41 protein-coding genes, 1 pseudogene and 1 other annotated feature (1 of these 43 only partly in view) are annotated in these 41,297 nt (G+C 57.3%); of the genes and pseudogenes, 26 read left to right on the forward strand and 16 right to left on the reverse strand.

Translation table 11 applies throughout. The features are described 5' to 3' along the window. On the forward strand, positions 1-301 hold the 3' portion of the coding sequence (gpmB, locus tag EGK14_RS18205) for a 2,3-diphosphoglycerate-dependent phosphoglycerate mutase GpmB (protein WP_125290503.1). Its footprint begins 347 nt before the window's first position; only the last 301 of its 648 coding nucleotides appear in the window; its start codon lies beyond the left edge, outside the window; its stop codon occupies positions 299-301. Between the two features lie 28 nt (positions 302-329). Here gpmB and robA read toward each other — a convergent pair whose 3' ends face one another. After that, on the reverse strand, positions 330-1,211 hold the full coding sequence (gene robA / locus EGK14_RS18210) for an MDR efflux pump AcrAB transcriptional activator RobA (RefSeq protein ID WP_125290504.1): 882 nt from the start codon (positions 1,209-1,211) through the stop codon (positions 330-332). A 174-nt stretch (positions 1,212-1,385) separates the two neighbouring features. Between robA and creA the strand changes: the two genes are divergently transcribed. Next, the gene (gene creA / locus EGK14_RS18215; protein ID WP_125290505.1) at positions 1,386-1,859 is read left to right on the forward strand and encodes a protein CreA; all 474 of its coding nucleotides are present in this window, start codon (positions 1,386-1,388) and stop codon (positions 1,857-1,859) included. A gap of 48 nt (positions 1,860-1,907) precedes the next feature. Here creA and arcA read toward each other — a convergent pair whose 3' ends face one another. Then, positions 1,908-2,624, reverse strand: a complete 717-nt coding sequence (gene arcA, locus EGK14_RS18220; protein WP_125290506.1) for a two-component system response regulator ArcA — start codon at positions 2,622-2,624, stop codon at positions 1,908-1,910. A 606-nt stretch (positions 2,625-3,230) separates the two neighbouring features. On the opposite strand from arcA, the gene EGK14_RS18225 reads away from it, so the two are divergent. The 4 genes from EGK14_RS18225 (at position 3,231) to thrC (ending at position 8,953) form a co-directional block, all read left to right on the forward strand. Further along, entirely contained in the window at positions 3,231-3,929 is a 699-nt protein-coding gene (locus EGK14_RS18225; RefSeq protein ID WP_125290507.1) for a tRNA/rRNA methyltransferase, read from the forward strand. Positions 3,930-4,124: 195 nt separating this feature from the next. Then, positions 4,125-4,249 (forward strand) — a sequence feature (Thr leader region). 22 nt (positions 4,250-4,271) lie between these two features. Beyond that, positions 4,272-6,731 carry a bifunctional aspartate kinase/homoserine dehydrogenase I gene (thrA, locus tag EGK14_RS18230; RefSeq protein ID WP_125290508.1) on the forward strand — a complete coding sequence of 820 codons (2,460 nt, stop codon included), beginning with the start codon at positions 4,272-4,274 and terminating at the stop codon, positions 6,729-6,731. A 2-nt stretch (positions 6,732-6,733) separates the two neighbouring features. Further along, positions 6,734-7,663 carry a homoserine kinase gene (thrB, locus tag EGK14_RS18235; RefSeq protein WP_125290509.1) on the forward strand — a complete coding sequence of 310 codons (930 nt, stop codon included), beginning with the start codon at positions 6,734-6,736 and terminating at the stop codon, positions 7,661-7,663. A 3-nt stretch (positions 7,664-7,666) separates the two neighbouring features. Further along, complete coding sequence (gene thrC, locus EGK14_RS18240; protein ID WP_125290510.1) at positions 7,667-8,953, forward strand: threonine synthase; 1,287 nt, start codon at positions 7,667-7,669, stop codon at positions 8,951-8,953. A 293-nt stretch (positions 8,954-9,246) separates the two neighbouring features. On the opposite strand, the gene EGK14_RS18245 is transcribed toward thrC, so the two are convergent. The 3 genes from EGK14_RS18245 to yaaA form a co-directional block, all read right to left on the reverse strand. Continuing rightward, positions 9,247-10,926 carry a hypothetical protein gene (locus tag EGK14_RS18245; RefSeq protein WP_125290511.1) on the reverse strand — a complete coding sequence of 560 codons (1,680 nt, stop codon included), beginning with the start codon at positions 10,924-10,926 and terminating at the stop codon, positions 9,247-9,249. Continuing rightward, positions 10,923-11,918, reverse strand: coding sequence for a type III secretion system chaperone (locus EGK14_RS18250; protein WP_125290512.1), 996 nt, complete (start codon positions 11,916-11,918; stop codon positions 10,923-10,925). Before EGK14_RS18250 ends, EGK14_RS18245 begins: the two co-directional genes overlap by 4 nt. Positions 11,919-12,035: 117 nt before the next feature. After that, the gene (gene yaaA, locus EGK14_RS18255) at positions 12,036-12,812 is read right to left on the reverse strand and encodes a peroxide stress protein YaaA (protein WP_125290513.1); all 777 of its coding nucleotides are present in this window, start codon (positions 12,810-12,812) and stop codon (positions 12,036-12,038) included. Between the two features lie 239 nt (positions 12,813-13,051). On the opposite strand from yaaA, the gene tal reads away from it, so the two are divergent. From tal to EGK14_RS18270, 3 genes are all read left to right on the forward strand, one after another. Continuing rightward, positions 13,052-14,005, forward strand: a complete 954-nt coding sequence (gene tal, locus EGK14_RS18260; RefSeq protein ID WP_125290514.1) for a transaldolase — start codon at positions 13,052-13,054, stop codon at positions 14,003-14,005. Between the two features lie 122 nt (positions 14,006-14,127). After that, positions 14,128-14,715, forward strand: coding sequence for a molybdopterin adenylyltransferase (gene mog, locus EGK14_RS18265; RefSeq protein ID WP_125290515.1), 588 nt, complete (start codon positions 14,128-14,130; stop codon positions 14,713-14,715). Between the two features lie 114 nt (positions 14,716-14,829). Continuing rightward, on the forward strand, positions 14,830-16,131 hold the full coding sequence (locus tag EGK14_RS18270; RefSeq protein WP_125290549.1) for an MFS transporter: 1,302 nt from the start codon (positions 14,830-14,832) through the stop codon (positions 16,129-16,131). Between the two features lie 52 nt (positions 16,132-16,183). Here EGK14_RS18270 and EGK14_RS21640 read toward each other — a convergent pair. After that, positions 16,184-16,401 (reverse strand): annotated as a pseudogene (locus EGK14_RS21640) (acetate uptake transporter); the annotation flags it as partial. Between the two features lie 256 nt (positions 16,402-16,657). Between EGK14_RS21640 and dnaK the strand changes: the two are divergent. Both dnaK and dnaJ read left to right on the forward strand, forming a co-directional pair. Further along, entirely contained in the window at positions 16,658-18,571 is a 1,914-nt protein-coding gene (gene dnaK, locus EGK14_RS18280; protein ID WP_125290516.1) for a molecular chaperone DnaK, read from the forward strand. Positions 18,572-18,676: 105 nt separating this feature from the next. Continuing rightward, on the forward strand, positions 18,677-19,816 hold the full coding sequence (gene dnaJ / locus EGK14_RS18285) for a molecular chaperone DnaJ (protein WP_125290517.1): 1,140 nt from the start codon (positions 18,677-18,679) through the stop codon (positions 19,814-19,816). Between the two features lie 55 nt (positions 19,817-19,871). On the opposite strand, the gene EGK14_RS18290 is transcribed toward dnaJ, so the two are convergent. After that, entirely contained in the window at positions 19,872-20,042 is a 171-nt protein-coding gene (locus EGK14_RS18290; RefSeq protein WP_158616069.1) for an Rpn family recombination-promoting nuclease/putative transposase, read from the reverse strand. A gap of 173 nt (positions 20,043-20,215) precedes the next feature. On the opposite strand from EGK14_RS18290, the gene nhaA reads away from it, so the two are divergent. Next, positions 20,216-21,376, forward strand: a complete 1,161-nt coding sequence (gene nhaA / locus EGK14_RS18295; RefSeq protein ID WP_125290519.1) for a Na+/H+ antiporter NhaA — start codon at positions 20,216-20,218, stop codon at positions 21,374-21,376. A gap of 180 nt (positions 21,377-21,556) precedes the next feature. Here the strand turns inward: nhaA and rpsT are convergent, their stop codons facing one another. Beyond that, a complete protein-coding gene (rpsT, locus tag EGK14_RS18300) occupies positions 21,557-21,820 on the reverse strand; it encodes a 30S ribosomal protein S20 (protein ID WP_125290520.1) in 264 nt (87 codons plus the stop codon). Positions 21,821-22,126: 306 nt separating this feature from the next. On the opposite strand from rpsT, the gene ribF reads away from it, so the two are divergent. The 10 genes from ribF (at position 22,127) to EGK14_RS18350 (ending at position 32,539) form a co-directional block, all read left to right on the forward strand. Further along, entirely contained in the window at positions 22,127-23,065 is a 939-nt protein-coding gene (gene ribF / locus EGK14_RS18305) for a bifunctional riboflavin kinase/FAD synthetase (protein ID WP_125290521.1), read from the forward strand. Positions 23,066-23,095: 30 nt separating this feature from the next. Continuing rightward, the gene (gene ileS, locus EGK14_RS18310; RefSeq protein WP_125290522.1) at positions 23,096-25,903 is read left to right on the forward strand and encodes an isoleucine--tRNA ligase; all 2,808 of its coding nucleotides are present in this window, start codon (positions 23,096-23,098) and stop codon (positions 25,901-25,903) included. After that, positions 25,903-26,409 carry a signal peptidase II gene (gene lspA / locus EGK14_RS18315; RefSeq protein WP_125290523.1) on the forward strand — a complete coding sequence of 169 codons (507 nt, stop codon included), beginning with the start codon at positions 25,903-25,905 and terminating at the stop codon, positions 26,407-26,409. The genes ileS and lspA overlap by 1 nt, the downstream gene beginning before the upstream one ends. After that, positions 26,402-26,872: an FKBP-type peptidyl-prolyl cis-trans isomerase gene (gene fkpB / locus EGK14_RS18320; RefSeq protein WP_125290524.1), complete on the forward strand. Its 471-nt coding sequence runs from the start codon at positions 26,402-26,404 to the stop codon at positions 26,870-26,872. Before lspA ends, fkpB begins: the two co-directional genes overlap by 8 nt. Next, positions 26,853-27,806 carry a 4-hydroxy-3-methylbut-2-enyl diphosphate reductase gene (gene ispH, locus EGK14_RS18325; protein WP_125290525.1) on the forward strand — a complete coding sequence of 318 codons (954 nt, stop codon included), beginning with the start codon at positions 26,853-26,855 and terminating at the stop codon, positions 27,804-27,806. The genes fkpB and ispH overlap by 20 nt, the downstream gene beginning before the upstream one ends. Positions 27,807-28,020: 214 nt before the next feature. Next, positions 28,021-28,206 carry a YegP family protein gene (locus tag EGK14_RS18330; RefSeq protein ID WP_125290526.1) on the forward strand — a complete coding sequence of 62 codons (186 nt, stop codon included), beginning with the start codon at positions 28,021-28,023 and terminating at the stop codon, positions 28,204-28,206. An 80-nt stretch (positions 28,207-28,286) separates the two neighbouring features. Beyond that, positions 28,287-30,425 (forward strand): lysine decarboxylase LdcC, encoded by a 2,139-nt coding sequence (locus tag EGK14_RS18335; protein WP_125290527.1) that lies wholly within the window; start codon positions 28,287-28,289, stop codon positions 30,423-30,425. A gap of 74 nt (positions 30,426-30,499) precedes the next feature. Next, positions 30,500-30,886: a VOC family protein gene (locus tag EGK14_RS18340; protein WP_125290528.1), complete on the forward strand. Its 387-nt coding sequence runs from the start codon at positions 30,500-30,502 to the stop codon at positions 30,884-30,886. Positions 30,887-30,935: 49 nt separating this feature from the next. After that, a complete protein-coding gene (gene tilS / locus EGK14_RS18345) occupies positions 30,936-32,237 on the forward strand; it encodes a tRNA lysidine(34) synthetase TilS (RefSeq protein ID WP_125290529.1) in 1,302 nt (433 codons plus the stop codon). Next, entirely contained in the window at positions 32,234-32,539 is a 306-nt protein-coding gene (locus EGK14_RS18350) for a cytochrome c (RefSeq protein WP_125290530.1), read from the forward strand. Before tilS ends, EGK14_RS18350 begins: the two co-directional genes overlap by 4 nt. 36 nt (positions 32,540-32,575) lie before the next feature. Here the strand turns inward: EGK14_RS18350 and rof are convergent, their stop codons facing one another. Further along, entirely contained in the window at positions 32,576-32,836 is a 261-nt protein-coding gene (gene rof / locus EGK14_RS18355) for a Rho-binding antiterminator (RefSeq protein WP_125290531.1), read from the reverse strand. Next, positions 32,823-33,023 (reverse strand): YaeP family protein, encoded by a 201-nt coding sequence (locus tag EGK14_RS18360; RefSeq protein ID WP_125290532.1) that lies wholly within the window; start codon positions 33,021-33,023, stop codon positions 32,823-32,825. Before EGK14_RS18360 ends, rof begins: the two co-directional genes overlap by 14 nt. Before the next feature lie 129 nt (positions 33,024-33,152). Between EGK14_RS18360 and EGK14_RS18365 the strand changes: the two genes are divergently transcribed. The 3 genes from EGK14_RS18365 to EGK14_RS18375 are packed head-to-tail and all read left to right on the forward strand — an operon-like array spanning position 33,153 to position 34,549. Beyond that, entirely contained in the window at positions 33,153-33,704 is a 552-nt protein-coding gene (locus EGK14_RS18365; protein WP_125290533.1) for a YaeQ family protein, read from the forward strand. Beyond that, positions 33,701-34,123 (forward strand): alternative ribosome rescue aminoacyl-tRNA hydrolase ArfB, encoded by a 423-nt coding sequence (gene arfB, locus EGK14_RS18370; RefSeq protein WP_125290534.1) that lies wholly within the window; start codon positions 33,701-33,703, stop codon positions 34,121-34,123. The genes EGK14_RS18365 and arfB overlap by 4 nt, the downstream gene beginning before the upstream one ends. A 21-nt stretch (positions 34,124-34,144) precedes the next feature. Further along, entirely contained in the window at positions 34,145-34,549 is a 405-nt protein-coding gene (locus EGK14_RS18375; RefSeq protein ID WP_125290535.1) for a copper resistance protein NlpE N-terminal domain-containing protein, read from the forward strand. A 31-nt stretch (positions 34,550-34,580) separates the two neighbouring features. Here EGK14_RS18375 and proS read toward each other — a convergent pair whose 3' ends face one another. The 6 genes from proS to metN form a co-directional block, all read right to left on the reverse strand. Beyond that, the gene (gene proS / locus EGK14_RS18380; protein WP_125290536.1) at positions 34,581-36,299 is read right to left on the reverse strand and encodes a proline--tRNA ligase; all 1,719 of its coding nucleotides are present in this window, start codon (positions 36,297-36,299) and stop codon (positions 34,581-34,583) included. A gap of 106 nt (positions 36,300-36,405) precedes the next feature. Further along, positions 36,406-37,110, reverse strand: a complete 705-nt coding sequence (gene tsaA / locus EGK14_RS18385; protein WP_125290537.1) for a tRNA (N6-threonylcarbamoyladenosine(37)-N6)-methyltransferase TrmO — start codon at positions 37,108-37,110, stop codon at positions 36,406-36,408. Next, the gene (rcsF, locus tag EGK14_RS18390) at positions 37,107-37,511 is read right to left on the reverse strand and encodes an Rcs stress response system protein RcsF (protein ID WP_125290538.1); all 405 of its coding nucleotides are present in this window, start codon (positions 37,509-37,511) and stop codon (positions 37,107-37,109) included. The genes tsaA and rcsF overlap by 4 nt, the downstream gene beginning before the upstream one ends. A gap of 150 nt (positions 37,512-37,661) precedes the next feature. Then, positions 37,662-38,474, reverse strand: a complete 813-nt coding sequence (locus EGK14_RS18395; RefSeq protein WP_125290539.1) for a MetQ/NlpA family lipoprotein — start codon at positions 38,472-38,474, stop codon at positions 37,662-37,664. 29 nt (positions 38,475-38,503) lie between these two features. Then, complete coding sequence (locus tag EGK14_RS18400; RefSeq protein WP_125290540.1) at positions 38,504-39,157, reverse strand: methionine ABC transporter permease MetI; 654 nt, start codon at positions 39,155-39,157, stop codon at positions 38,504-38,506. Beyond that, positions 39,150-40,181 carry a methionine ABC transporter ATP-binding protein MetN gene (gene metN / locus EGK14_RS18405; RefSeq protein WP_125290541.1) on the reverse strand — a complete coding sequence of 344 codons (1,032 nt, stop codon included), beginning with the start codon at positions 40,179-40,181 and terminating at the stop codon, positions 39,150-39,152. Before metN ends, EGK14_RS18400 begins: the two co-directional genes overlap by 8 nt. Positions 40,182-40,361: 180 nt before the next feature. Here metN and gmhB point away from each other — a divergent pair, with 180 nt between their 5' ends. Further along, positions 40,362-40,922 (forward strand): D-glycero-beta-D-manno-heptose 1,7-bisphosphate 7-phosphatase, encoded by a 561-nt coding sequence (gene gmhB, locus EGK14_RS18410; protein WP_125290542.1) that lies wholly within the window; start codon positions 40,362-40,364, stop codon positions 40,920-40,922. The last annotated feature ends 375 nt before the right edge of the window (positions 40,923-41,297 follow it).

A 41,297-nucleotide genomic window follows, 5' to 3' on the forward strand; every position in this document is an offset into this window, starting at 1 on the left:
CCCGAACGGCGAGTCAATGACGGAGCTGGCCGCGCGGATGCACGAGGCGCTAAACGCCTGTCTGAACCTGCCCGCCGGCAGCCGTCCGCTGCTGGTCAGCCACGGTATGGCGCTGGGCGTGCTGGTGAGTACGCTGCTGGGGCTACCCGCGTGGGCCGAGCGTCGGCTACGGCTGCGCAACTGCTCCATTTCCCGCGTCGATTATCAAAAGAGCGCCTGGCTGGCGGCCGGTTGGGTAGTGGAAACGGCGGGAGACGTGTCGCATCTGGATGCGCCCGCGCTGGACGAGCTGCAACGCTAACGGAGGCGCAAAGCCGGGCTGAACCGGCTTATTCCTCAGCCTGACGGCGGATCGGGATCAGATATTCGCAGCGGATATCTTTTGGCGGTTCCGGCTGCCGTTTGCCGCCGTGCGTGTGGAAACGCTCAATATCCTGCCCGTGACGGCGCGTCAGCTGTAGCGTCGGCATACAGGTACCGTAAAGCAGCAGGATAAATTCCTGCAGGCTGGTTCTCGGCCCCTCGTAAGTAAACTGCACGTACTCGCCACCTTCCAGCAGCACCGTTTGCGTTGCCGGGACGGGGGGTAAAAGTTTATCGGACGGCACGGCGGTGGTGTAGAGAATTTCCTGCTCGTCATCTTTTTCCACGCTCGGCCGCGACTGGTGCAGGCCGTACAGCACGGGCGGGATGGTGTCCGTTTCCGTCAGAAACTGCCGCCAGAAATGCAGGCGCATCTCATCGCGGTAGCTGGAAATCTGCTCCAGCGTGCAGGTATAGCTTTGCGTTTGTCCCACCAGCACCGTTTCCGGCAGGGTGACCCAGGTGGCTTCGGGCAGCTGAAAGTCATCCAGCCGGATCGGCGGACGCAGGCCAAAGGAGTGCCAGTCGGACGCGCGACGATACCATGCCGGCGTCTGGTTAAACTGTTTTTTAAACGCGCGCGTAAAGGTCTGCTGCGAGTCGAAGCGATACTGCAGGGCAATGTCCAGAATAGGGCGGCTGGTCAGGCGCAGCGCGACCGCGGCTTTTGACAGCCGACGTGCGCGAATATAGGCGCCGATAGCATGACCGGTAACTTCTTTAAACATCCTTTGCAAATGCCATTTTGAATAGCCTGCTCTGGCTGCAACGTGATCCAGAGACAGCGGCTGGTCAAGGTGGCCTTCAAGCCAGGCCAGCAAGTCGCGAATGATACCGGCTTGATCCATAAAACGTCCTCATCCTGATTAATATTGGTGCCGCAGCAGTGCTGGACGTGCTGATAGTGAAATTTCGTTTTGTTAGTCCGGTATGCTATACCGGGGCACGCCAGATCCGCCAGCGTAAAAGCGCTAAGCGAGGTAACTTACAATGTCATCTATTTTCTATGCAATGGTAACGTTATGACAATGAAAAAAATGTTAATGGTCACGGCAATAATGCTCGCCCCTTTTACGGTGCGTGCCGAAGTGGTCGGCTCGGTCGATACCACGTTTAAAGTGTTTGGACCCGATCATAAGATTATGGTCGAAGCCTTTGACGATCCCGATGTACAAAACGTGACCTGCTACCTCAGCCGGGCAAAAACCGGTGGAATCAAAGGCGGATTAGGTCTGGCGGAAGATACGTCGGATGCCGCTATTTCCTGCCAGCAGGTTGGGCCGATAACGCTCAGCGATAAGATTGCCCAAGGGAAAGCAGAAGGTGAAGTGGTATTTCGTAAGCGCACGTCGCTGGTGTTCAAAAAGCTGCAGGTAGTCCGCTTTTACGACCGCAAGCGTAACGCGCTTATTTACCTTAGCTATTCCGATAAGGTGGTGGAAGGTTCGCCTAAAAATGCGTTAAGCGCCGTTCCCATTATGCCCTGGAGCCGCTAAGGCAAGCGAGAGGGGCCGCGAAAAACGACCCCTTAACGCAGCACCGGCTTACTCCTGCAGGTCGCCGCAGAAACGGTAACCTTCGCCATGAATAGTGGCGATAATTTCCGGCGTATCTGGCGTGGACTCAAAATGTTTACGAATGCGGCGGATGGTGACATCCACGGTGCGATCGTGCGGCTTCAGCTCGCGGCCGGTCATTTTTTTCAGCAGATCGGCGCGGGTCTGGATTTTGCCCGGATTTTCGCAGAAGTGCAGCATCGCGCGGAATTCACTACGCGGCAGCTTGTACTGCTCGCCCTGCGGGCCAATCAGCGAGCGGCTGTTGATATCCAGCTCCCAGCCGTTAAAGCGGTAGCTTTCAACCAGCTTGCGTTCCTCGCTGTGCGGCGCCAGATTCATGGTGCGCGACAGCAGATTACGGGCGCGGATAGTTAGCTCACGCGGGTTGAAAGGCTTGGTGATATAGTCATCCGCCCCGATCTCAAGGCCAAGGATCTTGTCGACTTCGTTGTCCCTGCCGGTCAGAAACATTAGCGCCACGTTGGCCTGCTCACGCAGTTCACGAGCCAGCAGCAGGCCGTTTTTGCCGGGAAGGTTTATATCCATGATGACCAGGTTGACGTCGTTCTCCGTCAAAACCTGATGCATTTCTGCACCGTCCGTAGCTTCATAAACCATGTAGCCTTCGGCCTCAAAAATACTTTTGAGAGTATTGCGAGTAACTAATTCGTCTTCAACGATAAGTATGTGCGGGGTCTGCATGTGTTCGCTACCTAAAATTGCCAAAAAACGATATGGGCATACAGCAGTTACCGTATGGGTAATACGCGGGCGCCGATTGACGCGTAACGCGGGCTGTACGGAATATGTTCACAAGCCATTCATGGACCGGAAAATACCAGCTAAAAAAGGTATATTCCCTGTCTCGGCAAGGTCAAAAATGGCGTATATCCTAACCTCATTAACAGCAACATAACAGCACAAGCCATGACCAACAGCCAATAAATAAAGCTTAATTGACCTATATCAATCCAATTGTAGCACGTTGAGGTGCTGTTGAAAAACGCCCCGCCAAAGGGCGATTTAGCTGGATAGGCGCCGTGCAAAGATGAAAAAATAAACGGCTTTCTTCACAAAGAGTATAGATAAATTTTAACAATTCTTAATTGCCTGAACTACATAAGATTATCGTCAGATAAATGTTTTTATCGCTAAAATCAGCGGAAAAAAGCCGTAGTTTATAATTATAGCTGGTCAGACAGGTCGTTAGTATGTTGTTGATTTGTTAAAATCATAGCAGAGGTTTCCTGCCCATCCTGTGTCATGGGATGGTCAGGATATGTCCATATTGAACTTAAGAAGGCTCTTATGCGTTTTCCCCTGATACTTGTTTCACCTGCACGACCTGAAAATGTTGGGGCGGCGGCCCGCGCCATGAAAACCATGGGGTTTGATGAATTACGGATCGTAAACAGCCAGGCGCATCTGGAAGCAGGCGCGCGCCGGGTCGCGCATGGCGCAGGCGAGATCCTGGAAAAGGCTACGCACTGGCCTTCGCTGGCTGCCGCACTGGCGGATATCGACTTCAGCATCGCTACCACCGCGCGAAGCCGGGCAAAATTCCGCTATTACGCCACGCCGCAGCAGGTAGAAAGCCAGCTGGCGGAAAAGCAGCAGTGGCTCGGCAGCGCGGCGCTGGTGTTTGGGCGTGAGGATACCGGCCTGACGAATGAGGAGTTAGACCTGGTGGATCTGCTGACCGGCATTCCGATGGCGGCGGACTATCCTTCGCTGAATCTTGGACAGGCGGTGATGGTGTACTGCTACCAGCTGGCGGCGCTGCGTCAGGTCGCCGTCGCGCCAGCCGTAACGGCTGACGGTCAGCAGCTGAAGGCGCTGCGTCAGCGGCTCAGTCAGCTGGTTGAGCGGCTTGAGGTCAGCGACGATCGCAAACTGGTCGACTGGCTGGATCAGCGTCTGGGCACGTTGCAACAGCGCGACACCGCTATGCTGCACCGGCTGCTGCACGACATAGAAAAAAATCTTATAGATAAAAAAACTGGCTAACGCTCTGTACATAGCAAGACATGCTAAGGATAAGCGGCTTTCGCCTTGATTAAGATCTGTTTTCAGGCCAAATGCCTGGCGGGCGTTTTGTCAGCGGATTTGCACCTGCGGATAAAAAAATTGACTTAGCCAGGGCTTTGCTTTACTTCTGAAAGCGGACAAATTCAAGACAGACAGTAAAATCTAAAATGCGTACTCACAGCCTGATGACAACAATCATTATTACCATCACCACCATTACCACAGGTAACGGTGCGGGCTGACGCATACAGGAAAAAATAAAAAAAGCCCGCACCTTAAACAGTGCGGGCTTTTTTTTCGGCAAAAATTCAGGAGATGATTATGCGAGTGCTGAAATTCGGTGGAACCTCAGTCGCCAACGCGGAACGATTTTTGCGCGTGGCGGATATTCTGGAGAGCAATGCCAGGCAGGGACAGGTTGCTACCGTATTGTCCGCGCCGGCCAAAATCACCAACCATCTGGTGGCAATGATTGAAAAAACCATCAGCGGGCAGGATGCGCAGGTAAACCTGCTCGATGCCGAAAAGATTTTTGACGTGCTGCTGCAAGGGCTGGCGGAAGCGGAGCCGAACTTTCCCTATGCCCGTCTGAAAGCCGTGGTGGATGCGGAGTTCGCTCAGCTGAAGCAGGTGCTGCACGGCATTGGCCTGCTCGGCCAGTGTCCGGACAGCGTCAATGCTGCCATTATTTGCCGGGGCGAGAAGCTGTCAATCGCCATTATGGAAGGGCTGCTCCAGGCGCGCGGCTACGGCGTCAGCGTGATCGATCCCGTTGAAAAGCTGCTGGCGACAGGCCACTATCTTGAGTCCACCGTGGATATTCCTGAGTCCACTCGCCGTATCGCTGCCGCGCAGATCCCTGTCGAAAATATGATCCTGATGGCGGGCTTTACCGCTGGAAACGAAAAGGGCGAGCTGGTGGTGCTGGGCCGTAACGGCTCCGACTACTCCGCCGCCGTGCTGGCTGCCTGTCTGCGCGCCGACTGCTGCGAAATCTGGACCGATGTCGATGGCGTTTACACCTGCGATCCGCGTCAGGTGCCGGACGCCCGTCTGCTGAAAACCATGTCCTATCAGGAGGCGATGGAGCTTTCCTACTTCGGCGCTAAAGTGCTGCATCCGCGCACCATCACGCCGATCGCCCAGTTTCAAATTCCCTGCCTGATTAAAAATACCGCCAACCCGCAGGCGCCCGGCACGCTGATCGGCGGCGACAGCGCCAGTGATGACAACCCGGTAAAAGGCATCACCAACCTGAATAACATGGCGATGTTTAACGTCTCCGGGCCCGGCATGAAGGGGATGATCGGCATGGCCGCGCGCGTGTTCGCCGCCATGTCCCGCAGCGGCATCTCCGTGGTGTTGATCACCCAGTCTTCTTCCGAATACAGCATCAGCTTCTGCGTGCCGCAAAGCGATCAGCTGCGCGCTCGTCGCGTACTGGAAGACGAGTTCTTCCTGGAGCTGAAAGACGGGCTGCTGGAACCGCTGGACGTGATGGAAAATTTGGCCGTGATCTCGGTGGTGGGCGACGGAATGCGCACGCTGCGCGGTATCTCCGCGAAGTTCTTCTCGGCGCTGGCGCGGGCCAATATCAATATCGTCGCCATCGCGCAGGGGTCTTCAGAGCGCTCTATTTCCGTGGTGGTACATAACGACGATGCCACGACCGGCGTGCGCGTGGTGCACCAGATGCTGTTCGCCACCGACCAGGTTATTGAAGTGTTCGTCATCGGCATCGGCGGCGTTGGCGCGGCGCTAATCGAACAGCTTTCCCGCCAGCAGGCGTGGCTGAAGAACAAGCATATCGATCTGCGCGTCTGCGGCATCGCCAACTCCAGAGCGCTGTTGACCAACGTGCACGGCATCCCGCTGGATAACTGGCAGGCCGCGCTCCAGGAAGCCAAAGAGCCTTTTAACCTGGCGCGCCTGAACCGTCTGGTGAAAGAGTATCATTTGCTTAACCCGGTCATTGTCGACTGTACCTCCAGCCAGGCCGTGGCCGACCAGTACGCGGATTTTCTGGCCGATGGCTTTCACGTCGTCACGCCTAACAAAAAGGCCAATACCTCGTCCTGGCAATACTATCAGCAGATGCGCGCGGCCGCCGCCAAATCGCGCCGCAAATTCCTGTACGATACCAATGTGGGCGCGGGCCTGCCGGTGATTGAAAATCTGCAAAACCTGCTTAACGCCGGTGATGAGCTGCTGCGTTTCTCCGGCATTCTGTCTGGTTCGCTTTCTTATATCTTTGGCAAGCTGGATGAAGGCGTGTCGCTGTCGGAAGCGACCCGTACGGCGCGCGAAATGGGCTTTACCGAGCCGGATCCGCGCGACGATCTCTCCGGGATGGACGTGGCGCGCAAGCTGCTGATCCTGGCACGTGAAGCGGGCTATCAGCTGGAGCTGAGCGATATCGAAATCGAAGCCGTGCTGCCGGAGGCGTTTAACGCGCTGGACGTGGAAACCTTTATGCAGCGGCTGCCGGAGCTGGACGACGCTTTTACCGCCCGGGTGCGCCGCGCGGCCGATGAGGACAAAGTGTTGCGCTTTGTCGGCGTGATTGAAGAGGGTGGCCGCTGCCACGTGAAGATCGATGCTGTTGACGGCAACGATCCGCTGTATAAAGTCAAAAACGGCGAAAATGCTTTAGCTTTTTACAGCCGCTATTATCAGCCTATACCGCTGGTGCTGCGCGGTTACGGTGCCGGTAACGATGTGACCGCCGCGGGCGTGTTTGCCGATCTGTTACGCACCTTGTCATGGAAGTTGGGAGTTTAAACATGGTTAAGATCTATGCGCCAGCCTCAATCGGCAACGTCAGCGTCGGCTTCGACGTGCTGGGCGCGGCGGTTTCGCCCGTCGACGGAACGCTGCTGGGCGACTGCGTAACGGTGGAGGCGGCCAGCGAGTTCAGCCTGCGCAACGAGGGACACTTTGTCAGCAAGCTGCCTGCCGATCCGCAGGAAAATATCGTCTGGCAGTGCTGGGATCGCTTTTGCGAGGCGATCGGCAAACGCGTACCGGTAGCAATGACGCTGGAAAAAAATATGCCGATCGGCTCCGGTCTGGGATCGAGCGCCTGCTCGGTGGTGGCCGGGCTGATGGCGATGAACGAACACTGCGGCAAGCCGCTCGACGACAACCAGCTGCTGACGCTGATGGGCGAGCTGGAAGGCCGGGTTTCCGGCAGCGTTCACTTTGATAACGTGGCGCCCTGTTTCCTGGGCGGCCTGCAGCTGATGCTGGAAGAGAACGGCGTGATTAGCCAGCCGGTACCGTGCTTTGACGACTGGCTATGGGTAATGGCCTATCCCGGCATCAAGGTTTCCACCGCCGAGGCGCGCGCAATCCTGCCTGCGCAATATCGCAAAGAAGATATCATCAAACACGGCCGCTATCTGGGCGGTTTTCTTCACGCCTGCCACACTCAGCAGCCGGAACTGGCGGCGAAGCTGATGCGCGACGTGATCGCCGAACCCTACCGCACTAAACTGTTACCGGGCTTCGCCAATGCCCGCCAGGCCGCCCAGGATATCGGCGCGCTGGCCTGCGGCATTTCCGGCTCCGGGCCGACGCTGTTCGCCGTCTGTAATCAGGCCGACACGGCGCAGCGCATGGCAGACTGGCTTCGCCAGCACTACCTGCAAAACGAGGATGGCTTCGTCCATATTTGCCGCTTAGACACGGCTGGCGCACGTAAACTGGGATAACGCATGAAACTTTATAATCTGAAAGATCACAACGAGCAGGTCAGCTTTTCACAGGCGGTTAAACAGGGCCTGGGCAGCCAGCAGGGGCTCTTTTTCCCGCTGGAACTGCCGGAGTTTGAGCTGACCGATATCGACGCCATGCTGGAGATGGATTTCGTCAGCCGCAGCAGCAAAATTCTCTCTGCTTTCATCGGCGACGAAATCGACGCGCATCATCTGCACGAGCGGGTGAAAAACGCGTTTGCTTTCCCCGCGCCGGTAGCGAAAGTCACCGATGATATTTCTGCGCTGGAGCTGTTTCACGGCCCGACGCTGGCTTTTAAAGACTTCGGCGGCCGCTTTATGGCGCAGATGCTCTCTTACGTCAGCGGTGCGGACGAGAAGATCACCATCCTGACCGCCACTTCTGGCGATACCGGTGCGGCCGTAGCCCATGCGTTTTACGGCATGGACAACGTGCGCGTGGTGATCCTCTATCCGCAGGGCAAAATTAGCCCGCTGCAGGAGAAGCTGTTCTGTACGCTGGGCGGCAATATCCAGACGATTGCTATCGACGGCGATTTCGACACCTGCCAGTCGCTGGTCAAGCAGGCCTTCGATGACGAGCTGCTGAAGAAGGCCATCGGCCTGAACTCGGCGAACTCGATCAATATCAGCCGCCTGCTGGCGCAGATTTGCTACTACTTTGAAGCGGTGGCGCAGCTGCCGCAGGAAAAACGTAATCAGCTGGTGGTGTCGGTGCCGAGCGGCAACTTTGGCGATCTGACGGCGGGCCTGCTGGCGAAGTCGCTGGGCCTGCCGGTGAAGCGTTTTATTGCCGCCACCAACGCCAACGATACCGTGCCGCGCTTCCTGAAAGGCGGTGAATGGCTGCCTGCCGCTACCGTTTCCACGTTGTCCAATGCCATGGACGTCAGCCAGCCGAACAACTGGCCGCGCGTTGAGGAGCTGTTCCGCCGGAAAACCTGGCGTCTGACCGACCTGGGCTTCGGCGCGGTAGATGATGAAACCACCCGCGCCACCATGCGCGAGCTGGCGGATCTGGGCTATATCTCCGAGCCGCACGCCGCTATCGCTTATCGACTGCTGCGCGATCAGCTACAGGAAGGCGAGTTCGGCCTGTTCCTGGGCACGGCGCATCCGGCCAAGTTCAAGGAGAGCGTGGAAGAAATCCTGGGCCAGACGCTGCCGCTGCCGCAGGAGCTGGCGGATCGCGCCGGGCTGCCGCTGCTGTCGCACAAGATGGCCGCCGATTTCGCCGAGCTGCGCGACTTCCTGCTCTACAAATAACGCCTCAGGCCCTTATTCATAAGGGCCTGAGATTGTTGACGCACTCATCCTCTGTCATCAAGTCGCATTCGGGCCGGTGGAAAGCAGCGGAGGCAGATCGGAGCACGGACACGCCATGAATACGTATGCAGGCTCGTTTCGCGCGTCCATGCGCGAAAACGGTCCGCTTATTCGCTCAGCCTCTGCCGCTGTGAAGCGGTTGTGTTGCTATAAAAAATGACAGTATAGAGTCGCGGGCTTTTAAGTTTGTCATCAAACATTGGCCCTTATCCGTAAGGGTCTTTTCCTGCCTGCTATGCCGTCCCGCTGGTGGAGGGCTCTCCTGAGTTTCCGGGTGATTGTGGTGACCCTGAAGGCTGAATAACGGCCGTTTGCTGCCCGGAAGGCGGCGCGGCTATCGCCTGCTGGCTACGGCTATCCGCTGCCGGATTCGGCTGCCCGGCGGCGGTGATATTAACCGGCCCGCTGGCGGCGGCTGCTACGGCGGCGCGCACTTTACTGTGCGCCTGATAGATCTGGTTCACCATCTTGTAGGTCAGGCCAAACGCGGCTGCGGTGCCGCCGTTGTTCAGCAGGCTGGAGAGCAGCGGCGACAGCGAGCCTTTGGTCGCCGCATTCAGCACCTGCTGCGCGGCCAGGGTGCTGCTGTTGGCGAAGTTATTCCAGCTCAGACGGGCAATCGAGTGATCCAGCAGGCGGCCATAATCCTTCATCGGCAGGGAAGGGGAGAACTTTTGCGAGTCGCCCGCGCGTTTGGCGTCATAATGCTTGCCCAGAAAGGCATCGCCCGTCTCAATCACGGTATTGCAGGCGGCACGGATGCCGGAAACCAGCGCCGCCATCGTGTGCAGCTCTTTCCCGCTGAGCCGCTGCCCGGCCGCATCGCGAATTTCAGGGCCGGAAACGGTATAGCCCTGCGGCAGCGCTTTCTGGATAAGACCGTCCTGCAACATGCCCATCGCCAGCGTATTCAGCGTGTACCAGGCGCCGTTGGTGCGCATATCGCCATCGCTGACGCCATGGCCTGGTTTGCCGTCGCGCGAGGCCACCATGCTGCCGGTCGCCTGCAAAGATTCGCGCGAGGCCGCGTAAAGCACGTTGCGCAGCTGGGTGCTGAGCACGCGGGTGGTTAAGCCAGGGTTATTGGTCAGCACGCCGGCCACCGACATGCCTATATTTATCAGTTCGGCGGCGACCTGCTGTCCGGTTACGCGCTGCGAGTCCTGCTGGTGTTTGTCCGTCATGCTTTGCCATTCCTGCGGCTTATCGCGCTGGATCACGTCTGCCTGGCCCGGACTCAGGCCAAACTGACCGCGCACGGCGACGGCATTGTTTTGCGGATCGCGGGCCAGACGCGGCTCCCTGATATGGTGATGCGCGGCGATGTTTGCCAGCGACACCGCGACCTGAAGCCCCACGGCGGCGGTCGGATGCTTCTCTGCCAGATGCGGCAGCATCATGTTATAGGCCTCGATAAAGGCCTCTTCGCGCATTAGCGTCGGCAACCCACAGGTGACCATCTGCTGTAGCGCATGGCCGCCCAGCGCGCCCCAGGCTTTGTTTTGCAGCGGCGCAGAGGCGAATTTCCCCAGGGTGACGGCGGAATGTTTGGTTTCGTTCCAGCCTGCTTTGCCGGCGATCCTGGCGCCTTTCCAGCTTTGATTACCGACATACTTCGTGCCCTGCCAGCCCGCTTTGCCCGCTACCGTCATTTTGTCGGCGGCGTAGCTGCCGCCGGTCTTTAAGTTGCCCCATGCCGCGTTGCCGACGGTTTGCAGGCCGCCTGAAGTAGTCTGTAACCCTTTTCTGGCACCCTCCGCCAGGCCGGAAAAAAACTGGCCTGCCGCGCGGCTGGCCCTGGCCGCGCGCGCCGGTGCCGCAGCGGGCAGCGGGCCGCTTTCAATATCGCCTCTGCTGTTCTGCACGGCCATTTGCTGTAGGACAGGCGCGCGCTGGATTGGATCAGTCATCATTCACCTCTTTGTGCATCGCTGCTGAAAGCCATGGTCAGGGTCATCAGATTTGCCAGCCATTCGGCTAAATCAATGCCGCCCAGCCCCAGAGAATCCCAGCGGCAGAGCAGGCTGACCTCTTCCTGATAAAGCCCCAGCGAGCAGTGCGTCAGCAGCTGTAGATCCCTGTTGGCGGCCAGCAGCCGGCGGGCGTCATCCGTCTTCAGTTCAAGCGGCGTGGAAAGGAAAAGATGTCGGCCGTCGCCGTCGGCGGTAATGGCTATCTCACGCTCGGGAAAGCGTAGCGAGCACAGGCAGCCGTGCAGATGGTATTGCGTTGCGGGCAGTGCTAACGCGGCGACAGCCTGTTGCACCAGCGGGTAGTGCCACCGGGCGGCCAGCGCCTGTTCCGCCAGCGAGTCGATTTTTAACGCCGTCTGCTGCTGCCAGTTAGCCACCCAGCCGGGCAGCGCTGGCGCTTTGTCTGCGTGCTGCGTTGCTTCGGGCTGGCCGAGAGACAGCAGTAAATCGATCAGGCTGGCGGCAAGGGCGTCGATATCGTTAAGGACGGCCGCCAGCGCCAGTGCATCGTCAACGGCATCAAAAGCCAGGCGTCTGGTCAGCAGCGTCGTGCCCTGTTCATCCAGCGAAAGGCTGATGCCGTTCATCGCCATCGCCACGCCGTTAGCGCGCAGCAACAGCTGCTGCCAGGTTTCAGAGTGGATTGCCTGAGGGGGGCGCAAATAGCCGACGGCGAGCCATAGCGGTACGGGATCTTCGCTTTGGCAAATCATAACCACATGCAGCGCGTCCAGGCGGAGCAGACCGGTTTCGGCAAATTGCTGCTGCGCCCGTTCGTCTACGCCAAACTGCGCTGCCGCCGCCTGCAGCCAGGCGTGCGAGCCAACGGGCAGCGAATTTTGCAGCGCGGGCGCGGCGGCGTTTACGATAGGGGGGTGAGCGGCGTGCCAGGCTCTGTCAGTGACGGTTTTAAGAAGCGCTTGCCGATCCATAATTACCTCAAGGCTGATGCAGATAAGCCTTGAGTAGAGCGAGCGGCTGCGCGGTTCGGTACCATAACAAAACGCTATGGCTGGATCTGAAAAGGCGGCCCGCCCGCGAAAGCGGGATCAGGCGATGTCGTGACGTTTAAATACCAGCTCGCGCTCGCTGCTTTCATCAGCCACGAAAAAGTAGCCGTCAACGTCGAACGCCTTCAGCTGTTCCGGCTGTGTCAGGCGGTGCTCGATAATATAACGGCTCATCAGGCCACGGGCCTTTTTGGCGTAAAAGCTGATGACCTTAAACTTGCCGTTTTTCTCGTCGAGAAAGACCGGCTTGACGATGCGGCCTTGCAGCTTCGCTGGCTTCACCGTTTTAAAATACTCGTCGGAAGCCAGGTTGATCAGCACCTCGTCGCCCTGTTCCGTCAGCGCCGCGTTCAGCGCTTCGGTCAGCCTGTCGCCCCAAAAGGCATAAAGATCTTTACCGGCAGGATTGGTCAGCTTAGTGCCCATCTCCAGACGGTAAGGCTGCATCAGATCCAGCGGCCGCAGCAGGCCGTAAAGCCCGGAAAGCATGCGCAGATGCTGCTGGGCAAAGGTGAAGTCGTCTTCGCTGAAGGTCTCTGCCTGAAGTCCGGCGTAAACGTCGCCCTTAAAAGCCAGAATGGCCTGGCGCGCGTTATCCGGCGTAAAAGGCGTTTGCCAGGCCTGAAAACGACCGGCGTTTAAATCGGCCAGCTTATCGCTGATGCTCATCAGTGAGCCGATCTGCGCGGGCGTCAGTTCGCGCGCCACGTCAATCAGCTTTTTGGCATCATCCAGCAGCGCGGGCTGCGTAAAGCGGGCGGTCGCCAGCGGGCTTGCGAAATCCAGCGTCTTGGCCGGAGAGATCACCATCAACATGACAGAATCCTTATGTAATACGCCGTCTGAGGGCAAAAAAAAGCGCAGGCAGTGTAGCAAAAAAGCGTCGTGGAACGACAAATCACTGCTATCGGCCCGGACAAATTAGCTGAATAAAGGGTGCGATTTAGCACTCAGTGGCCTGGCCGCAAGCTTACCTTGCATGGGCGGTCTCGCGTGATATTATCCGTGGCAGACAGTTTCAAGAACCCGATAACTCTTCTGAGAGAATGACAACCATGACGGACAAACTGACTTCCCTGCGCCAGCTCACCACCGTTGTTGCCGATACCGGCGACATCGCAGCGATGAAGCTGTATCAACCGCAAGACGCTACCACCAACCCTTCACTGATCCTGAATGCCTCACAGATCCCGGAATACCGCAGGCTGATCGATGAAGCCGTAACGTGGGCGCGCGAGCAGACCAGCAACAAAGAAGAGCAGATCCAGTACGCGGCAGATATGCTGAACGTCAAAATTGGTCTGGAGATCCTGAAGCTGGTACCGGGTCGTATCTCTACGGAAGTCGATGCGCGTCTCTCTTATGACACCGAAGGCAGCATCAACAAAGCGCGCGCGCTGATCAAGCTCTATAACGATGCCGGTATCAGCAACGACCGCATCCTGATCAAGCTGGCCTCCACCTGGCAGGGCATTCGTGCCGCCGAGCAGCTGGAAAAAGAAGGCATCAACTGTAACCTGACGCTGCTGTTCTCCTTCGCTCAGGCCCGCGCCTGCGCCGAGGCGGGCGTCTACCTGATCTCTCCTTTCGTTGGCCGTATTCTGGACTGGTACAAAGCCAATACCGACAAGAAAGAGTACGCGCCGCATGAAGATCCGGGCGTGGTTTCCGTGTCTGAAATCTACCAGTATTACAAGCAGCACGGTTACGAAACCGTGGTCATGGGCGCAAGCTTCCGCAACGTAGGCGAGATCGTTGAGCTGGCCGGCTGCGACCGTCTGACCATCTCCCCGGCGCTGCTGAAAGAGCTGGCGGAAAGCGAAGGCACGCTGGAGCGTAAACTCTCCTATACCGGCGAAGTCAAAGCGCGTCCGGCTAAAATGACCGAAGCCGAGTTCCTGTGGGAGCACAACCAGGATCCAATGGCGGTTGATAAGCTGGCGCAGGGCATTCGCAACTTCGCGCTTGACCAGGCCAAGCTGGATAAGATGCTCGCCGAACTGCTGTAACTCCCTCACGCGGTCGGTTCTCCGGCCGCGTTCTGTACATCAAGCGTGGCAATGTTTATCCTTCCCCTGTTTCCCCTTATAAAACCGCGCCCTCCCGCGGCCGGCCTCACAGTGACGACACAATGAATACTTTACGCATAGGATTGATCTCCGTTTCCGATCGCGCGGCTAACGGCATCTATCAGGACGAAGGCCTACCGGCGCTGGAAGCCTGGCTTTCTACGGCGCTGGCGACGCCTTTTACCGTCGAGAAACGGCTGGTGCCTGACGAACAGCCGATGATTGAGCACGCCATTTGCGAGCTGGTGGACGAGCTGTTTTGCCACCTGGTGTTGACTACCGGCGGAACCGGGCCGGCCAGACGCGACGTGACGCCGGACGCTACGCTGGCTATTGCGGATCGCGAAATGCCGGGCTTTGGCGAACAAATGCGTCAGATCAGCCTGAATTTTGTGCCGACCGCTATTCTGTCGCGCCAGGTTGGTGTGATCCGCAAGCAGTCGTTGGTTATCAATCTGCCGGGGCAGCCAAAATCGATAAAAGAGACGCTGGAAGGCTTAAAGGACGCGGACGGCAAAGCGAAAGTGCACGGCATTTTCGCCAGCGTACCTTATTGTATCCAGCTGCTGGACGGGCCTTATGTGGAAACGCATGAGGCGGTAGTAGCAGCATTTCGTCCTAAAAGCGCCAGGCGCGAAACAAACAGCTAAAAATTTCCGGATTCAGGCATAAAATTCAGCGCTGCTGGTGTAGCGGAAAATGAACGGTATAGTCATGCAGGCTTTACACGCTCTTGTTCCCTTACTTCTGGCTGCGCGATGATTATGCACAAAAACAGCACTCGACGATTGAACCGGCAGGATTACAAAACCCTCTCTCTGGCCGCCCTGGGCGGCGCGCTGGAGTTCTATGATTTTATTATCTTCGTTTTTTTCGCAGCGGTAATAGGCGAACGCTTCTTTCCGGCCGATATCCCCGACTGGCTACGCCAGATGCAGACCTTCGGCATCTTTGCGGCAGGCTATCTGGCGCGGCCGCTTGGCGGCATTATCATGGCGCATTTCGGTGACAGCAGAGGAAGAAAGAAAATGTTCAGCCTGAGCATTTTGCTGATGGCCCTGCCGACGCTGGCGATGGGGCTGCTGCCTGACTATGCGTCGCTGGGCGTGGCGGCGCCCGTACTGCTGCTACTGTTGCGCCTGTTACAGGGCGCGGCCATCGGCGGGGAGGTGCCCGGCGCCTGGGTTTTTGTGGCGGAGCACGTGCCGGAAAAACGGATCGGTTTCGCCTGCGGCACGCTGACCGCCGGACTGACGGCGGGTATTTTATTGGGATCGCTGGTGGCCACGCTAATCGCCACCTCGCTGTCGGCCCAAAGTATTGCGGCATTCGGCTGGCGCATCCCTTTTTTTCTGGGCGGGATTTTTGGCCTGATCGCGCTTTATCTGCGCCGCTGGCTGCATGAAACGCCGGTGTTTACGGAAATGCAGGCACGCAAGGCTTTGGCGCAGGAGCTACCGCTAAAAACCATCGTCAGGGCGCATCGTCGGGGCATAATCGTTTCCATGCTGCTTACCTGGCTGCTTTCCGCCTGTATCGTGGTGGTCATTTTGATGGCGCCCGCGCTGCTGCAAAAAACCTATGGGCTACCGGCCGCGCAAACTTTACAGGCCAACAGTCTGGCGACCGTTATGCTGCTTTTCGGCTGCGTTGTGGCGGGCGCGGCGGCAGATCGTTTCGGCGCGGGTAAAACGTTGATGGTCGGCAGCCTGCTGCTGGCGGGCGGCAGCGCCTGCTTTTTTAACGTGGCTGCGGCTGCGCCGCAGTATCTTTATGCCGCCTATGCGCTGGCTGGCCTGTGCGTAGGCGTAGTAGGCATCACGCCTTTTATCATGGTTAAAGCGTTTCCGGCGGACGTGCGTTTCACCGGCATTTCGTTTTCCTATAACGTCGCCTACGCCATTTTTGGTGGGCTGACGCCCCTTTGCGTCACTTTTATCATGAAGCTGACGCCAATGGCACCGCTCTGGTATGTGCTGAGCCTGGCAGCGATGGGCTTTCTGTTGGGCGGCTGGCTGCTGCATAGCGACAAACGGCCGTTATTAAATCAGATCAGCGCTCGCTAAAAGACAACCCCCGTGATTATCCGCACGGGGTTTTTTATGCCCGCTTTACCTTGCCGATCGCCAGCAGGGCGAACAGCAGCGTCAGGCTGGCAAAGACAAACTGCAATGTGAGACTGGTTTTCAGCGCGCCGAAGAACATAAACAAGGTGACAACGCCCCACGGCGCTGGCCAGACGCCAGAAACGCGTCCGTCGGCGCAGTCCGTCCTGGCGACGGCAGCAGCAGAATGCCGGCCAGGCTTAGCCAGAAGCAGCCATGCGCGGACAGGGCGACCGATCGCTGCTTTCCTGTAAAGCGCGCGGCATCATAAAGAGCCACCGGCGGCGCGACATCGATCTGCCATAAGGATAAAAACGAAATTTTTTTTAACTCGCCCCTTGATGCCGGGCGCTCAGGCCCCATCTTATTTGGCATCCAGGGTTATGTAGCGAAAAAAAGCGTGAAGCCGGGAGTTGAAACGGCCAAAACCGCCCGCATTAAGTGTGCATAACCTGATTTGAAATGAATTTAAGTGGGAGACGTTTAGATGGGCAAGATTATTGGTATTGACTTAGGTACAACAAACTCTTGTGTCGCGATCATGGATGGCGGCAAAGCGCGTGTACTGGAGAATGCGGAAGGCGATCGCACTACGCCATCCATCATCGCTTATACCCAGGATGGTGAAACGCTGGTTGGTCAGCCTGCTAAACGCCAGGCCGTGACTAACCCACAGAATACTCTGTTTGCGATCAAGCGCCTGATTGGCCGTCGCTTCCAGGACGAAGAAGTGCAGCGTGATATTAAAATCATGCCTTACCAGATCGTTGGCGCCGATAACGGCGACGCATGGCTGGACGTAAAAGGCCAGAAAATGGCACCGCCGCAGGTCTCTGCTGAAGTGCTGAAAAAAATGAAGAAAACGGCGGAAGATTACCTGGGCGAGCCGGTAACCGAAGCGGTTATCACCGTACCAGCCTACTTTAACGATGCGCAGCGTCAGGCGACCAAAGATGCCGGCCGTATCGCAGGTCTGGACGTAAAACGTATCATTAACGAACCAACCGCAGCCGCGCTGGCTTACGGTATGGACAAAGGCCAGGGCAACCGTACCATCGCGGTATATGACCTGGGCGGCGGTACGTTCGATATCTCTATCATCGAAATCGATGAAGTTGACGGCGAAAAAACGTTCGAAGTGCTGGCGACCAACGGTGACACCCACCTGGGCGGCGAAGACTTCGACAGCCGTATGATCAACTATCTGGTAGCGGAATTTAAGAAAGATCAGGGTATCGATCTGCACAACGATCCGCTGGCGATGCAGCGTCTGAAAGAAGCGGCAGAAAAAGCGAAAATCGAGCTTTCTTCCGCACAGCAGACCGACGTTAACCTGCCGTACATCACTGCGGATGCAACAGGCCCTAAACACCTGAACATCAAAGTGACCCGTGCGAAGCTGGAATCGCTGGTAGAAGATCTGGTGAGCCGCTCCATCGAGCCGCTGAAAGTGGCTCTGCAGGATGCCGGCCTGTCTGTTTCCGACATTAACGACGTTATCCTCGTCGGCGGTCAGACTCGTATGCCAATGGTGCAGGCGAAAGTGGCCGAGTTCTTCGGCAAAGAGCCGCGTAAAGACGTGAACCCGGACGAAGCGGTAGCGGTAGGCGCAGCGGTGCAGGGCGGCGTTCTGGCAGGCGACGTGAAAGACGTGCTGCTGCTGGACGTTACTCCTCTGTCCCTGGGTATCGAAACCATGGGCGGCGTAATGACCGCGCTGATTGCCAAGAACACCACTATTCCGACCAAGCACAGCCAGGTGTTCTCAACGGCGGAAGACAACCAGTCTGCGGTAACCATTCACGTGGTGCAGGGTGAGCGTAAGCGCGCGGCGGACAACAAATCGCTGGGCCAGTTTAACCTGGACGGCATTCAGGCAGCGCCACGCGGTATGCCGCAGATCGAAGTGACTTTCGATATCGACGCCGACGGTATTCTGCATGTCTCTGCGAAAGACAAAAACAGCGGTAAAGAGCAGAAGATCACCATCAAGGCTTCTTCTGGTCTGAACGACGATGAAATCGAAAAAATGGTGCGCGATGCCGAGGCTAACGCCGAAGCAGACCGTAAGTTTGAAGAACTGGTACAGGTTCGCAACCAGGCCGATCATCTGTCGCACAGCACTCGTAAGCAGCTGGACGAAGCGGGCGACAAACTGCCTGCGGACGACAAAGCGCCAATCGAAGCCGCGCTGACCGAGCTGAACACTGCGCTGAAAGGCGAAGACAAAGCGGAAATCGAAGCGAAAATGCAGGCGCTGATGGAAGTCTCCAGCAAGCTGATGGAGTTCGCTCAGCAGCAGCAGGCCGCTGGCGGCGCAGCTGATGCAGCCGACGCTTCCGCGAAGAAAGACGACGACGTGGTCGACGCCGAGTTCGAAGAAGTTAAAGACAAAAAATAATCGCCCTTGAGCGGGCACGGCGGGCCGCAAGGCCCCCAGTGAAACCTACGGGCGTCGGAGTATTCTCCACGCCCGTTCACGCATATTTAGGGCAGGATCACCATAATGGCGAAGCAAGACTATTACGAGATTTTGGGCGTTTCGCGATCGGCGGACGAGCGCGAAATCAAAAAGGCCTATAAACGCCTGGCGATGAAGCATCACCCCGATCGCAATCCGGGCGACAAAGAATCAGAAGCAAAATTTAAAGAAGTCAAAGAAGCCTATGAAATTCTGACCGACGCGCAGAAGCGCGCGGCTTATGACCAGTACGGTCACGCAGCCTTTGAACAGGGCGGCATGGGCGGCGGCGGCGGCGGTTTTGGCGGCGGCGGCGCAGACTTCAGCGATATCTTTGGCGACGTGTTCGGCGATATCTTCGGCGGAGGACGCCGTCAGCAGCGTGCTGCGCGCGGCGCCGATTTGCGCTATAACATGGAGCTGACGCTTGAAGAAGCCGTCCGCGGCGTGTCCAAAGAGATCCGCATCCCTACGCTGGAAGAGTGCGACGTCTGCCACGGCAGCGGCGCCAAAGCGGGCACGCAGCCGCAAACCTGTCCGACCTGTCACGGTCAGGGTCAGGTCCAGATGCGTCAGGGCTTTTTCACCGTGCAGCAGGCGTGTCCAACCTGTCACGGTCGCGGTTCCGTTATCAAAGATCCCTGCAACGCCTGTCATGGACATGGCCGCGTAGAGCGCTCTAAAACGCTGTCGGTAAAAATCCCGGCAGGCGTGGATACCGGCGACCGCATCCGTCTTTCAGGCGAAGGCGAAGCGGGCGAGCACGGCGCACCAGCGGGCGATCTTTACGTTCAGGTGCAGGTGCGCAAGCATCCTATCTTTGAACGTGAAGAGAATAACCTGTACTGCGAAGTACCGATCAACTTTGCCATGGCGGCGCTGGGTGGCGAAATCGAAGTGCCGACGCTGGACGGGCGCGTTAAGCTGAAAGTGCCTGCGGAAACGCAGACCGGCAAGCTGTTTCGTATGCGCGGTAAAGGCGTTAAATCCGTACGCGGCGGCGCGCAGGGCGACCTGCTGTGCCGCGTGGTAGTGGAAACGCCGGTCAGCCTGAGTGAGAAGCAGAAAAGCCTGCTGCGCGAGCTGGAAGAGAGCTTCGGCGGCGTGGGCGGCGAGAAGAACAGTCCGCGTTCGAAAAGCTTTTTCGACGGCGTGAAGAAGTTCTTTGACGATCTGACCCGCTAGCCTTTATCGCGTGCAGAACTGAACGGGCGGCCTGAACCGCCCGTTTTTTATTGGTTCAACGGTGCAAAGGGTTCAGCGCCGGGCCGCGCGTTGTGGCGTGCTTCAGCCGCCGCTCCAGCATCGCCATCCGGCGGTGTTTCATGGTATCCGCATCAGCCATCGCGACGGGGTCGATCAACGGAAAGCTCCGGGTATAGAGCCGCCAGGCCAGTTCCGGCTCGGCCACTATGTCATGCCCGTTTTATCCGATTAAGGGCGTTAGCAGCGCGATGCTGCGCGCCTCGTAAATAATTCCTCCGGCGGCCTTTTTGCCCGATCAACCTCCGTAAGCCGTTTTTCCTGTCGTCAAAAACGCGTATGCTGTCAGGCCGCACGATTTGTTTATCAGGAAAGATTGCAATGAAATCCGCGATTAAGCGATTACTAAATAATGAAGCAACCGGCGGCGTGGTATTAATTATCGCTGCCGCTATTGCCATGTACCTGGCCAATTCGGCCGGTACCCAACAAGCCTACCAGTCTCTTCTTGCCATGCCGGTGGAATTCCGTTTTGGCGCGCTGGATATCAGCAAAAACCTGCTGTTGTGGATCAACGATGCGTTAATGGCGCTGTTCTTTTTGATGATTGGGCTGGAAGTCAAACACGAGCTGGTTTCCGGTTCGCTGGCCACGCGTGAACGCGCCATGTTCCCGCTGATTGCGGCTATTGGCGGCATGATTGCGCCCGGCGCGGTTTTTGCCCTGCTCAATCATAACGATCCGCTGGCCGTTCACGGCTGGGCTATTCCCACCGCTACGGATATCGCTTTTGCTTTGGGTATTCTGGCGCTGCTGGGCAGCCGCGTGCCGCCAGCGTTGAAAATGTTTCTGATGGCGCTGGCGGTGATTGATGACCTGGGCGCCATCCTGATTATCGCCTTCTTTTACACGCAGGAGCTGTCGCTGGCTTCGCTTGGCGTAGCCGCCGGAGCTATCGTGGTGCTGGCGTTACTGAACCGGCTGGGCGTGCGTAATATCGCTATTTATATGCTGGTTGGCATGGTGCTGTGGGTAGCGGTGCTGAAGTCGGGCGTGCACGCCACGCTGGCCGGCGTGATTGTCGGCTTCTTTGTGCCGCTGGAGAAACAGAACGGTCATTCTCCGGCTATTCACCTGGCTCACGGGCTGGCTCCCTGGGTCAGCTGGCTGATCCTGCCGCTGTTTGCCTTCGCCAATGCCGGCGTTTCGCTGAGCGGCGTCTCGCTGGACGGTTTGTTCTCCGCCGTGCCGCTGGGCATCATTTTAGGATTGTTTATCGGTAAACCGTTGGGCATCACGCTGATCTGCTGGCTGGCCGTCAGGCTGCGCATCGCGGCACTGCCGGAAAACACGCGCATGCAGGATATTTGCGCCATTGGCGTACTGTGCGGGATTGGCTTTACCATGTCGATATTTATCGCCTCGCTGGCTTTCGATGCACAGCATGAGGAGATGGTGACGCTGGCGAAGCTGGGGATCCTTACCGGCTCGATTGTCTCTGCGCTGGTAGGCTATACGCTGCTGCGTATCAAGCTGCGCTGAATGACGACGGCAGGCTCACCGCTTGCCGTTGTCTCTTGCGGCTAAGGCAGGGCGTACAGGAGGCGGCTAACTCAAACCAGAGCTAAATAGCGGACATAAAAAAGCCCGGAGCCAGACGCCGGGCATAAAAAAACCTGCCTGGGCAGGTTTCTTTATCAAAGCTGATTAACAGACGGGCGATTAAGCCAGTTTGTTGATCTGAGCAGTCAGGTTTGCTTTATGACGTGCCGCTTTGTTTTTGTGGATCAGGCCTTTAGCTGCCTGACGGTCCACAATAGGCTGCATTTCATTAAATGCAGTCTGCGCAGCTGCTTTATCGCCAGTAGCGATAGCCGCGTATACCTTCTTGATAAAAGTACGCAACATTGAACGACGGCTAGCGTTGTGCTTACGACGCTTCTCAGACGTTACGGCGCGTTTCTTAGCTGATTTGATATTAGCCAAGGTCCAACTCCCAAATAGTTCTATGAGGACAATTCAAAGGCCGAGGAATATGCCTCTTTAGCCCGTGGTTGTCAATGGATTTGTGCAAATAAGCGCCGCTGAAACAACGACACCTGGTTACGTTTCGATGGCGCAAGATTCTACCAGCTTCATGGCCATGAATACAGCTTATTCACAAGAAAAATGGTATCGCCCGTCAGCCGCGACAGAAAAAGCCCGCATTAACGCGGTAAAGGCGCATTCGCGGGTTAACCTTCCTGGTGGTAGTTGGTATAATCCGCCGATTTCCACGAACCTGAGCCAGCCATGAAGTTTATCCGCGGCATACATAACCTCCGGGAGCAGCATCGCGGCTGCGTTCTCACCATTGGCAATTTCGATGGCGTACATCGCGGCCATCAGGCGCTGCTGTCCCGGCTGCGCGAAGAAGGGCGTAAACGTAATTTACCGGTGGTGGTGATGCTGTTCGAGCCGCAACCGCTGGAGCTGTTTGCGGCCGATAAAGCGCCTGCGCGGCTGACGCGACTGCGCGAAAAACTTCGCTACCTGGACGAGGCGGGCGTGGACGCGGTGCTTTGCCTGCGTTTCGACCGGCGTTTTGCCGCGCTGTCGGCGCACAGTTTTGTCGCCGATCTGCTGGTCGATAAGCTGGGCGTACGGTTGCTGGCGGTCGGCGACGATTTCCGCTTTGGCGCTGGTCGCGAAGGGGATTTCCTGTTATTACAGAAAGCGGGCGCCGACTACGGTTTTGACGTTATCAGCACCCAGACTTTTTGCGACGACGGCAGGCGCATCAGCAGCACGGCGGTGCGCCAGGCGCTGGCGGAAGACAACCTGCCGCTGGCGGCCACGCTTCTGGGGCACCCTTTCAGCATCTCCGGCCGCGTAGTGCACGGCGACGCGCTGGGCCGTACCATCGGCTTTCCCACCGCTAACCTGCCGTTAAGACGCTATGTTTCGCCGGTAAAAGGCGTGTATGCCGTCGAGGTCCGCGGCCTGGGCGACAGGGCACTGCCCGGCGTCGCCAATATCGGCACGCGCCCCACGGTAGCGGGCATACGCCAGCAGCTGGAAGTGCATCTGCTGGACGTTGCAATTGACCTGTACGGGCGCCATATAGAAGTGGTGCTGTGCGAAAAAATACGAAACGAGCAGCGTTTTTCCTCGCTTGACGCGCTCAAAGAGCAAATTGCTAAAGACGTGGTGGCGGCCCGAACTTTTTTTGGGCTGAGCGCACCGGTTTAAACAGAAGCGGAATACGGAATCGAGAATCTGATGAGTGACTATAAATCTACCCTGAATTTGCCGGAAACGGGGTTCCCGATGCGTGGCGATCTGGCCAAACGCGAACCGGGAATGCTGCAACGTTGGTATGCTGACAACCTGTACGGCATCATCCGCGAAGCCAAAAAAGGGAAAAAAACCTTTATCCTGCATGACGGCCCTCCCTACGCGAACGGCAGCATTCATATTGGTCACTCCGTCAACAAGATTCTGAAAGACATTATCGTTAAGTCCAAAGGCCTGGCGGGCTTCGATTCGCCTTACGTGCCGGGCTGGGACTGCCACGGTCTGCCTATCGAACACAAGGTCGAGCAGATGATCGGCAAGCCGGGCGAAAAGGTCACGGCGGCTGAATTCCGCGAGGCGTGCCGTAACTATGCGGCAGAGCAGGTTGAAGGCCAGAAAAAAGACTTTATCCGCCTTGGCGTGTTGGGCGACTGGGATCGTCCTTATCTGACGATGAATTTCCAGACCGAAGCCAATATCATCCGTGCGCTGGGCAAAATCATCGGCAACGGCCACCTGCATAAAGGCGCCAAGCCGGTGCACTGGTGCCTGGACTGCCGATCCGCGCTGGCGGAAGCGGAAGTGGAGTACTACGACAAAACTTCTCCTTCTATCGACGTGATGTTTAACGCGGTGGACGCCGACGCCGTGCGCGCTAAATTCGGTGCTGACAGCGCGGAAGGCCCGATCTCGCTGGTGATCTGGACCACCACGCCGTGGACTATGCCGGCTAACCGCGCTATCTCTCTGCATCCGGAATTTGACTACCAGCTGGTACAGATCGAAGGCCACGCGCTGATCCTGGCGAAAGACCTGGTGGAAAGCGTGATGAAACGTGCCGGCGTCAGCGACTGGCAGGTGCTGGGCGAAGCCAAAGGCGCGGCGCTGGAGCTGCAGCCTTTCCGTCATCCTTTCCTCGACATCACTTCTCCGGTGGTGCTGGGCGAGCACGTAACGCTGGAAGCGGGTACCGGTGCGGTGCACACGGCGCCAGGCCACGGCCCGGACGACTACGTTATCGGCCAGAAATACGGCATCGAAGCGGCCAACCCGGTCGGCCCGGATGGACGCTACCTGCCGGGCACATACCCAACGCTGGATGGCGTAAATGTTTTTAAAGCCAACGATATGATCGTTGAGCTGCTGCGTGAAAAAGGCGCGCTGCTGCACGTTGAAAAACTGCTGCACAGCTATCCGCACTGCTGGCGTCACAAAACGCCCATCATTTTCCGCGCCACGCCGCAGTGGTTTATCAGCATGGATCAGAAAGGCCTGCGCGAACAGTCGCTGAAAGAGATCAAAGGCGTGCAGTGGATCCCGGACTGGGGCCAGGCGCGGATCGAGTCTATGGTCGCCAACCGTCCTGACTGGTGTATTTCACGCCAGCGCACCTGGGGCGTGCCGATGGCGCTGTTCGTGCATAAAGAGACCGAGCAGCTGCATCCGGACACGCTGGCGCTGATGGAAAAAGTGGCGCAGCGCGTCGAGCAGGACGGCATCCAGGCCTGGTGGGATCTGGACGCGAAGGAGCTGATGGGCGACGACGCGGAAAACTACGTCAAGGTGCCGGATACGCTGGACGTATGGTTCGATTCCGGCTCTACCAGCTACTCGGTGGTGGATGCGCGTCCGGAATTTGAAGGCCACGCGCCGGATATGTATCTGGAAGGCTCGGATCAGCATCGCGGCTGGTTTATGTCCTCGCTGATGATTTCCACGGCGATGAAAGGCAAGGCGCCCTATCGCCAGGTGCTGACGCACGGTTTTACCGTGGACGGTCAGGGACGCAAGATGTCCAAGTCGATTGGCAACACCGTGTCGCCGCAGGACGTAATGAACAAGCTGGGCGGCGATATTCTGCGCCTGTGGGTCGCTTCTACCGACTACTCCGGCGAAATGGCAGTATCGGACGAAATCCTGAAGCGCTCTGCGGATGCCTATCGTCGTATCCGTAACACCGCGCGCTTCCTGCTGGCTAACCTGAACGGCTTTAACCCGGAAACGGATATGGTCAGCCCGGAAGAAATGGTGGTGCTGGATCGCTGGGCCGTAGGCCGTGCGAAAGCCGCGCAGGAGGCGATTGTCGCCTCTTACGACAGCTACGACTTCCACGAAGTGGTACAGCGCCTGATGCAGTTCTGCTCGATTGAGATGGGATCCTTCTACCTGGATATCATTAAAGACCGTCAGTACACCGCCAAAGCCGATGGCCTGGCGCGTCGCAGCTGCCAGACCGCGCTCTACTACATCGCGGAAGCGCTGGTGCGCTGGATGGCGCCGATCATGTCGTTTACTGCCGATGAAATCTGGAACGAGCTGCCGGGCAAACGCGAGAAATATGTCTTTACCGAAGAGTGGTACGACGGGCTGTTTGGTCTGGCGGAAAGCGAGTCGATGAACGATGGTTTCTGGGCGGAGCTGCTGAAAGTGCGCGGCGAAGTCAACAAGGTGATTGAGCAGGCGCGCGCCGACAAGCGCGTGGGCGGATCGCTGGAGGCAACCGTCACGCTGTATGCCGACGCCGACCTGGCGCAGAAGCTAACCAGCCTGGGTGATGAGCTGCGCTTCGTGCTGCTGACTTCCGGCACGCAGGTCGCGGATTACGCGCTGGCCACGTCCGAAGCTCAGCAAAGCGAGCTGGTAAAAGGCCTGAAGATCGCGCTGCATAAAGCGGAAGGCGAGAAGTGCCCGCGCTGCTGGCACTACGCGACCGATATCGATCGGGAAGCCGAAATCTGTGGCCGCTGCGTCACCAACGTCAGCGGCGCTGGCGAACAGCGTAAGTACGCGTGATGAGGCCTCTTCTTTCGACCGGACTGCGCTGGCTGTGGCTGGTGCTGGTGGTGATCGCCGTCGACTTCGGCAGCAAGCAGTGGATTATGAATACGCTGATGCTGCATGAGTCGATGACGGTAATGCCGTTCTTTAACTTTTTCTACGCGCACAACTACGGTGCGGCGTTCAGCTTCCTGGCGGATAAAGGCGGCTGGCAGCGTTGGTTCTTCGCCGCTATTGCGGTGGCGATTGCCGTCGCGCTGCTGGTGATGATGTACCGCACCGAAGCCAGCAAGAAGCTGAACAATATCGCTTACGCGCTGATTATTGGCGGCGCGTTGGGCAATCTGTTCGATCGCGCCTGGCACGGCTTTGTGGTCGATTTTATCGACTTCTACGTGGGCGACTGGCATTTTGCCACGTTTAATATCGCAGACTGCGGCATCTGTATCGGTGCCGCGCTGATCGTGCTGGAGGGCTTTTTAACGCCCGCCGGCAAAGCGAAAAGGGCAGGGCATGACTGATTCTGTACAGCATAACAGCGCGGTGCTGGTGCATTTCACTTTAAAACTCGCCGACGGCTCTACGGCGGAATCAACGCGGGATAACGGCAAGCCCGCGCTGTTCAGCCTGGGCGACGGCAGCCTTTCCGGCGAGCTGGAAGAGCAGCTGCTGGGCCTCGCGCCTGGCGACAAAAAAGCGTTTTCGCTGGGCCCGGATGCCGCTTTCGGCCAGGCCAGCCCGGATCTGATCCAGTATTTCTCGCGCCGTGACTTTACGGAAGCGGGCGAACCGGAAGTCGGTGCCATCATGCTGTTCAGCGGCATGGACGGCAACGAAATGCCGGGCGTGATCCGCGAAATCTCCGGAGATTCGATTACCGTGGACTTCAACCATCCGCTGGCCGGACAAACGATTCACTTTGAGGTAGAAGTGCTGGAAATCGATCCGGTACTGGAGGCGAACCATGCAAATCCTGCTGGCTAACCCACGCGGCTTTTGTGCCGGCGTCGATCGTGCCATCAGCATCGTCGAGCGCGCGCTGGAGATGTACGGCGCGCCTATCTACGTGCGGCATGAAGTGGTGCACAACCGTTACGTGGTTAACAGCCTGCGCGAGCGTGGCGCTATCTTCATTGAAGAAATCAGCGAAGTGCCGGACGACTCGATTTTGATCTTCTCCGCGCACGGCGTTTCTCAGGCGGTGCGGGCGGAAGCCAAAGCGCGCAATCTGACCATGCTGTTCGACGCGACCTGTCCGCTGGTGACCAAAGTGCATATGGAAGTGGCGCGCGCCAGCCGTAAGGGCACGGAAGCGATCCTGATTGGTCATGCCGGCCATCCGGAAGTGGAAGGCACCATGGGCCAGTACAGCAATCCGGCTGGCGGTATGTATCTGGTGGAGTCGCCAGCGGATGTTTACAGGCTTCAGGTCAAAAACGAAGATAACCTCTGCTTTATGACCCAGACCACGCTTTCCGTGGACGACACTTCCGAAGTGATCGACGCGCTGCGCGATCGCTTTCCGAAGATCGTCGGGCCGCGTAAAGATGATATCTGCTACGCTACCACCAACCGTCAGGAAGCGGTGCGCACGCTGGCGAAGGATGCGGACGTGGTACTGGTGGTCGGTTCACGCAACTCTTCCAACTCCAACCGTCTGGCCGAGCTGGCCCAGCGCGCGGGCAAACTGGCGCGGCTGATCGATTCGGCGGACGATATCCAGGAAGCCTGGATCAAAGACGTCGGCTGCGTGGGCGTTACGGCGGGCGCTTCCGCACCGGATATTCTGGTGCAGCAGGTTATCCAGCGTCTGCGCGAGCTGGGTGGCGAAGCGGCCATCGAGCTGATTGGCCGTGAAGAGAATATCGTGTTTGAAGTACCGAAAGAACTGCGTGTGGACGTTAAGCAGGTCGACTAACGCCTGACCGTTCGCTACAGCCCGAAGGGAAACATTAATACCGTTTTCGCTTCGGGCTTTTTTTATTCTGCCTCATTACGCCTCCTATTCAGTCTCTCCGTCTTTCTCTGCATAATAAAAAAGTTAAACAGATCAACTTTTCTAATGTTTTGGCTTGATCCCGCGAGCAAAGCTGTTTGTTATAGCGTCAGGAGCAGTAAAACAGGAGGGAAATATGGGTCACTACGAAGTAAGAAAATCAGACAAGCAGACGGATCAACCCTGGTATTTTGTGCTGGTTGCCAACAATCATGAAATTATCGCCACCAGCGAGATGTACGCCAGCAAACAGGGCGCGCTGAACGGCATTAAGTCCGTACGGGCCAATGCGCCTTCCGAAGAGGTGCGCGACAGGAGCTAAACCCGGCGGAGGCGATTTTTCTGCCCCCGCTGTTCAACTTCGCTATGCTTACCCCTTGCCGTTATTGTAAGGAGTCCGCATTGAATATTATCGCGATTATGGGACCGCACCACGCGTTCTATAAGGATGAACCCATCCGCGAACTGGATGGCGCGCTGGCCGCCCAGGGTTTTCAAACTATCTATCCCAAAGACGCCGGCGATCTGCTCAAGCTGATTGAACACAATCCGCGTATCTGCGGCGTAATTTTCGACTGGGATGAGCACGGCTTCGATCTGTGTAGCGAAATAAATCAGCTGAATGAGTATCTGCCGCTGTACGCATTTATTAATACGCACTCGACGATGGACGTCAGCGTTAATCAGATGCGCATGGCCATCTGGTTTTTTGAATATGGTCTGGGCGCGGCGGAAGATATCGGGCAGCGTATCCGCCAGTATACCGATGAATATATCGATACCATTACGCCGCCGCTGACGAAGGCTCTGTTCACCTATGTGAAAGAAGGGAAATATACGTTCTGTACGCCGGGTCATATGGCGGGCACGGCGTTTCAGAAAAGCCCGGTCGGCAGTTTGTTTTACGATTTCTTCGGCGGCAACGCGTTGAAAGCGGACGTGTCGATTTCGGTCACGGAGCTGGGCTCGCTGCTTGACCACACCGGCCCGCATCTGGAGGCGGAAGAGTATGTCGCCCGCACCTTCGGTGCCGAGCAAAGCTATATGGTCACCAACGGCACCTCGACCTCTAACAAAATCGTCGGCATGTACGCCGCGCCGTCGGGCAGCACGGTGCTGATCGATCGCAACTGCCATAAATCCTTAACGCACCTGCTGATGATGAGCGATATCGTACCCATCTGGCTAAAGCCAACGCGCAACGCGCTGGGCATTCTGGGCGGCATCCCTAAGCGGGAGTTCACCCGCGAGAGCATTGCGCAAAAGGTTGAGCAGACCGAGCGCGCCAGCTGGCCGGTACACGCGGTCATCACTAATTCCACCTATGACGGACTGCTCTACAGCACCCGCTACATCAAAGAGACGCTGGACGTGCCGTCGATCCATTTTGATTCCGCCTGGGTGCCGTACACCAATTTCCATCCTATCTACAGCGGGCTGAGCGGCATGAGCGGCGACCGCACGCCGGGTAAGATTATCTACGAAACCCAGTCCACCCATAAGCTGCTGGCCGCTTTTTCGCAGGCCTCGCTGATCCATATTAAAGGGGAGTACGACGAACAAACCTTTAATGAAGCCTATATGATGCACACCACCACCTCGCCGAACTATCCCATTGTGGCGTCGATAGAAACGGCGGCGGCGATGCTGCGCGGCAACCCGGGCAGGCGGCTGATTAATCGCTCCGTAGAGCGCGCGCTGCATTTCCGGCGGGAGGTTCAGCGGCTGCGCGAAGAGTCTGAAGGCTGGTTCTTTGATATCTGGCAACCGGAAGGCGTCGACGAGCCGCAGTGCTGGCCGATCCAGCCCGGCGAGGAAGACTGGCACGGCTTTAACGATGCCGACGCCGATCATATGTACCTCGATCCCATTAAGGTAACGATCCTGACGCCGGGCATGAGCGAGCAGGGCGTGATGGCGGATGAAGGGATCCCGGCGGCGCTGGTGGCGAAATACCTCGACGAGCGCGGCGTGGTGGTGGAAAAAACCGGGCCTTACAATTTGCTGTTCCTGTTCAGCATCGGCATTGATAAAACCAAGGCGATGAGCGTGCTGCGCGGCCTGACCGAGTTCAAGCGCGCTTACGATCTTAATCTGCGAGTCAGAAACATGCTGCCGGATCTTTATGCGCAGGCGCCGGAGTTTTATCGCAATATGCGCATTCAGACGCTGGCCCAGGGCATTCATAATCTGATCCGCGATCACGATTTGCCAAGGCTGATGCTTCAGGCCTTCGATAAGCTGCCGGAAATGAAGCTGACGCCGCACCAGATGTTCCAGCAGCAGGTGAAAGGCAATGTGGAAACGGTAGATCTCAGCAAACTAGTCGGACGAGTGTCGGCTAATATGATCCTGCCTTATCCGCCGGGCGTGCCGGTGGTGATGCCGGGCGAGATGATCACCGAAGAGAGCCGCGCGGTGCTCGATTTCCTGCTGATGCTCTGCACCATCGGCCGTCACTATCCCGGTTTCGAAACCGATATTCATGGTGCCACCCTGACCGACGAAGGGCAGTATCTGGTTCGCGTGCTGAAAGCGTAGTTCCGGAATTGTGCCATTGTCCTGTGCTTCCGGCCTGCGTAAGGTAGCCGGAAGCTTTTATTCAGGAGAAAGACATGTTTATCAGGAAAGTGCACCATATCGCTATTATCGCCAGCCATTATGAAACCAGTAAGGCTTTCTATTGCGACGTGCTGGGTTTTACCCTGATGGGTGAAGTATATCGGGAAGCGCGGGATTCCTGGAAAGGCGATCTGGCGCTGAACGGCGAATACGCTATTGAACTGTTTTCGTTTCCTTTTCCGCCTGCGCGTCCGGACGGCCCGGAAGCCTGCGGCCTGCGCCATCTGGCATTCAGCGTGGAGGATATCGAGGCGGCAAAGCAGCATCTTGAAGAGAAGGGCGTTAGCTGCGAGGCGATCCGCGTCGATCCGCTGACCGACAAGCGTTATACCTTCTTTAAAGACCCGGACGGTTTGCCGCTGGAGCTGTATCAGGCGTAAAATAGCGCCTGGCCGCTGTCGGCCGGGCCTTTTTGCTTCAGGGATTTGCATGTCACTGTCCGATCTTCAACACCATCTTGCCGGACAACGGCAGCTGCTGGTGGCCTTCAGCGGCGGCCTGGATTCCAGCGTGCTGCTGCACCAGCTGGTCTGCCTGCGTCAGCAGCACGCCCTCGCTTTACGCGCCATTCATATTCATCACGGTCTTAATCCGCTGGCGGAAAGCTGGGCGACGCATTGTCGGCAGCAGTGCGCGCGCTGGCAGGTGGCGCTGGAAGTGGTGTATGTGCAGGTCGACGGGCGGGAAAAAGGCATAGAGGCGGCTGCCCGCGAGGCGCGCTATCAGGCTTTTCGCCAGCACCTTCAGCCCGGCGAATGCCTGTTGACCGCACAGCATCTGGACGATCAGTGCGAAACGCTGCTGCTGGCGCTGAAAAGGGGCAGCGGGCCGGCCGGGCTGGCCGCTATGCCCGTCAGCGCCAGGCTTGATTCGCATCTGCATCTACGGCCTCTGCTGACGCAGACGCGCGCGCAGCTGGAGCAGTGGGCGGCAGAACATCAGCTGGGCTGGGTTGAGGACGACAGCAATCAGGATACGCGCTACGACCGTAATTTTCTGCGTCAGGTTATTCTGCCCGAACTGAGCGCGCGCTGGCCGCACTTTGCCCGAGCGGCGGCGCGCAGCGCGGCCCTGTGCGGCGAGCAGGAACAGCTGCTGGATGAGCTGCTGGCTGAATCGCTCCGTTCGCTAATGGATGAAAAGGGCGCGCTGGCGATAGCGCCGCTGGCCGCGATGAGCGACAGCCGACGGGCCGCACTGCTGCGACGCTGGATAGCGCAGCATCAGGGGCTGATGCCTTCGCGGGATGCGCTGGCGCGTATCTGGCAGGAAGTGGCCTGTAGCCGTGAAGATGCGGAGCCGCGCCTGCTGCTGGGTAATGTTGAAATTCGGCGTTTTCGCGGCCGTCTGTACTGGCTGCCGGTCGCCGTATCGGTACGTGATAAGGTGATTGGCTGGCCGCTGACGGTCTCGACGCTGGCGCTGCCGGCTAAAATGGGCAGGCTGGTTCGCGGTGACACAGGTACAAAAGTCCGGGCGCCGCAGGCTGACGAGACGGTCAGCGTGCGCTTCCAGGCGCAGGGGAAAATACATATTGTCGGACGCGCGGGCAGTCGGCCGATAAAAAAAATCTGGCAGGAGCTTGGTGTGGCCCCGTGGCTACGCGAGCGTACGCCGCTGCTGTTTTATGGCAATCAGCTGATTGCCGCCGTAGGCGTCTTCGTCACCCGCGAAGGCGATCCAAAAGAGCAACCCGGCTGGAAAATCAGCTGGCAACAGGATGAGCAATGAAAAAAGTAATCGCGTCGGCGCTGCTGCTGGCGATCGGTTTTCCCGCCCTGGCGGGCAACGCGCAGAGCGGCCAGCAAAAAGCGGCCAGCTGTCAGGGCTGTCACGGCGCCGCGGGCAAAGCCGCCGCGCCGTATCCGAACCTGGCGGGCCAGAACGCAGACTATCTCGATCATGCGCTCCACGCCTATCAAAAAGGCGAGCGCAGCGGCGGCCAGGCAGAGGTGATGAAAGCTTTCGTAGCGGGACTGAGCGATGAGGATATGGCGGATCTGTCGGCTTACTATGCGGGCCTGAAGCCCTGACGACGGGGGGCGGAATAGCTTCCGCCCGATTGGGGGTTAGTCAGACTCGCTGACCACGACGGTACCCAGCTCAGGGTGGCTGAAACTGGCGATATGATCCAGACGCAGCTCGCGGATCTCGCCTGAGAGATCGACGACCAGGTATTCCACCTTCTTGCGCAACAGCATATCTATGGCCTTTGCCTTCAACTGCTCGCCGTCCTTCAGCGCCAGCGTCAGCGTCAGCTGTTTCTGGCAGGCAAGTTCCAGATTGTCGTAATCATCGCAGTTGATCGGTTGGTATTCATTCGTCAACATAATCGCTCACCAATAAGTTAGCAGCAGCAAAAGCTGCCTGTTCCCTGATTGAAGAGTGTAGCTCAGGATTTGCGGCTACCTCATTCAGTGCTTTTAAAACGCAAGCTATCGCGTCCGGCACGTATCCCAGATCGCCGCTGCCAATTTCAGCATATTTACGACGAACTAATTCACAATACTTTTGCACATGCACCTCAAGAATTTTCTCTGGCGACCTGACGACTATAACACAGGATTTCACGGGAAATCAGCCAGGCGGAGCGTGATTTGCTGGCCGCACGGGTTACAATGCCCGACAACGACTATAAGGAATACCATGGCACTTAAAGCGACAATTTATAAAGCCACCGTCAACGTGGCCGATATGGACAAAAACGTGTTTCTGGACAGCGTGCTGACGCTGGCCCGACATCCTTCCGAAACGGAAGAAAGGCTGATGCTGCGCCTGCTGGCGTGGCTGGTTAACGCGCATGAAAGACTGACCTTTACGCGCGGCCTGAGCGCGGAAGACGAGCCGGAAATCTGGCTGATGAACGATCATAACGGCATTGAGGTCTGGATAGAGCTGGGGCTGCCGGACGAGCGGCGGCTAAAAAAAGCGTGCAATCGCGCAGCCCGCGTATACTTGTATACTTATAACGCCCGCGCCGCGCAGATTTGGTGGCAGCAAAACCAGAGCAAGCTTCAGCAGGCGAACCTGACCGTGCGTTTCCTGGATGATGAGCAGCTGAAGGCGCTGACGCAGCTTGCCTCACGCTCCATGACGCTACAGGCGACCATTCAGGACGGCACCATCTGGCTCTCGGACGAGCAGCAGCATCTGGAACTGCGCTTTACCGACTGGCTGCTCGACGGTAAACCGGCATGATCGTCCTGTCACGCCACGCGACCATTCCCGATAGCGAGCTGGAATTAACCGCTATCAGAGCGCAGGGGAACGGCGGCCAGAACGTGAATAAAAGCTCTACGGCGATCCATTTACGTTTTGATATTCGCGCCTCCAGCCTGCCGGAGTTTTATAAAGAGCGGCTGCTGGCGGCCAGTCACCATCTGATTACGCCGGAAGGGATAGTGATTATCAAGGCGCAGGAGTATCGCAGCCAGGAGATGAATCGCGAAGCGGCGCTGAAAAGGCTGGAAAACCTGATTCAGGAACTGACGGTAGTCGAAAAAACAAGGCGGGCCACGCGGCCTACGCTGGCGTCTAAAAAGCGACGGCTGGAGGGTAAGGCGCGCAAAGCCACCACCAAATCGCTGCGCGGCAAAATGCGACGCGTGCCTGACTGATCGTATGACAGAGGAGGGAAAGTGAAAAAGGTTCTGATTGTTCTGATGATATCGCTGTTCTTTGGCCCGCTGATGGGCTGTCAGAACTACGATGCGGCGGCCACGGTAAAGCCGCGTGAGGCACAGGTGCAGAACTATCGCGGCGTTATTCCCTGCGCCGACTGTGAAGGCATCCAGCTTACGCTCTCTTTAGAACAGGGCGGACGCTACCGTTTGCAGGAGCGCTACCTGACCGCCGAACACGTTGAAAATCAGCAGCAGGGCCACTGGTCGCGCACGGCGGAAAAACTGGTGCTGGTATCGGATCAGGGAGAGAAGCGCTATTTTCGGCCGCGCGACAGCGGGCTGGAGATGACGGACGCGAGCGGCGAGGCAATATCGACCACGCTGAACTATCGGCTGGCGCCGGTAGAAACGGGCAGCTGAAGCGGCGGACAGAACGCCCGCCGCCTGTCGACTACTTGTTGATTTCGGCCAGCAGGAAATCCAGGATTTCGCCTGTTTTAATCATCTGCTTCTCGCCCGCGCGGCGGGATTTGTACTCCACTTCCTCGCTGTCGAGATTACGGTCACCGATGACGACGGTGTGCGGCACGCCAATCAGTTCCATATCGGCAAACATCACGCCGGGACGCTCTTTGCGATCGTCAAGGATCACGTCGATGCCTTTAGCGCGCAGCTGACCGTACAGCTCTTCCGCCAGCTCCTTCACGCGGAAGGATTTGTGCATATTCATCGGCAGAATAGCCACCTGGAACGGTGCCAGCGCCGCAGGCCAGATAATGCCGCGCTCGTCATGGTTCTGCTCAATAGCGGCAGCCACGATACGCGTGATGCCGATACCATAACAGCCCATCGTCAGCACCTGATTGCGACCGTCTTCACCCTGCACGGAGGCTTTCATCGCTTCGGAATACTTGGTGCCGAGCTGGAAGATATGACCAACTTCGATGCCGCGCTTGATCAGCAGCGTGCCTTTTCCATCCGGGCTGGCGTCGCCTTCGACCACGTTGCGCAGATCGGCCACGCGCGGCAGCGGCAGATCGCGCTGCCAGTTGATGCCGGTCAGGTGCTTGCCGTCCTGGTTCGCGCCGGCGCAGAAATCGCTCATCATCGCGACGGTGCGGTCAACCACGATTGGCAGCGTCAGGCCAACAGGGCCAAGAGAGCCAGGGCCTGCGCCCGTTGCCGCGCGAATATCCTCCTCGCTTGCAAAGGTCAGCGGCGCGGCGACGATATCAATTTTTTCGGCTTTGATTTCGTTAAGCTCATGATCGCCGCGCACGATCAGCGCAACCAGCGAATGACCGCTCTCTTTGGTCGCCTGTACCAGCAGCGTCTTCACGGTCTTCTCAATCGGCAGCTTATGCTGTTCAACCAGCGCCGCGATGGTTTTCGCGTTCGGCGTGTCGATTTCCACCATTGGCTGGGTGGCGTCTGCACGGCTGCCGGCTGGCGCAACGGCCTCGGCCAGTTCGATATTCGCCGCGTAGTCGGAGCCGGTGGAGAACACGATATCGTCTTCGCCGCTCTCGGCCAGCACCTGAAACTCATGCGAGGCGCTGCCGCCGATGGAGCCGGTATCGGCCTGCACGGCACGGAAATCCAGGCCCATGCGCGCAAAGCTCTGGCTGTAGGCGCGATACATATCATCGTAGGTCGCCTGCAACGATTCCTGCGAAGTATGGAACGAGTAGGCATCCTTCATGATGAACTCGCGCGAGCGCATTACGCCAAAGCGAGGGCGTACCTCATCGCGGAACTTGGTCTGGATCTGGAAAAGATTCAGCGGCAGCTGCTTATAAGAGCTCAGCTCGTTGCGGATCAGATCGGTGATCACTTCCTCGTGCGTCGGACCCAGCACAAAAGGACGGTCGCCACGATCGACCAGGCGCAGCAGCTCCGGTCCGTACTGCTCCCAGCGTCCGCTTTCCTGCCACAGATCGGCGGGCTGCACGACCGGCATAGAGATTTCGATAGCACCGGCGTTGTTCATCTCCTCACGCACGATGTTTTCGACTTTTTTCAGAACGCGCAGACCGGTTGGCAGCCAGGTATACAACCCGGAAGCCAGTTTGCGGATCATTCCGGCGCGCAGCATCAGCTGGTGGCTGATCACTTCAGCGTCGGCAGGCGTCTCCTTCTGGGTGGAGAGCAGGTATTGAGTAGTACGCATGAGTTACGATTCCAGTTGAGCAGAAAGCTACATTAAGCCAGGCTAAATAATTGCTGGCGGCTAGTGTACCAGCGTGGTCAGAGACTCAAAAGAGACAGAAGATAAATTAACGATGCTCTACGGCGGTCACCAGCGTGCCGGAGACGTCGACGCGCCAGCGCACGTTGAAATCCAGCAGCCAGGCGGCATATTCCCGTTCCGGCTCTTCGCCTTTGCGGTAGGCCGGACGCGGATCCTGGGCCAGCACTTCGGCTATAAAACGCTGCAGGTGCGGATAGCGCGCGCCGTGCTGCGCTATCTGCTGGACGGCCTGCGGCGAAAACGCTACCGGCATGGAGGCTTCCGGCGCTTCCTGCGCGAAGCCTGCGCGTGCGGCAGGGATCGACTCGGCGAAGGGCAGGTAGGGCTTGATATCCACTATCGGCGTGCCGTCAACCAGATCCAGACTGCCCAGTTCCAGCACAACCTCGCCTTTTCCTGTGCGGATGCCCTTCAGCTCTACCAGCGACATGCCGATAGGGTTGGGACGAAAGGTGGATCGGGTGGCGAAGACGCCCATTCGCGCATTGCCGCCCAGCCGGGGAGGGCGAACGGTGGGCCGCCAGCCGCCTGCCATCGTCTGGTGAAACACAAACAGCAGCCACAGATGGCTGAACGCTTCCAGCCCGCGCACCGCTTCCGGCTGATTATAGGGCGACAGCAGCCGCAGCTCGCCACCGCCGTCCTGAATCAGGCCTGGCTGACGCGGAACCGCGAACTTCTCTTTCCACGGCGAATGGATAGTACCGATTGGCTGGAAGGTAAAACTCATTGGCCGCTGACTTTCAGGGCGGAACCCTGGCACACCGCCTGGCGGTAGCAGCCCTGGGAATTGGTGACGATTTCACACTTGTGCAGCAGCACCGCATTGGCTTTCATTGCCGAGGCGCGGATCTGCATTCTTTTACGGGCGGTGGCGATAGTCGGCGGCGAGCTTTGTCTGCTGCTCTGGCAATCTTCGCCATAGACTTCGCCCAGATCGCGGAAAGGCTTGCTGACCAGATCGCTGGCGTCGCTGTAAAGTTTTACCGGCGCGGGACGCGGCGCGGGTTTGCTCCTGACTGGCTCAGTTTGTGCAGGCTGCTTAAAAGGCTCTACGGGCTTATAAGGCTTATGCAGCAATGAACACCCTGTCAGCGAAAGGGCTAACAAACAGAGCGGTACAACACGCATGGGAACATCCTCATTGTCGGTAAAAGAGGCGTTATTGAAGCAAGCCCGGCGGCAAATAACAAGCGCGCATAAATGAACAAAGCGGGCTAATGCCCGCTTTGTTGAGGTGGTGGCCATGTAACCGACGCCACAGGCCGGTACTGAAAGGAATTACCAGCCTTTCACCGCGCCGCCGTTGAAAATCTTGTTTGCCGCTTCGCTGACTTCGTCGGACTGATAGGCTTTAACGAATTTCTTCACGTTTTCAGCATCTTTATTATCTTCACGCGCCACGATCAGGTTCACGTAAGGAGAATCTTTATCCTCAACAAAGATGCCGTCTTTGGCCGGCGTCAGGTTGATCTGGCTGGCATAGGTAGTGTTAATCACCGCCAGCGCAATTTGCTGATCGTCCAGCGACCGTGGCAGCTGCGGCGCTTCCAGCTCGACCAGCTTAATGTTTTTCGGGTTTTCTACCACGTCCAGCACGGTCGGCAGCAGGCCAATGCCGTCTTTCAGCTTAATCAGGCCTATTTTCTGCAGCAGCAGCAGCGAGCGGCCCAGATTAGTCGGATCGTTCGGAATGGCAACCTGCGCGCCATTCTGCAGCTCATCCAGCGACTTGATCTTTTTCGAGTAGCCCGCAATTGGATAAACGAAGGTGCTGCCAACTGGCACCAGTTTATAGTTGCGATCTTTGATCTGCTGATCCAGGTAAGGCTTGTGCTGGAAAGCGTTAACGTCGATATCGCCCTTGCTCAGGGCTTCGTTCGGCAGGACATAATCGTTAAAGGTGACCAGCTCTACATCCAGACCATATTTATCTTTAGCGACCTTTTTGGCGACTTCGGCAACCTGCTGCTCCGAACCTACAATCACGCCGACCTTAATATGATTAGGATCCTTCTCTTTCTGATCGCACCCGACCAGTGCCAGAGAACCAATCAGCGCACCCACAGCGGCAATCGTTTTAAAATTAAACATATCCTTTCCTTAATCTGTAAGAAGCGTTTTTACTTGTGGGTGACAGCACGAACAATGCGGTCGCCACAGAACTGAATCAAATAAACCAGAACCACTAACAGCACCAGCACGGTATTCATTACGGTGGCGTTGTAGCCGATATAGCCATACTGAATACCGATTTGTCCCAGACCGCCCGCGCCGACGGCGCCGCCCATGGCCGAATAGCCGACCAGGGTGATAAGCGTAATGGTCGCCGCATTAATCAGGCCGGGAAGGGCTTCCGGCAACAGGACCTTTTTCACGATCTGCAACGGCGTCGCGCCCATCGCCCGCGAGGCCTCAATCAGGCCATGCGGCAGCTCCAGCAGCGTGTTCTCTACCATTCGCGCGATAAAAGGCGCGGCGCCGATGGTTAACGGCACGATAGCCGCCTGTAAGCCAATCGAGGTGCCGACGATCATGCGGGTAAACGGGATCATCCAGACCAGCAGGATAATAAAAGGAATGGCGCGGAAAATATTCACCAGCGCGGATAAAAAGCGATACAGCCCGCGATTTTCGATAATCTGGCCCGGACGCGTGACGTACAGCAGCACGCCAAGCGGCAGGCCAAGCACGAAGCCAAAGAAACCGGAAACAAAAGTCATGACCAGCGTTTCCCATACGCCACGGCAGAGCAGCAGAATCATTGCCTCAGACATAACCTAATACCTCTACCTTTACATGGTGTTCCTGCAGAAAAGCGATCGCCGTCTGCGTATCAGCAGCCGCGCCGTGCATTTCCGCCAGCATAATGCCGAACTTAACGCCGCCTGCGTAATCCATCTGCGCGCTGATAATGTTGTTGTTAACGTTAAAACGGCGGGCTGCTTCCGACAGCAGCGGAGCATCTACGGACTGGCCGGTAAATTCCAGGCGTAATAAAGGTACGCTTTCCGGTTTCGCCGTTGCCGACAGCCGCGCAGCATAATCCTCCGGAATATCCAGATGCAGCGTGGACTGAATAAACTGCTGCGCCAGCGGCGTCTTGGGATGAGAAAAGACTTCGCTGACCGTGTCCTGCTCAATCAGCTTGCCGTTGCTAATCACGGCGACGCGATCGCAAATGCGTTTCACCACGTCCATTTCATGGGTGATTAGCAGAATAGTGATCCCCAGGCGACGGTTGATATCTTTCAGTAGTTCCAGAATCGCTCTGGTCGTCGCAGGGTCGAGGGCGCTGGTGGCTTCGTCGCACAGCAGTACTTTAGGATTGGTGGCCAGCGCGCGGGCGATAGCGACGCGCTGCTTCTGCCCGCCGGAAAGATTGGCGGGCCATGCATCCTTTTTATCCGCCAGGCCAACCAGTTCCAGCAGCTCGTTAACCCGCGAGTCGATCTCGCTGCGGGAAAGCTTGCCCAACTCCAGCGGCAGCGCGACATTGCCCGCAACGGTACGGGAGTTCAGCAGGTTAAAGTGCTGGAAGATCATGCCGATTTGGCGGCGTGCCTGAGTCAGCTGGCTTTCTGAAAAGGCGGTTAAATCCTGGCTATCCACTAACACGGTGCCTGAGGTAGGACGCTCAAGCAGATTCACGCAGCGGATAAGCGTGCTTTTCCCGGCGCCGGACGAGCCGATTACGCCATAAATTTGTCCGGCGGGCACTTCCAGGCTGACATCCGCCAGCGCGGTAATAGTGCGGGTGCCCTGTCGGAACACTTTGCTGATATTTTGAAGTTTTATCATTTTATTATCGTAATAGAGTGGGCCGTGGCAAATATTCGTCTGCACTTTCCTGCAGAGAGCTGCGAGTGGATGGTAAGGCATCCAGACGTCTGAATCAATCAATGCGCGCTTAAGGGGCATTCTCTCTGCGGATACAAACGTGCGATACTCTGCCTTAACATTAGTAGCAGGAGTTTCCACGTGACGAACAAAGTCCCCGCAATATTTCTTGACCGTGACGGTACCATGAATATCGATCGCGGCTATGTCCATGAGATCGACAACTTTCAGTTTATCGACGGCGTTATCGAAGCGATGCAGGAACTGAAAAAAATGGGTTTCGCGCTGGTGGTGGTCACCAACCAGTCCGGTATCGCTCGCGGCCTCTTTACGGAAGATACCTTTATGCAGTTAACGGAGTGGATGGACTGGTCGCTGGCCGATCGCGAAGTCGATCTGGACGGCATCTATTATTGTCCTCACCATCCGGAAGGCGTAGTAGAAGAGTATCGTCAGGAATGTGACTGCCGTAAGCCGCAGCCGGGCATGCTGCTCTCTGCCCAAAAAGAGCTGGATATCGATATGGCGGCTTCTTATATAGTAGGCGACAAAATTGATGACCTGCTGGCAGGTAAAGCGGCAGGTGTAGGCACAAAGGTATTAGTGCGCAGCGGCAAGCCGGTAACGGAAGAGGGCGAAAATGCAGCAGATTGGGTGTTAGATAGCCTTGCTGACCTGCCTTCGCGCATCAAAAAGCGCTAAAAAGCAGCGTTGCGAGCAAAAATAGAGCGAACGATAAAAAAGTTCATTTTTACGCTTGCCTTTCCGCGGCGCCTCCCTATAATGCGCAACCACTGAGACGGCACAACGGCTTACGGGCCAGCGGCTCAGGAGGTTCAGGAAGCTGAACCGCCGGAGAAAAAACTTCTGAAAAAGAGGTTGACTCTGAGGGAGGAAAGCGTAAGATACGCCACCTCGCAGTAAGTCGCCAAGGCGCTTACCGCAACGCTCTTTAACAATTTATCAGACAATCTGTGTGGGCACTCGCAGGATTGATATCAGCGTCTCCGGACGCAAAAAAATATCAAGTCTTAAGAGTGAACACATAATGAAATTCATTATGACGTTTTACACTTG

Origin of the sequence: Erwinia sp. 198 (assembly GCF_003937915.1) — a bacterium.
GTDB classification, from domain to species: Bacteria; Pseudomonadota; Gammaproteobacteria; order Enterobacterales; family Enterobacteriaceae; genus Erwinia; species Erwinia aeris.

What these genes read in the sequence shown, in the direction of transcription:
- robA (WP_125290504.1), bottom strand. Translation starts at nt 1,211, where the DNA reads ATGGATCAAGCCGGTATCATTCGCGACTTGCTGGCCTGGCTTGAAGGC.
- creA (WP_125290505.1), top strand. Translation starts at nt 1,386, where the DNA reads ATGACAATGAAAAAAATGTTAATGGTCACGGCAATAATGCTCGCCCCT.
- arcA (WP_125290506.1), bottom strand. Translation starts at nt 2,624, where the DNA reads ATGCAGACCCCGCACATACTTATCGTTGAAGACGAATTAGTTACTCGC.
- EGK14_RS18225 (WP_125290507.1), top strand. Translation starts at nt 3,231, where the DNA reads ATGCGTTTTCCCCTGATACTTGTTTCACCTGCACGACCTGAAAATGTT.
- thrA (WP_125290508.1), top strand. Translation starts at nt 4,272, where the DNA reads ATGCGAGTGCTGAAATTCGGTGGAACCTCAGTCGCCAACGCGGAACGA.
- thrB (WP_125290509.1), top strand. Translation starts at nt 6,734, where the DNA reads ATGGTTAAGATCTATGCGCCAGCCTCAATCGGCAACGTCAGCGTCGGC.
- thrC (WP_125290510.1), top strand. Translation starts at nt 7,667, where the DNA reads ATGAAACTTTATAATCTGAAAGATCACAACGAGCAGGTCAGCTTTTCA.
- EGK14_RS18245 (WP_125290511.1), bottom strand. Translation starts at nt 10,926, where the DNA reads ATGATGACTGATCCAATCCAGCGCGCGCCTGTCCTACAGCAAATGGCC.
- EGK14_RS18250 (WP_125290512.1), bottom strand. Translation starts at nt 11,918, where the DNA reads ATGGATCGGCAAGCGCTTCTTAAAACCGTCACTGACAGAGCCTGGCAC.
- yaaA (WP_125290513.1), bottom strand. Translation starts at nt 12,812, where the DNA reads ATGTTGATGGTGATCTCTCCGGCCAAGACGCTGGATTTCGCAAGCCCG.
- tal (WP_125290514.1), top strand. Translation starts at nt 13,052, where the DNA reads ATGACGGACAAACTGACTTCCCTGCGCCAGCTCACCACCGTTGTTGCC.
- mog (WP_125290515.1), top strand. Translation starts at nt 14,128, where the DNA reads ATGAATACTTTACGCATAGGATTGATCTCCGTTTCCGATCGCGCGGCT.
- EGK14_RS18270 (WP_125290549.1), top strand. Translation starts at nt 14,830, where the DNA reads ATGCACAAAAACAGCACTCGACGATTGAACCGGCAGGATTACAAAACC.
- dnaK (WP_125290516.1), top strand. Translation starts at nt 16,658, where the DNA reads ATGGGCAAGATTATTGGTATTGACTTAGGTACAACAAACTCTTGTGTC.
- dnaJ (WP_125290517.1), top strand. Translation starts at nt 18,677, where the DNA reads ATGGCGAAGCAAGACTATTACGAGATTTTGGGCGTTTCGCGATCGGCG.
- nhaA (WP_125290519.1), top strand. Translation starts at nt 20,216, where the DNA reads ATGAAATCCGCGATTAAGCGATTACTAAATAATGAAGCAACCGGCGGC.
- ribF (WP_125290521.1), top strand. Translation starts at nt 22,127, where the DNA reads ATGAAGTTTATCCGCGGCATACATAACCTCCGGGAGCAGCATCGCGGC.
- ileS (WP_125290522.1), top strand. Translation starts at nt 23,096, where the DNA reads ATGAGTGACTATAAATCTACCCTGAATTTGCCGGAAACGGGGTTCCCG.
- lspA (WP_125290523.1), top strand. Translation starts at nt 25,903, where the DNA reads ATGAGGCCTCTTCTTTCGACCGGACTGCGCTGGCTGTGGCTGGTGCTG.
- fkpB (WP_125290524.1), top strand. Translation starts at nt 26,402, where the DNA reads ATGACTGATTCTGTACAGCATAACAGCGCGGTGCTGGTGCATTTCACT.
- ispH (WP_125290525.1), top strand. Translation starts at nt 26,853, where the DNA reads ATGCAAATCCTGCTGGCTAACCCACGCGGCTTTTGTGCCGGCGTCGAT.
- EGK14_RS18330 (WP_125290526.1), top strand. Translation starts at nt 28,021, where the DNA reads ATGGGTCACTACGAAGTAAGAAAATCAGACAAGCAGACGGATCAACCC.
- EGK14_RS18340 (WP_125290528.1), top strand. Translation starts at nt 30,500, where the DNA reads ATGTTTATCAGGAAAGTGCACCATATCGCTATTATCGCCAGCCATTAT.
- tilS (WP_125290529.1), top strand. Translation starts at nt 30,936, where the DNA reads ATGTCACTGTCCGATCTTCAACACCATCTTGCCGGACAACGGCAGCTG.
- EGK14_RS18350 (WP_125290530.1), top strand. Translation starts at nt 32,234, where the DNA reads ATGAAAAAAGTAATCGCGTCGGCGCTGCTGCTGGCGATCGGTTTTCCC.
- rof (WP_125290531.1), bottom strand. Translation starts at nt 32,836, where the DNA reads ATGTTGACGAATGAATACCAACCGATCAACTGCGATGATTACGACAAT.
- EGK14_RS18365 (WP_125290533.1), top strand. Translation starts at nt 33,153, where the DNA reads ATGGCACTTAAAGCGACAATTTATAAAGCCACCGTCAACGTGGCCGAT.
- arfB (WP_125290534.1), top strand. Translation starts at nt 33,701, where the DNA reads ATGATCGTCCTGTCACGCCACGCGACCATTCCCGATAGCGAGCTGGAA.
- proS (WP_125290536.1), bottom strand. Translation starts at nt 36,299, where the DNA reads ATGCGTACTACTCAATACCTGCTCTCCACCCAGAAGGAGACGCCTGCC.
- tsaA (WP_125290537.1), bottom strand. Translation starts at nt 37,110, where the DNA reads ATGAGTTTTACCTTCCAGCCAATCGGTACTATCCATTCGCCGTGGAAA.
- rcsF (WP_125290538.1), bottom strand. Translation starts at nt 37,511, where the DNA reads ATGCGTGTTGTACCGCTCTGTTTGTTAGCCCTTTCGCTGACAGGGTGT.
- EGK14_RS18395 (WP_125290539.1), bottom strand. Translation starts at nt 38,474, where the DNA reads ATGTTTAATTTTAAAACGATTGCCGCTGTGGGTGCGCTGATTGGTTCT.
- EGK14_RS18400 (WP_125290540.1), bottom strand. Translation starts at nt 39,157, where the DNA reads ATGTCTGAGGCAATGATTCTGCTGCTCTGCCGTGGCGTATGGGAAACG.
- metN (WP_125290541.1), bottom strand. Translation starts at nt 40,181, where the DNA reads ATGATAAAACTTCAAAATATCAGCAAAGTGTTCCGACAGGGCACCCGC.